Here is a 53,738-nt window from a genome sequence, read left to right on the forward strand (position 1 = left end):
ACCGAGAGCACCTTGATGTCGGTCTCGTAGCCGAGCGCCTTCAGCACGACCGTGGTCGCGGCGGTGGTGGCGGTGATGTCGGTCCAGCCGACATCGGAGAAGGTGATGGAGTCGCAGTCGGCCTGGGCGGTACCGGCAGCACCGGCGGTGGCCAGCGCGGCGATCAGCGCGAGGCGGGAAATGGTCATGATCAGGTCCCCTGTTGATTTTTATGCGCGCAACTAAGCGCCTTTTGCCAATGCTTTGCAACCGGGCTGGGCGCAAGACCCCTCGCCTTCCGGGCGCGGCCTGTGGCAGGCTCCGGGGCAGAGAACAGCAGGACCGGAAGGCGGAGGCAGGCATGGCACAGCTCGAGACACGGATCGCGCAGGGACGCGGCGACGAGGCGGCGGATCTGGTGCTGAAGGGCGGGCGGATCCTCGACCTGATCACCGGCGAGCTGATCGCGGGTGACGTGGCGATCTGCGGCGACACGATCGTGGGGGTCTTCGAAAGCTACGAGGGGCGGCGCGAGATCGACGTCGGCGGCGCGATCCTCGTCCCGGGCTTCATCGACACACACCTGCACATCGAAAGCTCGCTGGTCACGCCCTTCGAGTTCGACCGCTGCGTGACCCCGCGCGGGGTCACCACCGCGATCTGCGACCCGCACGAGATCGCCAACGTGATCGGCGCGGCGGGCATCCGCTACTTCCAGGAGGCGTCGGCGCATACCCTGATGGACATCCGCGTGCAGCTGTCGTCCTGCGTGCCCTCGACCCACATGGAGACCGCCGGCGCCGAGCTGCTGGCCGAGGACATCGCCGCGCTGATGGGCCATCCCTCGGGCATCGGGCTGGCCGAGTTCATGAACTACCCGGGGGTGATCCACCGCGACCCCGAGGCGATGCGGAAGCTGAAGCTCTTCGAGGGAAGGCACGTCGACGGGCATTGCCCGTTGCTCTCGGGGCGCGATCTCAACGCCTATGTCGCCGCCGGCATCCGCACCGAGCACGAGGCGACCAGCGCCACCGAGGCGCTCGAGAAGCTGCGCAAGGGGATGCGGGTGCTGATCCGCGAGGGGTCGGTCAGCAAGGACCTGCACGCGCTGCAGCCGCTGCTGACCGAGCGGACCTCGCCCTACATGTGCCTCTGCACCGACGACCGGAACCCGCTCGACATCGGCGAGCACGGGCATCTCGACTACATGATCCGCACCCTGATCGCGCTCGGGACGCCGCCGCTGGCCGCGTACCGCGCCGCGTCGCTCTCGGCGGCGGAGGCGTTCGGGCTGAAGGACCGGGGGATGATCGCGCCGGGCAAGCGGGCCGACATCGTCGCCATCGACAGCCTCGAGGGCTGCCATGCGCAGCTGGTGCTGGCGGGTGGCGTGGTGGTGGAGGACGCGGCCTTCGCCGCGCGCCGGACCCTTCCCGAGGTGGGGCGCGACTCGGTGCGTGCGCCGAGGCTCGACGCGCAGAGCTTCCGCGCCACCGCCAACCGCGAGGAGACCGACGTCATCGGCATCCGCGAGGGGCAGATCCTCACCGATCACCTGCACGAGACCGTGGTGATCGAGAACGGCGACAAGGCCCCGGACATCGCGCGCGACCTCATCCGCATCGCGGTGGTCGAGCGACACGGCAAGAACGGCAACATTGCCACGGGCTTCGTGCGGGGCTTCGGGCTGCAGAAGGGCGCGATCGCCTCGACGGTCTGCCACGACCATCATAACATCGCCTGCGTCGGCGCGGATTACGCCGACATGGCGCTGGCGTCGAACCGTCTGGCCGAGATCGAGGGGGGCTTTGTGGTGGCGGCAGAGGGCAGGATCCTCGCCGAGCTGGCGCTGCCGGTGGCGGGGCTGATGAGCCTGCTGTCCTTCGAGGAGGTGCGCGACCGGCTGGTCGAGCTGCGCGCCGCGGCGCGCTCGCTGGGCGTGACGCTGGAGGAGCCCTTCCTGCAACTCGCCTTCCTTGCGCTGCCGGTGATCCCCGCGCTGAAGATCACCGATCGCGGCATGGTGGATGTGATGAAGTTCGAGATCATCCCCGGCTGAGCGGGATCACTCCTCGTCGTCTTCGTCCTCGTCATCGTCGTAGAAGGGCGTGACCTGGGCGACGATGACCGAGTTCTCCTCGAGGGCGCGGGCCATCAGCTCGCGCTCGGCGTCGTCGATATCCATGCCCTGCGCGACGCGCTCTTCCTCGTTGCCGTAGCCGGTCACGTCGAGCGGGTTCATGTCGGCCTGCTTGAGGATCGCGACGGTCTCGCGCACGGCCTCGGCCTCGTCCACGCCCGAGGCGTAGCAGAGCAGCCCGGCGCCGGTCGCGCCCTTGGGCAGGCCGTCGCCCTCCTTGCGGCCGACTTCGACCAGAAGCGTGTAGACCTGCTGTTTAGAGGGTTTCTTGCCCATGTTCTTCGCTCCGCGATGGTTGCCGTCCGCAATGGGCAAGCCGCGCGCCGCTGTCAAGCGAAGGCCGCGATGCCGGCTCATGGGAAAGGCCCCTGCGGCGTGTGCCGCACGGGCCCCGAGTGCGTGCGATGGGCGGAGCTCAGCGAAGCCGGCGGTAGCCCCAGATCAGCAGGCTGGCCCCGATGATGCCGACGATCAGCTGCGGGATCCAGGTGTTGGCTGCATAGATGCCGACCAGCGACAGGATCAGGTTCAGCACCACGGCGCCGATGATCCCGAGGATGATGTTGGTCAGAATGCCGGTATCGGCCTTCATGATCATCGAGGCGATCCAGCCGGCGAGCCCGCCGACGATGATGGAGGCAATGATTCCGAGACCCATGGTGCGTACCCCTGACTTTGGTTTTCCGTCCGGGGTGAACGATCCGGCGGGGCAATCGGTTCCTGCGGGCGCGTGCGGGAGAGGGGGCTCAAAAGCGAAAGGGGCGCACGGGGCGCCCCTCGGGATGTTTGCGTGACCGGGGCACAGTGGCCCCGCGCGATCAGTCGCGCAGCAGCTCGTTGATGCCGGTCTTGGAACGGGTCTTCTCGTCGACGCGCTTGACGATGACGGCGCAGTAGAGGCTGACGCCGTTCTTCGAGGGCATCGAGCCCGCGACGACCACCGAGTAGGGCGGCACTTCGCCGTACATCACTTCGCCGGTCTCGCGGTCGACGATCTTGGTCGACTGGCCGAGGAAGACGCCCATGCCGAGCACCGAGCCCTCGCGGACGATCACGCCCTCGACCACCTCGGAACGCGCGCCGATGAAGCAGTTGTCCTCGATGATGGTCGGGCCGGCCTGCATGGGCTCGAGCACGCCGCCGATGCCGACGCCGCCCGAGAGGTGCACGCCCTTGCCGATCTGTGCGCAGGAGCCGACCGTCGCCCAGGTGTCCACCATGGTGCCGCTGTCGACATAGGCGCCGAGGTTGACGAAGGAGGGCATCAGCACCACGCCCGGCGCGATGTAGGCCGACTTGCGGACGACGGCGTTCGGAACGGCGCGGAAGCCCGCGGCCTTCCACTGGTTGTCGCCCCAGCCCTTGAACTTGCTGTCGACCTTGTCCCACCAGCCGCCGCCCTGCGGGCCGCCGTCGTGCTGTTCCATGTCCTTGATCCGGAAGCCCAGCAGCACGGCCTTCTTGGCCCACTGGTTGACGTGCCAGCTGCCGTCCGCCTGTTTCTCCGCCACGCGCAGCGTGCCGCTGTCGAGGGCGTTCAGCGTGTCCTCGATGGCTTCGCGGGAGTCTCCGGTGGTTGCGGGGGTGATCGTGTCGCGCGCCTCCCAGGCGGCTTCGATGGCGGCTTCGAGCTGGGCGTTGGACATTTGCGTCTCCTGTCGTCCGGGTTTACTGCCCTATAGCGGCAGGGTGCCGCCGCGACAATGCGAACCATGGCCGCGGTTCCCGCAGCCATGCCAAGGACAGGAGAAACCCGTGGCAAAACCCATCCACAGCATGATCCGCGTGCTCGACGAGGCGCGCTCGCTGGCCTTCTACGATGTGGCCTTCGGGCTGACGGTGGCGGACCGGCTGGATTTCCCCGAGTTCACGCTGATCTACCTGCGCGCTCCTGAAAGCGGCTTCGAGCTCGAGCTGACGGTGAACAAGGGCCGGACCGAGCCCTATGACCTCGGCGACGGCTACGGGCATCTCGCGGTGTCGGTCGCGGATCTCGACGCAGAGCACGCGCGGCTCACCGCCGCCGGCCTCGCGCCGCGCAAGTTGGTGGACTTCGCCCCGGCCGGCGAGGTGGTGGCGCGGTTCTTCTTCGTGGCGGACCCGGACGGCTACCAGATCGAGGTGCTCGAGCGCGGCGGGCGCTTCAGGTGATCCGCTGACCTGCGCGGGAGAGTGAGGGGGAGGGGGGCGCTGCCCCCCCGTCCGCGCGATGCGCGGCCTCCCCCCGGCGTATTTTGAAAGAGAAGAAGGGCGCGGGTCAGCCCAGCGGGTCGGGCGCGATGTTGCCGCCGCAGAGCAGCACGGCGACGCGCTCTCCGGGCTCGGGGCGGTAGGCGCCCGAGCGCAGCGCGGCGAGCGCGGTGGCGCCGGCGGGCTCGACCAGCAGCCGGTGCGCCTGCCAGAGCGCGCGCTGCGCCTCGGTGATCGCGGCGTCCGTGACGGTGACCCGCCGCGCGAGGTGCCTCTGCGCCAGATCGAAGCAGAGGCTGCCGATGCGCCGGGCGCCGAGCGCGTTGGCGGCGACGCCCGAGACCTCGACGTCGACCGGCCGGCCGGCTTCGAGCGCGGCATCGAGCGTGCGGGCCTGCTCGGGTTCGACCGCGACGACGCGGCGCGCGCCCTGCAGCCAGCCGAGCGCGCCGCCGATCAGCCCGCCGCCGCCCACCGCGATGAGCACCGTGTCGGCCTCGAGCCCCTGCTGCTCCCATTCGCGCATCAAAGTGCCCTGCCCGGCCAGCGTCGCGGGGGCGTCATAGGCATGGACCTGCATCGCGCCGGTCTCGGCCTCGTAGGCGCGGGCCTGCTCCAGCGCGTTGGCATATTCGCCGGGCACCACGGTGAGCGCGGCCCCGGTGCGCTCGATCAGGGCAATCTTGGCGGGGCCGGCGATCTCGGGGACGAAGATCTGCGCGCGGTGGCCGAGTCGGGTCGCCGCATAGGCCACGGCGGCGCCGTGGTTGCCGCCGGAGGCCGCGACGACGCCGGCGGCGGGCACCGGCAGGCTCAGCAGCGTGTTGAAGGCGCCGCGCGCCTTGAAGCTGCCGGTGTGCTGCAATTGCTCGAGCTTCAGCTCGACCGGGCGGCTCCACAGCACCGCGCTGCGCATCACCGGCGTGCGCTGCACGTGGGCGGCGCTGCGTTCCGCGGCGGTCGCGATCTCGGCTTTCCAATCCATCTTCGTTTTCCCTTGCTGCTCTTGCCGCCCGGCACGCTATATTTGGACTCTGAGCAGAACAAGGACGGCCGACATGAACGACGAACGCCATTCCATCTTCCGCGACGCGGGACGTGACCGCAGGACTGCCGAGCAGATCCCCGACACGCCGCAGACGCGCGCCCCGTCCTACCGCCTCGCCTTTGCCGACGAGGCCTTCCTGTGCCGCGAGGAGCTGCGCCCGGTGCGGCTGCAGCTCGAGCTGCTGAAGCCGCAGCTCGAACTCGACGAGCGCCAGATCGAGAGCACCATCGTGCTCTTCGGCGGGGCACGAATCCCCTCGCCCGCCGAGAAGGCGAGTGCGCGCACGCAGACGCTGGCCGAGCTGTCGCATTTCTACGAGGAGGCGCGGCTCTTCGCGCAGGCGATGACCCGCAAGTCCATCGCCACGGGCAACCGCGAATTCGTCGTCACCACCGGCGGCGGGCCGGGCGTGATGGAGGCAGGCAACCGCGGCGCCGAGGAGGCCGGCGGCGTGTCGATCGGGCTCAACATCGTGCTGCCGCACGAGCAGGCGCCGAACGAGTACGTGACGCCGAACCTGTGCTTCAACTTCCACTATTTCGCCATCCGCAAGATGCACTTCCTGATGCGCGCGCGGGCGATCTGCGTCTTCCCCGGCGGCTTCGGCACGCTTGACGAGATGTTCGAGGCGCTGACGCTGATCCAGACCGGGCGGATGGAGCGCGTGCCGTTCCTGCTCTTCGGGCGGAAGTTCTGGGAGACGATCATCAACTGGGAGGCGCTGAAGGAGGCCGGGACGATCAGCCCCGAGGACCTCGACCTCTTCCGCTTCGTGGAAAGCGCGGAGGAGGCGGCGCACCTGATCGAGGAATGGGATCCGGCCCCGGCGCGCAGCGACATCCCGGGCCGCTGAGGCCCTGCCGAAACGCGGAAAGGGGCGCGGTCAGCCGCGCCCCTTTTCCGTCTCTGCCCGCCGCCGGGGAGGGCTCAGAGCGACTGTTTCTCTTCGGATTTCGACGGCAAGTCCTCGCAGCGCTCGACCCAGCGCGCGATGATCTCGCGGGCGAATTCCTCGTCGTGCTCGCCGATCGCCTGGCGCAGGTCCTTCATCGCGGTGGCGATCTCGAATTCCGACAGGTAGCTCTCCTGCGCGCGCAGAATCTTGTGATGCGGCGTGGTCAGCATGTCGGTCGAGATCAGCAATTCCTCGTGCAGCTTCTCGCCCTTGCGCAGGCCGGTCACCTTGATCTCGATGTCGCCGTCGGGGTGCTTGTCGTCCTTCACCGTGTAGCCCGCGCCCTCGATCATCTGGCGCGCCAGCTTGCGGATCGGCACCGGCTTGCCCATGTCGAGCACGAAGACATCGCCCCCGCGCGAGAAGGAGCCGGCCAGCAGCACCAGCCGCGCCGCTTCCGAGATGGTCATGAAATAGCGGGTGACCCGCGGGTCTGTGAGCGTGACGGGGCCGCCGCGGGCGATCTGCTCCTCGAAGAGCGGGATGACCGAGCCCGACGAGCCGAGCACGTTGCCGAAGCGGACCATCGAGAAGCGCGTGTCGGTGCAGCGCGTGGCGAGGTCCTGCACCAGCAACTCGGCGAGGCGCTTGGAGGCGCCCATGACGTTGGTCGGGCGCACGGCCTTGTCGGAGGAGACGAGGATGAAGCGCTCGACCCCGGCCTCGCGCGCGGCCTCGGCGATGATCTTGGTGCCGAGGACGTTGTTGCGCATGCCGATGATCACATTGCTCTCGACCAGCGGCAGGTGCTTGTAGGCGGCGGCGTGGAGCACGACGTCGATGTTGTACTGCCTGAGCACGCGGGCGACCAGCGACTCGTCCAGCACCGATCCGAGCACCGGGGTGACGTTCAGCCCCTTGGAAAGGTCGCGCAGTTCCTTGTCGATGGTGTAGAGCGCCAGCTCGGAGTGATCGAGCGCGACGATGCATTCGGGCTTGCAGCCCAGCAGCTGGCGGCAGAGCTCGGAGCCGATCGAGCCGCCGGCGCCGGTGATCAGGATGCGGCGGCCGGAATAGGCGTGGCTGACGCCGGGCAGCTCGCTCTCGAGGCGGCCGCGGCCCAGCAGGTCGTCCAGCGATACCGGCGAGACGCGCTTGCGCAGCTCGCCCTCGCCGACCAGCTCGGCAAAGGAGGGCAGGGCATGCACCTCGCAGCCGATGCTGCGCAGGTGATGGGCGATGCGGGCGAGTTCCGGCTGGCGAATCGACGGCATGGCGAGGACGACGCGGTCGATGTTCCGGGTCTCGATCAGATGCTTGACCGTCGAGGGTGCGTGGACGCGCAGCCCGGCGACCACCAGCGTCTGCAGCGTGGGGTTGTCGTCGACGAAGCACACGGGCTCGATCACGTCATCGTGGCGCAGCGCGGCGACGAGCTGCTGCCCGGTCTTGCCCGCGCCGTAGATCAGCACCCGCATCCGCGGCCGGCTGCGGCGGTAGATCGCGATGGTCACGTGGCGCAGGGCGATTCGCCAGGTCACGCTGAGCACCATGAGCAGGATGGTGAAGTTGAAGTAGACCGCCATCATGATCTCGGGGTTGATCACCAGGTCGATCACGAGGGCGGCAATGGCGGTGAGCACCGAGAAGAGCGCGGTGCGCGTGATGCCCCGGGTCTCGAAGGCGTTGAGCTTGATCCGCGGCAATTGCAGGTGCCACGAAATCGCGCCGCCGCTCAGCATCAGCAGGGTGATCATCGGTGTCAGTTCCGCCAGCGGCGGCAGATCCGAGCGGACGGTGGCGTTCAGCGCAAGTGCAAGGCACATGGCCAACACGACCATCGCCATGTCGAGAGCGACGAAGATGACCTGCTTTTGCGGCCGGGAAAGGGAGATGACGGTGCGGTAGAAGCGGACACGCGTCTTGCCACGGCCCAGCCTCAGTCTTGCGGCGGAGAGTCCGGGCGCGCGTTTCGAAATCTGCTGCCTCATGCCTACACGCCGCATAGTCGGTTCTGCCCAAATGGTCTTCAAATACGTTTATGTTCTACGCACTTGCCTAAACATTGGACAAGAGTGGAGATGTCCGGGACACACGGAAGAGCGGATTTCTACCAAGCACCCAAAGACCAATGCCACGAAAATCATCAGACGAGAAGGAAAACCTCTCAAAATCGGGGTTTTGGACAAAGTTTGGCGCAAGGGTGGCCATTTCGCAGCACGAACTGTCCCCTTGGGAGCGCTGCCGGGGGCGCGGCGGGGGAAGACAGCCCTTCCAGATAAACGTGGCATGCGATATGACGCGCGCCAGTCTGCGGCGCGGGATCCTTCCGCGCGCAGCATCCAGGAAGGAGAGCCAGAACCATGGGCTACAAGGTCGTTGTTGCCGGTGCCACGGGGAACGTGGGCCGTGAAATGCTGAACATCCTCGCCGAGCGCGAGTTCCCGGTGGACGAGATCGCCGTGCTTGCATCGCGAAAATCGCTGGGAACAGAGGTGAGCTTCGGCGACAGGACCCTCAAGACCCAGGATCTTGCCACTTTCGACTTCACCGGCTGGGACATTGCGCTCTTTGCCGTGGGCTCGGGCCCGACCAAGGAATTTGCGCCGAAGGCCGCGGCCGCGGGCTGCGTGGTGATCGACAACAGCTCGCTCTACCGCTACGACCCGGACGTTCCGCTGATCGTGCCGGAAGTGAACGCGGACGCGGTGTTCGGCTACAGCAAGAAGAACATCATCGCGAACCCGAACTGCTCGACCGCGCAGATGGTCGTGGCGCTGAAGCCGCTGCATGACCGCGCCAAGATCAAGCGCGTCGTCGTGTCGACCTACCAGTCGGTCTCGGGCGCGGGCAAGGAAGGCATGGACGAGCTCTGGGAGCAGACCAAGTCGATCTACAACCCGGTCTCCGACGTTCCGGCCAAGAAGTTCACCAAGGAAATCGCCTTCAACGTCATTCCGCACATCGACGTCTTCATGGAAGACGGCTCGACCAAGGAAGAGTGGAAGATGGTCGCCGAGACCAAGAAGATCGTCGATCCGTCGATCAAGGTCACCGCGACCTGCGTGCGGGTTCCGGTCTTCGTCGGCCACTCCGAGGCGATCAACATCGAGTTCGAGGACTTCCTCGACGAGGACGAGGCACGTGACATCCTGCGCGAGGCTCCGGGCGTCATGGTGATCGACAAGCGCGAGGACGGCGGCTACGTCACGCCGAAGGAATGCGTCGGCGACTTCGCAACCTTCATCAGCCGCATCCGCCAGGACAGCACCATCGACAACGGCATCAACCTCTGGTGCGTCTCGGACAACCTGCGCAAGGGCGCGGCTCTCAATGCCGTCCAGATTGCAGAGGTGCTGGGGCAGAAGGTGCTCAAGAAGGGCTGACCCTTCGCCAATTTACTAACGAATTCTTAACGCCCGTCCCCGCAAGGGGGCGGGTTTTTATCATGTTTTTAAGCATTTCCCAGAAATTCGGATCGCACCCCATCCATTGGGATAGGTGTGCCTCGCCCACTGGGAACGGCACCTACTCCGCCGTCAGGATGTGCGGGCAATGCACCCGCTGGTAGAAAAGTTGCATCAACAGCGACGGTTTTCCGCCGCGCCCCGCCAGAAGGCGCAACCACCAAGAGGAGTGCCGAAATGACCATTGATCTCGCAGACATCGCCCGGGGCCGCCGCATCGTCGCCGTTGCCGCCCGCGACATGTCCCTGCTGAGCCGGCGGCGGCGCCCGATGACCAAGCTGATGACCCGACTGCTGAGCAATTTCCGTCTGCCCTCCTGAAGGGCGCGCCAGGGATTTTCACGAGTACCGCCTCGGCGACCCGTCGTCGCCACGTAATCAGGCCAGTTATCCCCCGGGGGCGGGGAGTTTCGAGCCCCCAATGACCCTCGTGTCGCGTTGAGTATCGCCGGCTGCGTTGTTTTGAGTGCCGGCATGGATGCGGGGGTCTCCGACTGTATCGGATCGTGTGTGTGACCAGTAATGGGCGAGGCCCGGGATCAGGTGATCGCGGTCCTCGCCTTTCTATTTCACCAAAGCGCAAGCCCGCCTGTCCGGCATTCGTGATCGGGAGATACAAGCGGGCGTGCTATGCTGGCCGTATTTTCAGTATGGACGAGATTTCAGAAATGGATGGTCTTGATCGTGCCGGAGACGTCTCCGGGCCGTTTGTCGGCACCGCTTTCCCCATCTCCACCCCTGCAGATGCAACGCCCACAGGGACGGTGGTCCGCCTGCCGCGCGACCTCGATTCCGAGACGGCGGCGCTGCTGCGCATGGTGGTCCTGCCGCAGATCGAGGCGGCGGAGAGTTGGGGGGACCTCGTCCTGCGTCTGCGCGACAAGGGGTTCGGCCTCGGCTTTCGCGCCGGGCGGATGATTCTCAGCCGTCTCGAAAGCGGGGCGGAGATCTGCACGGGGCGCAGCCTCGGCGCGCCGTTACGGGGTCTTGCGGCCCGGCTCGGGCGCCCGGCGCTGCGGCTCAGCCGCGACGGGCAGAGCGCACAGCTGCAGGGCTGAGCCGAATCGGGGTCTGTCCGGTTCCGGTCAGACCACCACGTAGCCGTCGGCTTTCGGGTCGTAGCATTCCAGCGACCCGCTTCCGATGTCGTGCCAGAGCCCGTGGATCGACAGGTCCTGGGACTCGACCGCCTCGCGCACGAAGGGGAAGGTCATCAGGTTCTCGAGCGAGACCAGCACCGATTCCTTTTCCAGCGCGCGGGCCATGTCCTCGGGCTTGCGCTCGACGACGCGCTCGTAGCCGGGGCGCAGGATGTCCATCCAGCGGCCGACGAAGCTCGACTTCTCCTCGAGCTGGGGCGCGTTGCCCGAGCACATGTCGAGGCAGCCCTGCACGCCGCCGCAGCTGGAATGGCCCATGACGATCACGTGCGCGACCTTCAGCGCGGTGACCGCGTATTCCACCGCCGCCGAGGTGCCGTGCTGCTGCCCGTCCGGCTTGTAGGGCGGCACGAGGTTGGCGATGTTCCGGTGGATGAAGAACTCGCCGGTGTCGGCCCCGAAGATCGAGGTCACGTGCACGCGGCTGTCGCAGCACGAGATGATCATGGCGCGGGGGTGCTGGCCTTCCGAGGCCAGGCGCCGGTACCACGCGGAATTCTCGGCATAGCTGGTCGCCTTCCAGCCCTGGAACCTCTGGACCAGGTAGCTGGGTAGCGGTTTGGCGTTGTGCATCTCGATCCTCCAAGCAACTTGAAGCCTTTGACGGGATACGCGGAATTCGCGCGGAATTCGAGAGAAGAAACGCGGCGATCTAACCTTTTGGGAACCCGGGCGGGTTATGCAGGCAGCGCCGTGGGGGCGCAGAGTTGAGGATGTGGCGGTGAGCAAGTCGTTGTTGCCCGGCCCGATGTCCGCCCGGCCGGTGGCCCAAATCGCCGTGCTCGCGCCTTTCGAGAAGGCGGGGCTCGATCCCGAGGTGCTCGAGGCGATCTTCGTGCGACTCGGCCCGGCCGAGGCCGAGGACGCGCTTTGCCGCGCCATGGAGGAGCTCGCCTACCGGCTTGGCGCGCTGGACCGGGTCCATGCACAGGGCCACTGGGCAGAGACGCGCCGCCACGCCCGCGAACTCGGCGAGATCGCCGCCTGCCTCGGGATGCGCTCGGTGGCGCGGATCTCCACCGATGTGCTCTCCTGCCTTGAGGATGGCGACCGCGTCGCGCTGTCGGCGACCGTCGCCCGGCTCGGGCGGGTGGGCGAGCGGTCGCTCTACGCGATCTGGGACATGGAGGACCAGGGGCTCTGAGCCCTGCCTCTCTCGCCCCGCGCTCACACCCCTGTCATCGCGCGCGGGCCGCGCCGCCCGCCCCCCTTGCGGGTGCCGCTGGCTCCGATAGGCTCGCGGCAAACCGACCAAGGGGACCTTCATGAACCTGACTTTCGCACCCGCCGATACCGGCGCCCTGCCGCTGCACGTGATCGAGGCCGAGGCGCTGGAAAGCTGGCTGGCAGACCAGCCCGAGCGCGTGCGCACCTGGGTGAACGCCAGCGGCTTCGCGGGCGAGATCGGCAACGTGGTGATGATTCCCGGCGAGACCGGCGCGCCCGAGGCGGCGCTGATCGGCTACGGCAGCGCCGCCCCCCCCCGCCGCACCCGCTTTGCCCTGGCTGCGGGCGTCGCGCGGCTTGCCCGCGGCACCTACCGCATCGCCTCGGGCCTGCCCGCCGCCGCCGCCGAGGAAGAGGCGCTCGGCTGGCTGCTCGCCGGCTACCGCTTCACCCGCTACGCCGGCGAGGCCCCCGAGATGCCGCGCCTCGTCGCGCCCGAGCGCGTCGACGCGGCCAGGGTCGAGATCCTCGCCGCCGCCGAGGTGCTGACCCGCGACCTCGTGAACACCCCCGCCTCGGACATGGGCCCCGAGCAGCTCGAGGCCGCCGCGCGCAGCCTCGCTGCCGAGTTCGGCGCCGCGATCGAGGTGACCACCGGCGAGGCGCTGCTCGAGAAGAATTTCCCGATGATCCACGCCGTCGGCCGCGCCAGCCCGCGCGCGCCGCGGCTGATCGACATGCGCTGGGGCGGCAGCGGCCCGCGGCTGACGCTGGTCGGCAAGGGCGTCTGCTTCGACACCGGCGGGCTCAACCTCAAGCCCGCAAGCTCGATGGGCCTGATGAAGAAGGACATGGGCGGCGCCGCCAACGTGCTGGGCCTTGCCCGGATGATCATGGCGCTGGGACTGAAGCTGCAGCTGCGCGTGCTGATCCCGGCGGTCGAGAACTCGGTCTCGGGCGACGCCTTCCGCCCGCAGGACATTCTCACCTCGCGCAAGGGGCTTACGGTCGAGATCAACAACACCGATGCCGAGGGCCGGCTGGTGCTGGCCGACGCGCTGGCGCTGGCGGACGAGGAGAGGCCGGACTTCATCCTGTCGATGGCGACGCTGACCGGCGCGGCGCGTGTCGCGGTCGGCCCGGATCTCGCCCCGTTCTACACCGATGACGAGGCCTTTGCCGAGGCGCTGACCCGCGCCAGCGGCCCGGCCGCAGACCCGGTCTGGCGCATGCCCTTCTGGGAACCCTACGAGGAGAAGATCGAGCCCGGCATCGCCGATCTCGACAACGCGCCGGGCGGCGGCATGGCCGGCTCGATCACCGCCGCGCTCTTCCTGCGCCGCTTCGTGACCGAGACGCCCTACGCGCATTTCGACATCTACGCCTGGAACCCCTCGGCCGCGCCCGGGCGGACCAAGGGCGGGCTGGGGCAGGGGCCGCGCGCCATCCTCGGCGCGCTGCCGCAGGTGCTGGGCCTGTGAGGGACGCGATGCTGATGGACCGCCGCCTCACCCCCGCCAATGGCCGCGTCGCCGCCGCCCACCTGCAGGGCCAGGTCGAGGCGCAGAATTTCACCGAAGGCAGCGCGGCCGCGGTGCGCGTGGCCGTGGCCGACCTGCTGAAAGCCCCCGGCGGCGCGCGTGACCGTCAGCTCGGCTACGGCGCCGCGGTCACCGTCTTCGAGCGGCACGAGGGCTGGGCCTTCGTGCAGGCGCAGGCGGACGGCTTCGTCGGCTACGTGGCCGAGGAGGCGCTCGGGCAGGCCACGGCGCCGACCCACCGCGTCGCCACCCGCGCCACCCACGCCTATGCCGAGGCCAACCTCAAGACGCCGGACCGGGTCTTCCTGACGCTCGGCGCCCGGCTCTGCGTGACCGGCGCGCAGGGCAGCTTCCTCGAGACCGAGGCGGGGTTCGTCCCCGCCGGGCACCTGCTGCCGCTCGACCGGCCCGATGTCGATCCCGTCGCGGTCTCCGAGCGGCTGCTCGGCACGCCCTACCTCTGGGGCGGCAACTCGGCGATGGGCATCGACTGCTCGGGGCTGGTGCAGGCCGGGCTCCATGCCTGCGGCATCGCCTGCCCCGGTGACAGCGACCTGCAGGCGCGCGCGCTCGGCGAGACCCTGGCCTCCGGCACGCAGCCGAAGCGCGGCGATCTCTTCTTCTGGAAGGGGCACGTCGCCTGGGTCGCGGACGAGCACACGCTGTTGCACGCCAACGCCTTCCACATGGCTGTCGCCTACGAGCCCATCGCCGGCGCGCTCGCGCGCATCGAGGGGCAGGGCGAGGGCCCCGTCACCCGCCACGCCCGCCTGACCGGAGTCTGACATGACCAGCGATCCCTTCTTCCATCCCGTCTCGGGCATGGACCTGCCGCGCTATGCGGGCATCCCCACCTTCATGCGCCTGCCGCTGGTGCAGCCCGACCACGCGCGGTTCTCCGAGGTCGAGATCGGTCTCGTCGGCGTGCCCTGGGACAGCGGCACCACCAACCGCCCCGGTCCGCGCCACGGCCCGCGCCAGCTGCGCGACGCCTCGACGATGATCCGGGCGGAACATGGCCATTTCGGCATCCGGCCCTTCGAGGCGGTCGCCTGCGCCGATCTTGGCGACGTCGGTCCGAACCCTGCCGACATCCAGGACAGCATGGCGCGCATCACCGCCTTCTATGACCGTATCGTCGCGGCGGGCATCCGGCCGCTCACCGGCGGCGGCGACCACCTCTGCTCGCTGCCGGTGCTGCGCGCGCTCGGCAAGGCGAAGCCCCTCGGCATGGTGCATTTCGACAGCCACACCGACCTCTGGGACAGCTACTTCGGCGGCTTCAAGTACACCCATGGCACGCCCTTCCGCCGGGCGGTCGAAGAGGGGCTGCTCGATCCCAAGCGCATCGTGCAGATCGGCATCCGCGGCCCGATGTACGACCACGAGGACCGCGACTTCGCCAAGGCGGAGGGCATCCGCATCATCCCGATCGAGGAGTTCCACGCCCGCGGCGTGACCGACGTGATGGCCGAGGCACGCGAGATCGTCGGCACCGAGCCCACCTATGTCAGCTACGACATCGACTTCGTCGATCCGACCTTTGCCCCCGGCACCGGCACGCCCGAGATCGGCGGGCCGAACTCCTACCAGGCGCTGCAGGTGGTGCGCGAGCTGATGGGGCTGAACATCGCCGGGGCCGACCTCGTCGAGGTCTCGCCGCCCTTCGACAGCTCGGGCGGCACCGCCTTCCTTGGCGTCACGATCATGTTCGAGCTGCTCTGCGCCATGGTCGGCCAGAGCGCCTGACGTTCACGGTCCGCGCGGTCACTCGACCGCGCGGATCAGCTTGCGTTCGAGCACGCGCAGCACGGTCCTGAGATCGTGCCCGCGCTTGAGGACTTGCCCCTCCATCGTGATCACCGAGTATTCGCCCTGCCGCTGGCGCAGCTTGGGGCGTTTCTCGATGCGGTAGAGGGGATGTTCGGCGGTGCGTCGGAAAACCGAGAAGACCGCCACGTCCCTGAGCGAGGAAATCCCATAATCCCGCCATTCCCCGGCCGCCACCATGCGGCCATAGAGCGAGAGGATCACGTTCAGCTCGGTCCGGTGGAAGGCAACGATATCGCTGCCCTGTCCCGAAAAGGGTGTGAGGCTGTTCATTCCTCAAAGCTGCGCCCGATGGCGTCACAAATCAAGATCCCCGTCGCGATCCGAACGTGTAAGCCATTCTCCTGGGCGAAAATATCCCGGTGGAGAGAGGGGCGAGCGGGGCCGCCTCAGGTTCCCGACAGCATCCGCGAGACCGAGAGCGCGTAGCGGTCGGTCATGCCCGAGACGAAATCCGCCAGCCGGTGCAACGCCGCCTCGGGCCCGTCCATGTCGCGCAGGTCGAGCGACAGCGCGCGGGCGATCTGCGCCGGGTGTCCCTTCAGCGCCCCGGCGTCCCAGCCTGCCGCCGCCAGCGCCTCGTAGACCGGCAGCACCCCGTCCAGCACGTTGCGGATCACCTGCCGACCCGAGATCTCGAGCTCGGTCTTGCGGCGCGCGGTGAAGATGCGCTCCTGTGCCAGCGTGCCGATCCGCGCGAAGCCGTCGGCGCAGGCCGAGGCATCGACCAGCGCGGCCGAGAAGCTGCCGTCCATGATCGCGGCGTAGTTCTCGCGGAAGGCGACGACGCAGGCCTCGATGGCGCGGCCGATGGCCAGCGAGCGCAGCAGCGCGATGTGCTCGCTTCGGGTGTAGCCCGTCGTGTCGCGGTTGGGCCGCCCGGCCAGTTCGTTCAGCGCGTCGCGCACCACGTCGTAGGGCAGGTCGCCCGAGGCATGGGCATCCTCGAGATCGACGATGTTGTAGCAGATGTCATCCGCCGCCTCGACGACAAAGACCAGCGGATGCCGCCGCCACCAGCGCCCCGCGGACGTGTCCTCGAGCGGCAGGCCGCAGCCTCGCGCCACCTCGGCAAAGAGCGCCTCCTCGCCGGCGAACACGCCGAATTTCTTCAGCCCGGCGTAGCCCTTGCGCACCTCCCCGGGCAGGGCGGCGCGGGTCGCGGCGGTGGTGGGGTACTTCATGAAGGCGCCGAGCACGGCCTTCGACAGCCGCATCCCCCCGGCATTGCGGTACATCTCGAGCCGGGTGACGATCCGGAACCCCTGCGCATTGCCCTCGAAGGCGGTGAACTCTGGCCGCAGCACGGGATCGAGGTCGCCGCAAAGCCCGCGCCCCGCGTCGAAGCGCTCGGCGAACCAGGCGCCGATCGAGGCCTCGCCCGAGTGGCCGAAGGGCGGATTGCCGATGTCATGCGCGGCGCAGGCGGCCTGCACCACGTTGGCAAGGCTGTGATCCTCGTGCGGGCCGATCTCGCCGATGTCCATCAGCCAGTCGCCGATGTGCATCGCCAGCGAGCGCCCGACGCTGCCGACCTCGACCGAGTGGATCAGCCGGTGGTGGAGGTGGTCGTTCTCGTAGAGCGGATGCACCTGTGTCTTGTTCGCCAGCCGCCGGAACGGCGCGGAAAAGACGATCCGGTCGTGGTCCTGCACGAAGATCGACCGGTTGCGCCCCTCGGCATAGCCGGGATCGCTCAGCCGCTCGGCGCAAAGAAGGTCGGTCCACTGCATCGCTCTGTCCTCGTTCGGCCGCGCGGTCTGGCCCATGACCTAGCCGAGCGACAGGGCGGGGGAAAGGGCGGCGCCGCGCCCGAACCGCCTGCGCGGCGCAGCTATCGAGGGCGGAGGGCGCATGCCGGCATCGGGCGGATCCGGCGATTTCCACTGCTTTTCAGCGTGCCGCGATACGAAAGTTTCCGATCCGCTCCAGCCCGCGCAAGCATTCGTCGAAAAAGCGTCGTGATGGATGCATTTCACGGCTTGTCCGAATCCGCGGCCTCACATACATGCGGCAGCGGGACACCCTTCCCCAACGAAGGGCGACTATCTGTAAGGTTAGAGATACATGGCTAGACCACAACCGTCCGCGCGGCCGGCAAACCCGCGCTTTTCTTCCGGCCCCTGCGCCAAGATCCCCCATTTCTCGCTGGACATGCTGTCCGATGCCCCGCTCGGTCGTTCGCACCGCGCCAAGGTCGGCAAGGACAAGCTGAAGGCTGCCATCGAAGGCACCCGCGAGATCCTGAACATTCCCGCCGAGTACAAGATCGGCATCGTCCCCGCCTCGGATACCGGTGCGGTCGAGATGGCGATGTGGTCGATGCTCGGCGCCCGCAAGGCCGAGATGCTGGCCTGGGAATCCTTCGGTGCCGGCTGGGTCACCGACGTGGTGAAACAGCTCAAGATCGACGCCGAGGTGAAGACCGCCGACTACGGCCAGATCGTCGACCTCGCCACGGTGAACTTCGACAATGACGTCGTCTTCACTTGGAACGGCACCACTTCCGGCGTGCGCGTGCCGAACGGCGACGCGATCCCGGCGGACCGCGCCGGCATCACCATCTGCGACGCGACCTCGGCCGCCTTCGCGCAGGACCTGCCCTGGGACAAGCTCGACGTCACCACCTTCTCCTGGCAGAAGGTGATGGGCGGCGAAGCGGCGCACGGCATGATCGTCCTGTCGCCCCGCGCCGTCGAGCGTCTCGAGACCTACACCCCCGCCTGGCCGCTGCCGAAGATCTTCCGCATGACCAAGGGCGGCAAGCTGATCGACGGCATCTTCGTCGGCGAGACGATCAACACCCCGTCGATGCTGGCGGTCGAGGATTACCTCGTCGCGCTGGAGTGGGCGCGCAAGATCGGCGGCCTGAAGGCGCTGCAGGAACGCGCGGACACCAACGCCCGGGTGCTGTGGGACTTCTGCGACCGTCACGACTGGATCGCCAACCTCGCCGAGGACGCCGCGACCCGGTCGAACACCTCGGTGTGCCTGAAGTTCACCGACGACCGGATCAAGGACGGCGCGGCCTTCGCCAAGGCGGTGGCCAAGAAGCTCGAGACCTATCACGTCGCCTATGACATCGGCGCCTATCGCGACGCTCCGGCGGGCCTGCGCATCTGGTGCGGCGCCACGGTCGAGACCGCCGACATCGAGGCGCTGACGCTCTGGCTCCAGTGGGCCTTCGAGACCGAGATCGAGGCACAGGCCGAAACGGTCTGATCCCCACGCATTCGACGAAAATGCGGGACCGCACAGGCGGTCCCGTCTCTCCTCGCATCCAGATTTTCCCGAAAGGACCGCTGAAATGGCTCCCAAGGTTCTCATCTCCGACAAGCTTTCCGACGCCGCCGTGCAGATCTTCCGCGATCGCGGCATCGAGGTCGACTTCCGCCCCGAGCTGGGCAAGGACAAGGACGCGTTGGCCGCGGTGATCGGCGACTACGATGGTCTCGCCATCCGCTCGGCCACCAAGGTCACGCCCTCCATCCTCGAGAACGCGACCCGTCTGAAGGTTGTCGGCCGCGCCGGCATCGGCACCGACAACGTCGACAAGGAAGCCGCCTCGAAGAAAGGCGTGATCGTCATGAACACGCCCTTCGGCAACATGATCACCACCGCCGAGCACGCCATCGCGCTGATGTTCGCCGTGGCGCGCCAGCTGCCCGAGGCCTCGGCTTCGACCCATGCCGGCAAGTGGGAAAAGAACGCCTTCATGGGTGTCGAGCTGACCGGCAAGACCCTCGGCGTGATCGGCGCCGGCAACATCGGCGGCATCGTCTGCGACCGCGCCCGCGGCCTGAAAATGAAGGTCGTGGCCTATGACCCGTTCCTCGGCCAGGAGAAGGCCGACAAGATGGGCGTCGAGAAGGTCGAGCTGGACGAGCTGCTGGCCCGCGCCGACTTCATCACGCTGCACGTGCCGCTGACCGACCAGACCCGCAACATCCTCGGCCGCGAGAACCTCGCGAAGACCAAGAAGGGCGTGCGGATCATCAACTGCGCCCGCGGCGGCCTCGTCGACGAGGAAGCGCTGGCGGAACTGCTGAAGTCGGGCCACGTGGCCGGCGCGGCCTTCGACGTTTTCGCCGTCGAGCCCGCCACCGAGAACCCGCTCTTCAACCTGCCGAACGTGGTCTGCACCCCGCACCTCGGCGCCTCGACCACCGAAGCGCAGGAGAACGTGGCGCTGCAGGTTGCCGAGCAGATGGCCGACTACCTGCTGACCGGCGCCGTCACCAACGCGCTGAACATGCCGTCGGTGACCGCCGAGGAAGCCAAGGTCATGGGCCCGTGGATCAAGCTTGCCGGCCACCTCGGCAACTTCATCGGCCAGATGACCGACGAGGCGATCACCGCGATCAACATCCTCTATGACGGCTCCGTCGCCGAGATGAACCTGCCGGCGCTGAACTGCGCGCTGATCGCGGGCATCATGAAGACCATCTCGCCCGAGGTGAACATGGTCTCGGCCCCGGTGATCGCGAAGGAACGCGGCATCCAGATCTCGACCACCAACCAGGAGCAGTCGGGCGCCTTCGACGGCTACATCAAGGTGACCGTGGTGACCGAGAAGCGCGAGCGTTCGGTCGCGGGCACCGTCTTCTCGGACGGCAAGCCGCGCTTCATCCAGATCAAGGGCATCAACATCGAGGCCGAGGTGGGCGAGCACATGCTCTACACCACCAACCAGGACGTGCCGGGCATCATCGGCAAGCTGGGCTCGATGCTGGGCGACCACAAGGTGAACCTCGCGAACTTCACGCTGGGCCGCGCGTCGGCCGGTGGCGAGGCGATCGCCATCGCCTACCTCGACGAGGCGATCGACGAGGAGGTCGTGACCGCGCTGCGCGACACGGGCCTCTTCCAGCAGGTCAAGCCGCTGGAATTCGACGTGGTCTGAGGCCGGGTCCACAGGGAAGACAAGCGAAGGGCGCCTTTCGGGGCGCCCTTTCTGCATCTTGGTCCCGCGCTTTGGCGGTCACGCGGCGCGCACGATGCGCAGCTGGAAGCAGTTGTTCCGGGCCGAGCGCACGTCGACGAAGGCGATCTCTTCGCGGTCCAGAAGCGCGGCGGCATAGCCTTCCACCTCGTCCCTCGGCACGACCTTCCCGGTGCCGTAGCGGATGCGCTGGTCCGCCGTGTAGCCCTTCAGCAGGTAGTCGGGGCTCGAGGTCAGGATCGGAGGGATGCCGTCGCCCGACCACGCCGTGCAGTCCTCCGCGCAGAGGAAGATCGGCCCGGTCTCGGCGTAGGGTTGCAGCGCGTCGAAGGGCCGGTGCGCGAGGATCAGCATCTCGGCCCCCTCTGGTACGAAGCCGAGGCAGTGCCGGCACGGGTTGCCGGCGCCCTCGGAAGGCGCCTTCTCGGGCGGGTGGCCGTAGGCGTCGGGCCCGCCGTTTCGCAGCGCGGACACCGTGTCGCTCGGCAGCGGGAGGAACTTGATCTTTGCCATCTCGGGTCTCCTCTGGGGCATGGCTGCATGATCCCACCGGCGCAATTTCCCGCAATCCGGTTCCTGCGCTTAATGGACAGGACCCCGCGCAAGGCCCGTTTTGGCGAGCGCCCTTGCCTCCCACCGCCTTGCGGTCCAAGTAGACCCTGCGGAAAGGAATTCTCATGCTCCCCATTTTTGTTCTCGGCGACATCCACGGCCAGATCGACCGCCTGCACGACGCGCTCGACTACATCGCGAATGATGAGCACGCGGGGGCGCCGGTCGTCTTCCTCGGCGATTACGTCGATCGCGGCCCCGACTCCCGCGCGGTGATCGACCTGCTCATGCAGGGCCAGGCAGAGGGCAGGCCCTGGACCTGCCTGATGGGCAACCACGACCGCTTCCTGCTGCGCTTCCTCGCGAACCCGCGCTACATGGATCCCAACGTCTCGCGCCCGCTGCTCTGGACCGATCCGCCGCTCGGGGGCGCGCGGACGCTGGCCTCCTACGGGGTGGACGTGAGCGAGGGCAGGGCGATCGAGGACATCCATGCCGACGCGCTCGAGGCGATCCCGCAGGCGCACCGCGACTGGATCGCCAACCTGCCGCGCGTGCACGAGACCGAGGAGCACATCTTCGTCCATGCCGGGCTGCGGCCGGGCGTGCTGCTGAACTACCAGAAGGAGGATGACCTGGTGTGGATCCGCGCGCCCTTCCTCGACTGGCAGGGCGACTGGGGGCGGCTGGTGGTGCACGGGCACACGGCGCTGGACCTGCCGCAGCTCTACCGGAACCGGCTCAACATGGATGGCGGAGCGGGCTACGGGCGCCCGCTCTACCCGGGTCTGCTACTGGGCCGCGAGGCTTTCCTGCTGGGTCCCATGGGCCGCGTCCGCCTTTAGCGCGCACCAGGCCTCGTACTGCGACAGGAAGACTTTGCCCGACAGCTCGTGCAGGAAGTGCGAGCGCTTCAGCCGGTCCATGACCGGGCCTTTGACTTCGGTCAGGTGCAGGGTGATGCCCTGCTCCGACAGTCGCCGGTTGATCTCTTCCAGCGTCTCGAGCGCGCTCATGTCGACCTCGTTCACCGCGGGGAACATCAGCACCACGTGGCGCAGGTTCTCGCATTCGGCGGCGCGGCCAAGCACGTATTCCTCGAGGAAGCGCGCGTTGACGAAGTAGAGGCTCTCGTCCACCCGCAGCGTCAGCACGCCGGGCAGGGTCTCGACCTCGTGGCGCAGCACGTTGCGGAAGTGATGCGTGCCCGGCACCAGCCCGACCTCGGCCACATGCGGCTTCGAGGTCTTGTAGAGGTGCAGCAGGATCGACAGCAGCACCCCCGCCGAGACGCCGACCTCGACCCCCACCAGCAGGGTCAGCACGATGGTCGCGCTGACGGCGGTGAAGTCGACCTTGGAATAGGTCCAGGTCTTCCTGAGGATCGAGAAGTCGACGAGGCTCAGCACGGCGACGATGATGGTCGCGGCGAGCGTGGCCTTCGGCAGGAAGAAGAGGAGGGGGGTCAGCACCAGCGTCGCAAGCCCGATGCCGAGCGCGGTATAGGCGCCCGCCGCCGGGGTCTCGGCGCCTGCGTCGAAGTTCACCACCGAGCGCGAGAAGCCGCCGGTGACCGGGAAGCCGCCCGAGAGCGCCGAGCCGATGTTCGAGGCGCCAAGGCCGATCAGTTCCTGGTCCGGGTCGATGCGCTGGCGGCGCTTGGCGGCGAGGGTCTGCGCCACCGAGACCGATTCCACGAAGCCGATGATCGAGATGAGGATCGCCGGCATCAGCAGCGTCTTCCACATCGTCAGGTCGAAGGACGGCGCCGAGAGCGGCGGCAGGCCCATGGGCACCTCGCCCACCACCTTCACACCCATCTCGTTCAGTCCCAGTCCCCAGGTCAGCAGGGTGGTCACGGCGACGGCGGCCACGGGCCCCGCCTTGGCGAGGATGTCGGCCATGCGCGGGCCAAGACCCATCCTGCGCAGCAGCGGCTTCAGCCCCTTGCGCACCCAGAAGAGGAAGCCGGTGGCGGCGACACCGATCGCCAGCGTGATGAGGTTGGTCTCGGGCAGGTGCGCGACCAGCGAGCCGACAAGGTCGAGCAGCGTGTTTCCGTCGGCGTTGATCCCGAAGATGTGCTTCAGCTGCGAGGCGGCGATGAGCACGCCGGAGGCGGTGATGAAGCCCGCGATCACCGGGTGGCTGAGGAAGTTGGCCAGAAAGCCGAGTCGAAGCACGCCGATCGCCACGAGGAAGACGCCCGAGATGAATGCCAGCGTGACGGCGGCGAGAGCGATCTGCGCCGGATCGCTCAGCCCGAGCTGCCCGATGGCCGCGGCGGTCATCAGCGAGACCACGGCCACGGGTCCCACGGCGAGCGCCCGGCTGGTGCCGAAGATCGCGTAGGCCACCAGCGGCAGGATCGAGGCGTAGAGCCCCATCTCGGCGGGCAGCCCCGCGAGCAGCGCATAGGCCAGCGACTGCGGGATCAGCATGATGGTCACGATCACCGCGGCGACGACATCCGAGGTGGCGGTGTCGCGGTTGTAGCTGCGGGCCCAGTCGAGGATCGGCAGGTAGCGGGTCAGGCGGGAGAGCTGCATTGGGCAAGGTCCTGAGTTGCGCGTGCCCCGGCGGGAGTCGGGGTTTGTGCTCTATATATTCCAAAAAGAGAATTTGTGAAGGGCGAAACTCATGTTCCCTGCGATTCCCCAGTGGCGGAACGATGTCCGCTCAACGGGGCTGTTTCCAGAAAAATGTCTTTGAAAATGGTGGATGCCTGCGCCGCTCCTTTCGAGCCCTATCGCCCGAAAGGGGAGTTGCTCGCGAGGGCCGTGCCTCAAAAGAAAAACGCCGCCCCGAGGGACGGCGTTTTCCGAAATCCGGAAGGGATGGGATCAGAAGCCCAGGCCTTCGTATTTCTTCTTGAACTTCGACACGCGGCCGCCGGCGTCCATGAGGCGCGACGAGCCACCGGTCCATGCCGGGTGCACGGTCGGGTCGATGTCGAGGGACATCTGGTCGCCTTCCTTGCCCCAGGTGGAACGGGTCTGGTAGATGGTGCCGTCGGTCATCTTGACGTCGATGACGTGATAATCGGGGTGAATGCCCTTTTTCATGACATCTCTCCTTATGCGTCGGCGCCGGCGAGCGGCTTGTAGTTGGTCTGCTCCACGATACGGGCCGATTTGCCGCGACGCGAACGCAGGTAATAGAGCTTGGCGCGACGGACTTTACCGCGGCGCACCACCTCGATCGAATCGATGTTGGTGGAGTAGAGCGGGAAGACGCGCTCGACGCCCTCGCCGAAGGAAATCTTGCGGACGGTGAACGAGCCGGCGATGCCCTTGCCGTTCTTACGGCTGATGCAGACGCCTTCGTAGTTCTGCACGCGGGTACGCGTACCTTCGGTCACCTTGTAGCCGACGCGAATGGTGTCGCCGGGCTTGAAGTCGGGGATCTCTTTCCCCAGGGCGGCAATCTGTTCCGCCTCGAGCTGTGCGATCAGATCCATCTGACCTTCTCCTATCTGCTCACGGTTTTTTCCGTGAAGGTGTCGCGTTTTCAGAGCTCCGCGTCTTCGTTCGGGTTCGCCGTGGCGCCCGCCGGAGGTGACAACATCTTTGGCCTTCCGATCAGCCGGGCCTTTCGACCCGAGGCTGCGTCCGGACCGGTCGGGCCGCGCCGAAGAAACGCGGGAGGCGGGAACGGACGAATCCACGAGCGCCGGGAGGCGTCGAGGACTGGCGCCGTATAGGCGGGGAATGCGTCTGGATCAAGGGAAAACTGCCGATCCGGCAGGGGGCGCAGGAGGCGGACAGCCTGCCCCTCGCGCTTCCCGGATGCTTGGGCCCGTAAGGCAGGCGGGCGGTCAGCCCTTGCCGGGGTCCTTGCTCTGAAGATGCGCCTGCCAGAGATCGGGACGGCGGGTGCGGGTGATCTCCTCGGACTGGGCGCGGCGCCAGCTGTCGATCGCCGCGTGGTTGCCCGAAAGCAGCACGTCGGGGATGCGGCGGCCCTGCCATTCGGCGGGGCGGGTGTATTGCGGATGCTCGAGCATCCCGTGCGAGAAGCTCTCCTCCTCGGTCGAGGAGGCGTTGCCGAGCACGCCGGGGATCAGCCGGATGGTGGCGTCGAGCAGCATCTGCGCGGCGATCTCGCCGCCGGTGAGGACGAAATCGCCGAGCGAGACCTCGAGGATCCGGTAATGGTCGATGACCCGCTGGTCGAGCCCCTCGAAGCGGCCGCAGATCAGCGTGACCCCGGGCTCCTGCGCGAGGCGCTGCGCCATCTGCTGGTCGAAGCGGCGGCCGCGCGGGCTGAGGTAGATCAGCGGCGCGCGGGCGGGCATCCGGGCGCGGGCGTGCTCGATGGCCTGTCCCATCACGTCGGGGCGCAGCACCATGCCGGCGCCGCCGCCGGCGGGCGTGTCGTCGACGTTGCGGTGCCGGCCCTCGCCGAACTCGCGCAGCGAGACGGTGCTGAGCTGCCAGAGCCCGTCCTGCAGCGCCCGCCCGGTCAGCGAGTGGCCGAGCACGCCGGGGAAGGCGTCGGGCAGCAGGGTGATCACCTGCGCCTGGAAGGCACGGGCGAGCTCCGGTGTCTCGGTCATCAGCTCTCGGGGGGTGAGGCTGGGGCGGATGGTCTTGCGGCCTGCGGCGCGCTGCGGGGTATCGGTCATGGCGGGTGTCCTTGTCCCGCCCCGTCTAGCGGCGGAGCGCGCCCGGCTCAAGCCATGGCGTGGACACACGCGCGGGTCGGCTCACGGCGCGGGGACTCAGGCGCTGCGGGCAAGCGGCAGCGCGGCGGCATGGTCGGCGGCGATCTGCGTCACGCGGTCGTGCAGGGTCAGCACCATGTCCGGCAGACGGAAGCAGCGCGCCAGCCCGCCCGCCCGCTCGGGCGTCGCCCGCAGCAGGGTGACCAGCAGCCAGAACTCGGCGAGGTCGCGCGCCGAGAGGTCATCGGCATCGCGGGCCCCCTGGAAGGAGAGGCTGCGTTCGAGGATGCGGCGGATGGCGTAGTCCGGGCTTTCGGGCAGGCCGTCCCGCGGCGCCGGGCTCACCAGCAGCCGCGCGAGCTCGGTGCGCATCTGCCGGTGCGGTGGCAGCGGCAGCGGCGGCTGGCGCAGGGCGCGGCGGGTCAGGAAGACCGGGCGCGAGGCGCGGTGCCGCCGCAGCGTCGCGCGCGTGGCAAGCAGCGCCAGCAGGCCGAGCAGCCAGAGCGCGGCGAGCAGGAACGGCCCGTCGGGGCCGAGCAGCGGAGCGCCGACGGCAAGGCAGAGGATCGCGGCGAGAGACAGGAGGAGGAGAGGCGCATACTGCGCCCGGAGGCAAACTCGCAAAACCGAAAACACTGAACCGACCTCGGGTCAAAAGACTGGTTCGACACTAGCACGGCCCGGCCGGAGCTGGGAGAAAATCAGGAAATCCCGCAAGTTTGTTGCCCGGCTTCGGGCAATCCTGCGCATCGCGCGATCTCGTTTCCGGGGCGCGCGAAGTCTCGGCCTGTGGTTGTGCCGCGGGGCGGCGTCAGTCCAGCAGCCCCTCGGGCGGATCGGCGATGATCCTTCCCGACGCGAGGTCCACGGTGGGGACCACGGCGCGGGTGAAGGGCAGAAGGACGGTGCCCGAGGTGCCGGGCACGATCAGCTCGAGCAGGTCCGAGGCGCCGTGGTTGAGCACCGCCTTGACCTTGCCGATCTCGGCGCCGCCGGTGTCGAGCACCGTGAGCCCGATCAGGTCGGTGTAGTAATACTCGTCGTCGGGCAGGTCGGGCAGCCGGTCGCGCGGCGCGAAGAGCTGCAGCCCCTTCAGCGCGTCGGCCTCTTCCTTGGTGCGCACGCCCGAGAGCCGCGCGGCGAAGCCACCCTTGAGCGGCCGGGTGATCTGCAGCTCGAAGCTGCGGCTGCCGTCCTCGGAGGTGAGCGGGGCGTAGTCGGCGATGGCCTCGGGCTCCGCCGTGTAGCTCTTGAGCCGCACCTCGCCATGCACGCCGAAGGCGCCGCCCAGCACGCCGACACAGATCATCTCGTCCACTTCGATGCGTCTCCCATCACTGCACAGGCCCGGCACGCGGGCGCGACAGCTGCGCGCGGACCCGGTGAGCGCCGGGATAGCGCGACCGGGCCGGGTATTGCAATCGCCGAGAGGCTCAGAAGCGCAGGTTGAAGACCCGGGTCACGCCGATGCGGAAGCGCCACTGGTCGTTGTCGCCGGTGTCGACGATCGGGCTGTCGGCGGCGTCGCCCTGCAGGTTGTCCCAGTTGAGCGCGCTCTCGACGCCCCAGACATCGTTGATCCGGTAGCGCGCGCCGAGCTCGATGCCGGCGCTGATCAGCCCGCCCTCGGGGTTGTAGGCGGGCAGGTCCGGCGTCGCCTCGTCCGGCCCGACGCCGGAATAGGTGTCGATGAACTCGTCGTTGGCCCAGATGAAGCGCGGGCCGACGGTCAGGCGCCAGCGGTCGTCGGGGCGGGCGACGTAGTCGATGCCGACCGAGCCGACGTAGCCCTCGTGCCCGCCGAAGCCGCGGCGGATGTCGGCGAAGGCCTCGTAGCCCGGGCCGATGTAGCCGAGGCCGAAGCCGATCTCGTAGCTCGGGTCGATGTCGTGCAGGCTCTCGAGGTCGGGATCCTTGCTGGCGTCGCGCTCGCCGAGGTAGCGGAACGAGCCGCGGAAGTCCCAGCCGTAATTCTCTGCCCAGGGATCGGTCTCGCCGAACTCGGGCAGGCCGCGCATCCGCAGGTGGCGGAAGCGGAAGCCGATGTCGGGGCCGACGTCATACTCGTCCGAGCCGAAGAACTTCGGCTGGGTGGCGACGCCGCCGCGCAGGGCGAAGGTGAGGATGTTGCCGGGCGACTGGGTCGAGGTGACCGGCTGCGCCGCGGTCGCGCCGTCGCTCATCGTCTCGGGCGTGGCGAACTCCTGCGCGAGGGCGGGCCCCGCGAGAAGCGCGGCCGCAAGCGGCAGGTGGGCAAGGCGGCGGAGCAGCGGCATGGCAGAAATCCCGGTGTTCGCAAGGCAGTACCGGGGTCATGGTAGGCCGTCGGCGCAAGTTATCCAAGCGTCAACCAAAAAGGGTGCGCAGGATCTCTCCTGCGCACCCCTGATTGTGGCAATGATGCCGCGGAGAATTACTCTGCGGAGCCCTCTGCCGGTGCTGCTGCGGCCTCTGCGGCGGCTGCGGCTTTTGCTGCCTTGGCTTCGGCGCGCTCGGTGGCTGCCTTGCCCGGGACGGCTTTCTTGGGGTTGTTGCGCTCTTTCTTCGCGACAACGCCGGCGGCTTCCAGGAAGCGTGCGACGCGGTCGGTCGGCTGGGCGCCCTGCGACATCCAGTACTGGGCGCGCTCGACGTCCATGATCACGCGGCGCTCGTCGTCCTTGGCGAGCAGCGGGTTGTAGGTGCCCAGCTTCTCGATGAAGCGGCCGTCACGCGGCATGCGCGAGTCGGATGCGACGATTGCGTAGTGGGGGCGCTTCTTCGAGCCACCGCGGGCGAGACGGATTTTCATGGCCATTGGGGTATCTCCTTAAAAATGGCGGTTTTTGACGGGCAAAGCCCTGTCAGGATTGGTGTTTTTCGTGGTGCTTGATGACTTCCTGAATGATGAAGTTCAGGAATTTCTCGGCGAAGGCCGGATCGAGATCCGCTTTCTCCGCCAGGTCCTTGAGCCGCGCGATCTGCTGCTCTTCACGCGCGGGGTCGGAGGGGGGCAGGTCGTGGGTGGCCTTGAGCACCCCCACGGACTGCGTGTGCTTGAACCGCTCGGCGAGGGTGAACACGAGGATCGCGTCCAGCCGGTCGATGCTTTCGCGGTGTTCTTTCAGAAGGTCTGCGGCGCGGGCGGCGGGATCACTCATGCTCGGCTCCTTTGAACAAAAAAGAGGGGGCACACTCCATGCACGTCCCATGCACACCACATGCACGGGAGGCGGCAGGAACCGCGCGCCGGGACTTGGAGGAGACGGCTTCAGTCAACGGCCCATCCCTTCGGCTTGAAGAGGGGATCGATGTAGTTGGCGATCTCCATGTCGATGCCATGCGCGAGCTGGCTGCCGCGCAGCGCCGCGGGCGCCGGGTGGCGGTAGACGGCGTCGCTGCCATCGACGGTTGCGGCCGCGGGGTCCTTGCGGGCTCCGAGCCGTTCGGCAAGACGGATGGAATCGAGGTTCTTGGGGTCGATGTAGCTGACCGCCCCCTGCCATCCGGCCTCGTCGTAGAAATACCGGCGCACCCGGTGCGTGGCCTCGAGCGCGTAGCCCTTGCCGCCGCGGTCCGGCCAGATGATCCAGGCGATCTCGCGCTCGGGCCATTTCGCCGGGAACCAGCCGCCGGCCATGCCGACGGTCTCGCCGGTCGCCTTGAGGTGGATCATCCACATGCCGAAGCCGCGGATCTGCCAGTGGCCGATCTCGGCGGCGTAGAGCATCCACGCCTCGTAGGCGTTGAGCGGCCCGCCCATGAAGCGCGAGCGGTAGGAGGCGAAGGTGGCCTTGAAGTCCGGGTAGTCCCCGGCCTTCGGCGCGCGCAGCACCAGCCGGGCCGTTTCCAGCTCGGGAATGCCCTGCAGCACGGCTGCGGGAACCGCCGCGGCGGCCTGGGTGTGCAGCGCGAGGCTCATGCGTCCCCCCCGGCGATCTGCGGGTGGCGGTAGATATGCGCGATCTGGCCCATCACCATCTCCTCGCGCTCGAACCGCGCGCCGAGGCGCAGCGCCAGCGCCCGCGAGCGGTCGTTGCCGGGATCGACGAGGCTGATGAGCCGGGTCAGGCCGAAGTGCCGCGCGGCGGCGGCGCGCGCGGCGGAGGCGGCCTCGTAAGCGTAGCCGCGGCCCTCGAACTGCGTGAAGATCGAGTAGGCGAGCTCGGGCTCGGGCCATTCGATGTGGTTCAGCGGGCCGGTGAAGCCGCACATCTCGCCGCTGTCGCGGTCGATCACGTGCCAGATGCCGTAGCCGCGGATCTGCCAGTGGCCGGCACCGCGCAGCAGGGTGCGCCAGACGTGGCTGCGGTCGACCGGGCCGCCGACGAAGCGCGAGCGCGGCTCGGCGTAGAAGGCGCACATCGCGTCGAGATCCTCGAAGCGCGGGGCGCGCAGGACCAGCCGCTCGGTCTCGATCACCGGAATCTCGACGCTCATGCCAGCACCTCCTCGGCGGGAGGGTGGCGATAGAGCATGTCCTCGCCCATGTGGTAGTTGGTGTAGGTGCGCTCGTAGACCGCGCCGAGCCGTTCGGCCAGCGCGACGGAGCGGGTGTTGCCCGGCACGATGTTCGAGGTCAGCGTGGTGAAGCCGAGATCCTCGTAGGCGTAGCGGCGCACGCGCAGCGCCGCCTCGGTGGCGATGCCCTTGCCCTCGAAGCCCTCGAAGACCACCCAGCCGATTTCCGGCTCGGGCCAGCCCTCGGGGTTCCAGATGCCGCAGATGCCGGCGGGCTTGCCGCTGGCCCGGTCCTCGATGGTGAAATAGCCGTAGCCGCGCAGGTGCCAGTGGCCGACGTTGAGCGCGAACCAGCGCCAGGCGTCGCCGCGGTGGTCGTAGCCGCCGAAACCGTCGGCCCGCTCGCGGTCGAGCAGGAAGGCAATCATGGCTTCAGCGTCGCCGGCCTCGGGGCCGCGCAGGATCAGGCGCTCGGTGTCGAGACGGGGGGCGTTGACGAGGCTCATGCGGCGCCTCCGGAGGTCGGGCAAAAGCCTTCGAAGGCTTTTGCAAATCCCTTCGAAGGGATTTGGATCGGGCTGCGCGGGCTCATGCGTAGGCCTCCACGCCGCCGTCCGAATCCTCGTCCGGTGCGCCGTAGCGCGCGAAGGGGTCAGCCGCGGCGCCGGTGGCGGCCTCGGGATGCGAGTATTTGGGGAAAGATGAAAGGCGCACGCCCTCGGCGCCGGCCGCCTCGGGGGCGGTCGGGTCGCGCAGCTCGGAAGGCTGCAGGGGGAGGGCGTGCGCGCGGATCATTTCTTCTTGCCGAAGCCGCCGAGGCCCGGGGGCAGGGCGCTGCCGCCGAGACCGGGCAGGCCGCCGAGGCCACCGGGCAGCTTGCCGCCCATCGCCTTGGCCGCGGCCTCGATCTGCTTGGGGTCCATCTGCGACGGGTCCATGCCCTCGGGCATGCCGCCCTTGCCGAACATGCCCTTCATGGCCTGCTTCAGCATGCCGCCTTTGCCCATCTTGCCGATCTTCTTCATCATGTCGGACATCTGGCGCTGCATCTTCAGCAGCTTGTTCAGATCCGCCACGTCCATGCCGGCGCCGGTCGCGATGCGCTTCTTGCGCGAGGCCTGCAGGAGCTGCGGGTTGGCGCGCTCCTTCTTGGTCATCGAGTTGATGAGGGCGATCTGCTGGCGCAGGACGCGGTCGTCGAGACCGGCCTCGTCCATCTGCTTGGCCATCTTGGCGGCGCCCGGCATCATCTGCATCATGCCCTGCAGGCCGCCCATCTTCATCATCTGCTCGAGCTGCATCTTCAGGTCGTTCATGTTGAACTGACCCTTCTGGAAGCGCTTCATCATGCGCTCGGCCTGCTCGGCCTCGAGCGTCTGCTGCGCCTTCTCGACCAGCGCGACGATGTCGCCCATGCCGAGGATGCGGCCGGCGACGCGCTCGGGCTCGAAGGTCTCGAGCGCGTCCATCTTCTCGCCGAGGCCGACGAACTTGATCGGCTTGCCGGTGATGGCGCGCATCGAGAGCGCGGCGCCGCCGCGGCCGTCGCCGTCCATCCGGGTCAGCACCACGCCCGAGACGCCGATCTTGTCGTCGAACTCGGTGGCGACGTTGACCGCGTCCTGGCCGGTGAGGCCGTCGACCACCAGCAGCGTCTCGCGCGGGTTGACCACGTCGCGCACGTCGGCGGCCTGCTGGATCAGCTCGGCGTCGATGTGCAGGCGGCCGGCGGTGTCGAGCATGTAGACGTCGTAGCCGCCGAGGCTGGCCTGGGTCCTGGCGCGTTTCGCGATGGCGACCGGGTCCTCGCCCTTGACGATCGGCAGCGTGTCGACGCCGATCTGCTGGCCGAGGATCTGCAGCTGCTCCATGGCCGCCGGGCGGTTCACGTCGAGCGAGGCCATCAGCACCTTCTTGCGGTCGCGCTCCTTGAGGCGCTTGGCAAGCTTGGCGGTGGTGGTGGTCTTGCCCGAGCCCTGCAGGCCGACCATGAGAATCGGCGCGGGCGCGTTGTCGATGCGCAGCGCGCCGGGCTCGCCCTCGCCGGCGAGGGTGGCGATCAGCTCGTCATGGACGATCTTCACCACCTGCTGTCCGGGGGTCACCGAGCGGGTGACGGCGGAGCCGGTGGCCTTCTTCTCGACCGCCTTGATGAACTGGCGCGCCACCGGCAGCGAGACGTCGGCCTCGAGCAGGGCGACGCGGACCTCGCGCAGGGCGGTGCGGACGTCGTCCTCGGAGAGGGCGCCCTGCTTGGTGAGGCGGTCGAAGACGCCGCCGAGGCGTTCGGAAAGAGATTCGAACATGGGCCGTCGGGCTCCTTCTTCTCTGGTCCGTATCTGTGTGCAGACCCGAAGATGGGGGCCGCGCGGCGTGGAATCAAACATGACGCCGGGAGCGCGTGGTCCTTGCCGGGCCCATGGGACAATGCGAAAACGCCTCCGTGGGCGCAACGCGCTGACGGAGGGCGATCCCGGGCATTGGCCCAAGGGACCGGAAGCAGAGGGACTCCCGGTGGATTGCGCGCGATGTACGCCCGTGGGGCCCGGGAGTCAAGTTCGGGCCGGAATCGGTGCGGAAACGGGCGGAACGCGGGGGCCGGGACGGGCGCGCGCGGAGGTTGAGCGGGGGCCGAGCGGGCAATGGTCGGGGGCGGGACGCTGCGGCAGCGCCCGATGTGTTTGCAATTTGGGCACAGATCCGCTTGATGCACGCGGAAGTAGCGTATTTTCTCATTTAATTCTGGCCCGATGGCCGGAATGACGCTATGTCAGAGACTGAAGACGCTCATTTGATAGGTGCGAATATGAAAATCAAAGATCTCTTTGCTTCCGTCGCCATTGTCTCGATGGTCAGTGCATCGGCAGCATTCGCAGGTTCGCTCGAAGCAACCGTCGAAGAAGATGACCCCTATGCAGTGGTTCCGGTTGCCACCCCGTCCAGCGGCGCAGCCCTGGCAGTGGCCGGTGGCCTCGCAGCGCTCGCGCTGATCGCGGCCGCGTCGGACGACGACGATTCGAGCTCGGACAGCTCCGACTGATCCACTCGGACAGAGGTCTGCGCCAAGGCGCAGCTTGATCAACGCCCGGCCTAGGCCGGGCGTTCGTCTTTTCCGGGTGGCGGTTCCAGGCGGCGGTTCCGGGCGGCGCCTCGGGCAGGGCCCGGGGCAAGCGGGGCGCAAGAGCTTGCATTCCCCGGCGTCTTCGCGCTTTCTGGCCCGGAGTTTGAGCCCGGACGCAGGAGAGGCCGATGGACAACTGGGACGAGATTCGCACCGCCTATCACGTGGCGCGGCTGGGAACCGTCAGCGGCGCCGCCGAGGTTCTGGGCGTGCACCATGCCACGGTGATCCGGCACATCGACGCGCTCGAGGCGCGACTCGGGGTGAAGCTGTTCCAGCGCCACGCGCGCGGCTACACGCCGACCGAGGCGGGCAGCGACCTGTCGCGGGTGGCGCAATGCACCGATGACCAGTTCCAGCAGCTCGTCGGCCGGATCAAGGGCCGGGGCGAGGCGGTCTCGGGCGAGCTTCTCGTCACCTCGCTGGTGAATTTCTCGACCCTGATGATCGGCGCGCTGACCTCGTTCCGCGAGGCCTATCCCGAGGTGACGGTGCGCTATCTCACCGGCGCGCGGCTGTTCCGGCTGGAATATGGCGAGGCGCATGTGGCGCTGCGCGCCGGGGCCGCGCCGCAGGAGCCGGACAACGTGGTGCAGCCCTTCGACCGCCAGTCGGTCGCGCTTTACGCCGCGAAGTCCTACATCGCCCGGAAGGGGATGCCGAAGGGCGTGCCGGAGCTGGCGACGCATGACTTCGTCGGCTTCGAGGATCTCGACTCGCGCGCGCCCTCGAACCGCTGGATGAAGGCCAACGTGCCGCAGGAGCGCATCGTCTTCCGCACCTCGGACGACCGGGTGCAGCTGCAGGCGATCCGCGCCGGGGCGGGCATGGGCTTCATGTCGGTGACCGAGGGCGAATCCGATCCCGAGCTGGTGCAGGTGCTGCCGCCGCAGGAGGACTGGTCCTCGCCGCTGTGGCTGGTGACCCACGTCGACCTGCACCGCACGCCGAAGGTGCAGGCCTTCCTCAAGCACCTGAAGTCCTATGCCGCGGAGCAGGACCTGGCGTGACATCGACCGAGTCCGGCCGCGGCCATCTCGCGATGCTGGCCTTCTCGGCCTTCGTCGCGGGCTCCTTCTCGCTGGGATCGATGGCGGCGCCGCACATCGCCCCCGCCGCGCTGAACGCGGCGCGCTTCCTGCTGGCCACGGCGGCGCTTGCCGCGGTCGTCCTGGCGCGCGGCGGCATTCCGCGCCGGGCGCTGGCCGCGCCGTGGCGCTACCTGCTGATCGGCGGGCTGATGTCGGTCTACTTCGTGCTGATGTTCGAGGGGCTGAGGACCGCGGAGCCGGTCAGCATGTCGGCGGTCTTCACCCTCACCCCGGTGATGGCGGCGGGCTTCGGCTGGCTGCTGATGCGCCAGCGGATGAGCCGGCGCATCGCGCTGGCGCTGGCGATCGGCGGGCTCGGGGCGCTCTGGGTGATCTTCCGCGCCGACCTCGGGGCGCTGCTGCGCTTCTCGCCGGGGCGCGGCGAGATGATCTTCCTCGTCGGCTGCGCCGCCCACGCGATCTACGCGCCGATGGTGCCGCGGCTCAATCGCGGCGAGCCGGCGCTGGTCTTCACGCTGGGCACCATGGTGGCGGGCACGCTGGTGCTGATCCTCTGGGGCTGGCGCGACATCGTCGCCACCGACTGGCGCGCGCTGCCCGGCATCGTCTGGGTCACCATCCTCTATACCACGGTGGCGGCGACGGCGCTCAGCACGGCGCTCATCCAGTTCGCGGCGATGCGCCTGCCGAGCGCCAAGGTCATGGCCTATACCTACCTCATCCCGAGCTGGGTGATCCTGTGGGAGATCGCGCTGGGGCGCGCCGCGCCGCCGGCGCTGGTGCTCGTCGGCGTGGCGCTGTCGGTGGTGGCGCTGCTGCTGCTGTTGCGGGACGGGTAGGGGAGGGCAACTCTCTTGGAAGAGAGCTGCAAATTCCTTGGAGGGAATTAGCCGTCAGGCCTGGTCTTCGCGGGCGGGCGCGTCGGGGGCCAGCTCGGTCTGCAGGAAGCGCTCGAAGGCGTCGAGGTTGATCGGCTCGAACTGCCCGAAGCCCTGCATCCAGACCGAGGCCTCGCGCAGCGCGTCGGGCTCGAGCTTGCACCATTTCACCCGGCCGCGCTTTTCCTGGCTGATCAGCCCGGCGGTGGCGAGCAGGGCGAGGTGCTTGGAGATCGCCGCCAGCGACATCTCGAAGGGCTCGGCGACATCGGTCACCGCCATGTCATCCTCGAGCAGCATGGCGAGGATGCGCCGCCGCGTGGGGTCGGCCAGGGCGGAAAAGACGGTGTCGAGATCGGGTTGCATGGGCTCATAAGTGCCGGAGCGGGGCGGGGCGTCAAGCCGCGCCGTGACGGCGGGCCGGGCATAGTCAACCCCGGGGTTGAATATGGATTTCGCCCCATGTTGGCGCTAGCGGCGCGATGCTGCGCTGCGGCTTCGTCGACTGGATAAGCGAAAACAATGGGTTAGACCGCTGTTACAGGCGTTCACGGCGGGTTGACTCAGAGCCCCCCTGCGCATAGCAACTCCTCGAACGTCCGAATGGAGCGAAACGGTGGGCGATCCCGATCCGAAGCGGCAACTCGACGCGCTGGAGGCGAAGATCGCGGCGGCCAAGGCTGCCCGGGAAACCCGGAAGTCGCACCAGGAGGAACACTATTCCCAGGCCAACATCGCCTGGCGGATGGTGACGGAAATGGTGGCCGGTCTCGGGATCGGCTTCGGCATCGGCTACGGACTGGACATCCTCCTGGGGACCATGCCGTGGTTCATGGTGCTGTTCACATTGCTGGGCCTCGTGGCGGGCATCCGCGTGATGTTGCGGACCGCCGCCGAGATCCAGGCGAAACAAGCTTCCGGCCCAGCCGGAGAGGGACAATCCTCCGGCAAGCCCGGAGATGACGAGAAGAGGGATCGCGGCGATGGCGACTGAAGCGGCTCACGGTGTGGAAACGGTGGAACATGCGGCCGGGACCGGCCTCTCCTTCCACCCGATGGACCAGTTCATGATCAAGCCGCTCTTCGGAGACGGCGGCGTGGGCATGTTCACCATCACCAACGTGACGCTCTGGATGTTCATCTGCATCCTCGCGATCATCGGCGTCATGGTCATCGGCACCTCGCGCCGCGCGATCATCCCCTCGCGCAGCCAGTCGGTCGCCGAACTGGCCTACGGCTTCATCTACAAGATGGTGGAAGACGTCACCGGCAAGGACGGCCTGAAGTACTTCCCCTACATCATGACGCTGTTCATGTTCATCGTCTTCTCGAACTTCCTCGGCCTCATTCCGATGAGCTTCACCACCACCTCGCACATCGCGGTGACCTGGGTGCTGGCGCTCTGCGTGTTCCTCGGCGTGACGATCCTCGGCTTCGTGAAGAACGGCGTGCACTTCCTCGGCCTGTTCTGGGTGACCTCGGCGCCGCTGGCGCTGCGCCCGATCCTCGCCGTGATCGAGATCATTTCCTACTTCGTCCGCCCGGTCAGCCACTCGATCCGTCTTGCTGGCAACGTGATGGCCGGTCACGCCGTGATGAAGGTCTTCGCTGGCTTCGCCGCGCTGGCCGTCGTCTCGCCGGTGTCGATCGTCGCGATCACCGCGATCTACGGGCTCGAAGTTCTGGTGGCCTTCATCCAGGCCTACGTGTTCACCATCCTGACCTGCGTGTACCTCAAGGACGCGCTGCACCCTGCCCACTGAGGGCAGGACGGTCCGGACAACCCCCTAATCCAATTCCATCGTAAGGAGAGACTCAAATGGAAGGCGATATCGCAAACCTCGGTCAGTTCATCGGCGCCGGCCTCGCAGGCCTGGGTTCGGGCCTCGCAGCCCTCGGCGTTGGCAACGTTGCTGCAAACTTCCTGGGCGGCGCACTGCGCAACCCGTCGGCAGCTGCATCGCAGACCGCCACCCTCTTCATCGGCATCGCATTCGCAGAAGCACTGGGGATCTTCTCGTTCCTCGTCGCTCTGCTGCTGATGTTCGCCGTCTAATCCTTCGGGACCTTATCCTTACGCGGGGGCGGCACCGTCTTTGACGGGCCGCCCCAAGTAGAGACAACGTTCCGACGGAGGACGACATGGCGGTCGAACCCATCACGGAAGAACTGGCCGGTGTCTGCGTCGACGCCCATGGCTCCGCCATCGGGATGCCGCAGCTTTGCGGCGAGTGGATTCCGAACCAGATCTTCTGGCTCATCATCACTCTGGTGGTGATCTTCTTCGTGCTGTCGCGCATCGCTCTGCCGCGGATCGCATCCGTCCTGGCCGAGCGTCAGGGCACCATCACGAACGACATCTCCGCCGCGGAAGAACTGAAGCGCCAGGCGAAGGACGCGGAAGCGGCCTACGAGAAGGCGCTTGCCGATGCCCGTACCGAGGCACAGGCCATCGCGCAGAAGACCCGCGACGAGATCAAGGCCAAGCTCGACGCCGCCACGGCCGAGGCTGACGCCAAGATCGCCGAGAAAGCTGCCGAGTCCGAAAAGGTCCTCGCCGAGATCCGCGCCTCTGCCGTGGAAAGCGTCGAGGCCGTTGCAAAGGATACCGCGGAAGCCATCGTGGCTGCCCTCGGCACCTCTGCAGACCGCGCCGCGATCGACGCGGCCGTGGCCAACCGGATGAAAGGCTGATCCCATGCGCAAACTCATGACCCTGAGCGCGCTCGGAACCCTGCTGGCCAGCCCCGCGCTGGCCGCCTCCGGCCCGTTCTTCTCGCTCCGCAACACCGACTTCGTCGTGCTGCTGGGCTTCCTGCTGTTCCTCGCCATCCTCGTGTACTTCAAGGTGCCGAAGATGCTGGGCAGCCAGCTCGACCGCCGTGCCGAAGGCATCCGCAACGAGCTCGAAGAAGCCCGCGCCCTGCGCGAGGAAGCACAGACCCTGCTGGCCTCCTACGAGCGCAAGCAGCGTGAGGTGCAGGAGCAGGCGGACAAGATCGTGGCCCAGGCCAAGATCGACGCCGAAAGCGCCGCGGACCAGGCCCGCAAGGACCTCGACGCCTCGATCGCGCGCCGCATCGCGGCTGCCGAAGAGCAGATCAAGTCCGCCGAAAGCTCGGCCGTCCGGGAAGTGCGCGACCGCGCAATCACCGTGGCCGTTGCCGCTGCCCGCGACGTGATCGCGCAGAAGCTCGGTGCCAAGGACAAGGCGGCCCTCGTGGACGCCTCGATCAAGGAAGTCGGTGCCAAGCTGCACTGATCCTTCCGAAGCGACGGACTTGCAGAGCCCGGCCCATGGCCGGGCTTTTGCTTTTCCGGCGCGCCCCGCATGCATCAAACCGCGAAAGCTTGGGTCGCAGGGGGCTCAGAAGTCTTTTCCTTGAAGTAGACCCCATATACTGTGTGCCTACCGCAAGCACAGCCAAACATGTGGGCGGAAGCTCGAGGGGACAGCGTGGCACATATCATCGTCGTAGGAAACGAGAAGGGTGGGGCGGGGAAGTCCACCGTCTCGATGCACGTGGCAACCGCGCTGGCGCGCATGGGGCACCGCACCGGCACCCTGGACCTCGACCTGCGGCAGCGTTCCGTCGGGCGCTACATCGAGAACCGCCGGGCCTTCTGCGCGCGCGAGGGGCTCGACCTGCCGATCCCGCTTTACCTCGACCTGCCCGAGGTCCAGCCCGAGGCGCTGGCGCCGGGCGAGAACGCCTTCGACCACCGCCTGTCGAAGGCCGTGGCGCAGCTCGAGACCGACTGCGACTTCGTGCTGATCGACTGCCCCGGCTCGCACACCCGCCTGAGCCAGGTGGCGCATTCGCTGGCCGACACGCTGATCACCCCGCTCAACGACAGCTTCATCGACTTCGACCTGCTGGCCCATGTGGATACCGACGGCGAGAAGATCCTCGGCCCGTCTGTCTATTCCGAGATGGTCTGGAACGCCCGCCAGCTGCGCGCGCAGGCCGGGCTGCAGCCGATCGACTGGGTGGTGCTGCGCAACCGGCTCGGGGCGCAGAACATGGTCAACAAGATGAAGATGGAGAAGGCGCTGATCAAGCTGTCGAAGCGCATCGGCTTCCGCATCGCGCCCGGCTTCAACGAGCGGGTGATCTTCCGCGAGCTCTTCCCGCGCGGGCTGACCCTGCTCGACCTCAAGGACATCGGGGTGGGCAACCTCAACATCTCGAACGTCGCGGCGCGGCAGGAGCTGCGCGAGCTCGTGTCGGCGCTGAACCTGCCGGGGGTCGACGTCGACTTCTGAGCCGCGCCCGCCGCTAGTGGCGGCGCATGTGCAGCGCGATGAGCGTCGCGCCGATGCCCGAGCTCAGCAGGTCGATGGCGAGGAAGATGCCCAGCAGCCCCATGGCCGAGCCGGGCAGGGTGGCCATGATCATCACCCCCAGCACCACCGAGACCAGCCCCGCGAAGACCAGCCAGCCCCAGCCCGAGCGCTGGCGCATCGACAGGCCGATGGCGATCCGCACCACGCCGAGGGCGAGGAAAAAGGCGGCGATCAGCCAGGTGAGCGAGACCAGCCCGCGTTCGGGGTTGGCCAGCAGGAAGACCCCGAAGGCCAGCACCAGCAGGCCGAGCACCGCCTCGGAGAGCCGCGCGCCGGTGCTGGCATGGGCGTTGAAGGCGATCCAGAGCTGCAGCGCGCCGGCGATGACGAAGGCAATGGCCGAGATGGTGAGCACGGTCATCGAGGCGGCGAAGGGATGGACGAAGGCGCCGATGCCGCCGAGGATCAGGATGATCCCGAGGGCGAGCATCCACCCCCATTTCTTGCCGGGGAGGGGGGAGTCGGGACCACCGTGCATCGTTCTGGCTCCGTTTCAGGGCGCAGGAAGGGGGCGGCTGGTGCCGTCCCTTGCCTCAGTTGACGTCGGGGAAGCGGTGATGGCAACCCGCTGCGGGGGTTGTTAGCGAAAGTTTAATACATTCTCACAAAGCTTTGCGCATGAACTCACCAAGCGGCGCGCGGCCTTCCGCGATCCTTCCCGCCCTGGGCCAGTTTCTCGGCGTGCTCGTGCTGACCGGATGCGGGCTGAGCGGCTGCGCCGGGCAGGTGGCCGGGCCGGGCTATGGCGTGTTGCGCCCCGTCACGGCCGAGGTCGAGGGTGTCCGCTTCGTGCTGCGGCTGGGGCCGGACCGGGCGGAGGCGGTGCGGACAAGCCCGATGCTGCGCCCGGACTTCGCGCGGGTGGCGCGGCTGGCCGAGATCGCCGTGGCGCGCAAGTCCGGCTGCGAGCCGCGCTGGGTGGTCGGCGATCCGTCGATGCTGGAACTGGGCCTTGCCTGCCCCGGCCAGCCGGTGCCGAAGATGCCGCGCGGCCGCCACGTCGCCTGCGACATCCTCTCGGCGGCGGGACAGGGCGACTGCGGCTGAGCCGGTCAGAGCGGCTTTTCGTAGAAGAGGCTCGAGCTGTTCTCGACATAGGCGCCGAAGGGGCCGCGCGCGGTGAAGCCGGTGCTCTCGTAGAGCGCGACCGCCGCGGGCAGCTTGTCGCCGGTCTCGAGCCGCAGCAGCGGGATGGCTTCCTCGCGCGCCACCGCCTCGAGATGCGCCAGCATCCGGCGGGCAAGGCCGAGCCCGCGCGCCTCAGGGCTGACGAACATCGACTTCACCTCGGCGTAGCCCTCCTTGCGCGCGATGGCGGCGCAGGCGAGCAGCACGCCGTTCTCCTCGGCGCCGAAAAGCGTGATCCCGGGTGCGCAGAGCGCGTCGATGTCGAGGAAGTAATTCTCCTCCGGCGGGAAGAGCGACTCCATCAGCGCGTGGCTGGCCAGCAGCAGCGCCTCGGCGCGCGGATCGCGGGGAGAGACTGGACGAATGGTCACCGACATCAAAGCTTTCCTCCGGGCATGGGGTGCGATATTGGCCGGGCCTGCGCCACGGTCAACCCACAAATCTGGCGCGCCGACCGCAATATCTTGTGGACAACTGGCAAGCGCCCGCCACATCCGGGGCAAAGCGTTTGACTTGGGTCCGGGCGGGGCGGCAAATTCGGGGTTAACTTCGGAATCAGGACAGGTCAGTGCAGTTCACACGGCTTCGATTGACGGGCTTCAAGAGCTTCGTCGACCCTACCGATCTCGTCATCGCGGACGGTCTGACCGGGGTTGTCGGGCCGAACGGCTGCGGCAAGTCGAACCTGCTCGAGGCGCTGCGCTGGGTGATGGGCGAGAACCGCGCCAAGGCGATGCGCGGCGCGGGCATGGAAGACGTGATCTTCGCCGGCGCCCATTCGCGCCCCGCCCGCAACTTCGCCGAGGTGTCGCTGACCATCGACAACGGCGACCGGCTCGCCCCCGCCGGGTTCAACGACCAGGACCAGCTCGAGATCGTCCGCCGGATCACCCGCGACGTCGGCTCGGCCTACAAGGTGAACTCCAAGGACGTGCGGGCGCGCGACGTGCAGATGCTCTTCGCCGATGCCTCGACCGGCGCGCATTCGCCCGCGCTGGTGCGGCAGGGGCAGATTTCCGAGCTGATCAACGCCAAGCCGCAGAACCGCCGCCGCATCCTCGAGGAGGCCGCGGGCATCTCGGGACTTTACCAGCGCCGCCACGAGGCGGAGCTGAAGCTGAACAACACCGAGGCCAACCTGCTGCGCGTCGACGACGTGATCGAGCAGCTCGCGGCGCAGATGACCCAGCTCGACCGGCAGGCCCGGCAGGCGCAGCGCTACCGCGCCATCGGCGCCGAGCTGCGCCAGGCCGAGGGGCTGCTGCTCTACCGCCGCTGGATGGAGGCCGAGGAGGCCCGGCAGGCCGCCGAGGCCGTGCTGCGCGGCCTCGTCACCGCCGCCGCGCAGGCCGAGAGCGCCGCCCGCGCCGCCGAGCGCGCCCGCGCCGAGCGCGACGAGGCGCTGCCGCCGCTGCGCGAGGAGGAGGCCATCGCCGCGGCCATCCTGCAGCGGCTTGCCGTGCAGCGCGACGCGCTGGTCGAGCAGGAGGCCCGCGCGCAGGACACGATCACGACGCTCGCCCGCCGCATCGAGCAGATCGCCCATGACATCGAGCGCGAGGGCGCGCTCAACCGCGACGCGGGCGAGACCATCGCCCAGCTCGAATGGGAGGCGCGCGAGCTGGCCAAGGCCGCCGAGGGTCATGACGACCGGCTCGCGGATGCCGCCGACGCCGCCTCCGAGGCCTCGGCCGTGCTGCAGGACCGCGAGGCGGCGCTGACCCAGCAGACCGAGGACGTGGCGCGGCTCGCGGCCCGGCACCAGTCGGCGCACCGCTACCTTGCCGACCTGCGCAAGGCGCTCCTGCGCCACGAGGGCGAGGCGGACCGGGCGCGCGAGGCGGTGGCCGCGGCGCGCGGCACGCTCGCCGGGGCGACCGGTGCGATGGAGGAGGCGCAGCAGCGCTCCGAGGCGGCGCAGGCCATGGCCGCCCGCGCCGAGGAGCTGCTGGCGCAGGCCGACGAGGCGCGCACCGACTGCCAGTCGCGCGAGGCCGAGGCCCGCGCCGAACGGTCGGAGGCCGAGGGCGAGACCAGCGCGCTGCGCGCCGAGGTCGGCGCGCTGACCCGGCTGCTGGAGCGCGACACCGCCGAGGGCGGGCAGATCCTCGACCGGCTGCAGGTGGCCCCGGGCTTCGAGAAGGCGCTCGGCGCCGCGCTCGCCGACGATCTGCGCGCGCCCGAGGTGGGCGCGGGCACCGCGTCGGGCTGGGCGCTGCTGCCGCGCTACGAGAGCCAGCAGATGCTGCCCGAAGGGGCCGAGCCGCTGTCGCAGCACGTCACCGTGCCCGGCGTGCTGATGCGCCGGATGAGCCAGATCGGCCTTGTCGCCGCGGCCGAGGGTGCGCGGTTGCAGCCGCTGCTGAAGCCCGGCCAGCGCCTCGTCAGCCGCGAGGGCGACCTCTGGCGCTGGGACGGGTTCCGCGCCTCGGCCGGGGATGCGCCCTCGGCCGCCGCGCTGCGGCTCGAGCAGCTCAACCGGCTCGAGGTGCTGAAGGCCGAGATGGCCCGGACCGAGGCCCGCGCCGAGGCGCTGCGCGTCTCGCATGACGCGCTGGTGGCGCGGCTCGCCGATCTCACCCGCGCCGACAAGGTGGCGCGCGAGACCCGGCGCGAGGCCGACCGCGAGGTCAACGAGGCGATGCGCGCCTTCAACCGCGCCGAGAGCGAGCGCAGCATGGCCGAGAGTCGTCTGGAAAGCCTCGGGCTGGCGGTGAGCCGCCACGAGGGCGAGGCCGAGGTGGCGCGGAGGCAGGTGCTCGAGGCCGAGCGGGCGCTGTCGGAGCTGGGCGATCTCGAAAGCGCCCGGGCGCTGGCCGAGGACGTGCGGATGACGGTCGAGGCGGCGCGCATGACGATGATGACCCGCCGCTCGGCGCATGACGAGCTGCGCCGCGAGGGCGAGGCCCGCAAGGGCCGGCAGCAGACCGTGACCAAGGAGCTCTCGGGCTGGCGCCACAGGCTCGAGACCGCCGAGAAGCGCAGCGCCGAGCTTTCCGAGCGCAAGGCGGTGCACGAGCGCGAGCTGGCCGAGGCCCGCGCCGTGCCGGACGAGCTGGCCGGCAGGCGCGACGACCTCGCCCGCTCGCTCGAGGAGGCCGGCGAGCGCCGCGCCGCCGCCGCCGACATGCTCTCGGCCGCGGAAAGCGCCATGCGCGCCGCCATCGCCGCCGAGCGCGACGCGGAACGCGCCGCCTCCGAGGCGCGCGAGGCCCGCGCCGGCGCTGAGGCCCGGGTCGAGGCCGCGCGCGAGACCGTGGCGGCCGCCGCCGAGCGCATCGAGGACGAGCAGGAGACCACCCCCGAGAAGCTGCTGGCGCGGCTCGACGTGTCCCCCGCCGCCATGCCCGCCTCCGAGGCGATCGAGGCCGACGTGAACCGGCTCAAGCGCCAGCGCGACGCGCTCGGCGCGGTCAACCTGCGCGCCGAGGAGGACGCCCGCGAGGTGCGCACCGAGCATGACACGCTGGCGCAGGAGAAGACCGATCTCGAGGAGGCGGTGCGCACCCTGCGCGCGGGCATCTCGTCGCTGAACCGCGAGGGGCGCGAGCGGCTGCTCACCGCCTTCGACCAGGTGAACGCCAACTTCCGCCTGCTCTTCACCCATCTCTTCAACGGCGGCGAGGCCAACCTCGTCATGGTCGAGAGCGACGACCCGCTCGAGGCCGGGCTCGAGATCATGTGCCAGCCGCCGGGCAAGAAGCTCTCGACGCTGTCGCTGCTCTCGGGCGGCGAGCAGACGCTGACCGCGCTGGCGCTGATCTTCGCGGTCTTCCTCGCCAACCCGGCGCCGATCTGCGTGCTCGACGAGGTCGACGCGCCGCTCGACGATGCCAACGTGACGCGCTTCTGCGACCTGCTCGACGAGATGTGCCGCCGCACCGAGACGCGCTTCCTGATCATCACCCACCACGCGGTGACGATGAGCCGGATGGACCGGCTCTTCGGCGTCACCATGCAGGAGCAGGGTGTCAGCCAGCTGGTGTCGGTGGATCTGAAGAAGGCCGAGCGGCTGGTCGCCTGACGCGCCGCCGGGGCGCGCGCCCTGCTTCCATATGTTCCAAGTATCCCGGGGGTGCGGGGGCAGCGCCCCCGCCTCCTGCCGTTCCGGCGGCGCCGCCGCCGGACGGGGTCACTGGTCCCAGTAGACGCCGGTCAGATCGGTGGCCTGCGTCGGCTGGTTCTTCCACAGCCCGTGCAGCCGGGCATCGGCGACGGTCGGGAAGGCCAGCTGGAAGAGGAAGGCGTTGACGTGGTCCTCGGCGATGATCCGCTGCGCCTGCTTCAGCAGCTCCGAGCGCGCCGCCGGGTCGGTGGTGGCGGTGAGCTGCGCCATCAGCTCCTGGAAGGCCGGGTTGTCGTACTGGAAGTAATAGTCCGGCCGGGCATAGATGTTGATGTCCATCGGCTCGGTATGGCTGACGATGGTCAGGCCGAAGTCCTTGCCGCGGAACACTTCCTCGAGCCACTGCGCCCATTCGAGGTTGGTGATCTCGGTCTGGATGCCGACGGCGCGCAGCTGCGCGGCGATGATCTCGCCGCCGCGGCGGGCGTAGGAGGGCGGCGGCAGCTTCAGCGTGGTGGTGAAGCCGTCGGGGAAGCCCGCGTCGGCGAGCAGCGTCTTCGACTTCTCGGGGTCGTAGTCCGACAGCTCGGTCAGGTCGACGTAATCGGGGTTGTGCGGCGCGAAATGCGTGCCGATCGGCGTGCCGAGCCCGAACATGGCGCCGTCGATGATCGCCTGCCGGTCGATGGCATGGGCCACCGCCTCGCGCACCTGCGGATCGTCGAAGGGCTCGATGCCGTTGTTCATCGCGAGGATCGTCTCGCCCTCGGTCGAGCCCACCAGCACCTGGAAGCGCGGATCGGCCTCGAACTGCGGCAGGTTCTCCGGCGCCGGGAAGCCGGCATAGGCGTCGATGTCCTGCGCCATCATCGCTGCGAAGGCGGCGGTCGGGTCCGAGATGAAGCGGAAGGTCACGTGGCCGAGCTTCGGCGCCTCGCCCCAGTAGGCGTCATTGCGGTCGAGGCTGATGCTGTCGCCCTGCGTCCAGCTGGTGAAGGCGAAGGGCCCGGTGCCGACCGGGTGGGACTTGATGCCCTCGATGCTCTCGGGCGCGACGATCACCGCGTCGCCCCAGGCCATGTTGAAGAGGAACGCGCCGTCGGGGGCCTTGAGCGTCACCTGCACGGTCAGCGGATCGACCACGGTGACTTCCTCGATCCCGGCAAAGAGCGCCTTCTGGGCGTTCTGGCTGTCCTCGGCGCGGGCGCGGTCGAGGCTGAACTTCACGTCCTCGGCGTCCATCGCGGTGCCGTCGTGGAAGGTCACCCCCTCGTGCAGGTGGAAGGTGTAGCTGGTGCCGTCCTCGGAAATGTCCCAGCTCTCGGCGAGGCCCGGGTGGATCGAGCCGTCCTCGGCGAATTTCGTCAGCCCCTCGAAGACGTTGGTGTAGAGCACCGAGTCGATCGCCCCGGCCGCGGCCGAGGTGGGATCGAGATGCGGCGGCTCGAGCTGCAGCGCGATGATCAGGTCGTCCTGCTGCGCGAAGGCGGCGGCGGAGCCGAGCAGCAGCGCGGCGAGGGAAAGGCTGAAGCGGGTCATCGGGCGGGTCATCGGAAAGGCAACTCCTGTTTCGGGGCCGGACGAGCGGATGTTGCGGCAAGACTGCGCGCAAATCCCCCGATTGTGCAAGCGGCGACACGGTTTGCAGGCTGGATTGAAAGGGGCGGGGCTGCTAAACCGCGCCAGCTTTGACGAGCAGCCCAGGACGAGAGGAGACGCCCATGAGCGCCACGGCCCGCAAGAGCGCCCCGCTTCCCGAGGACATCCGCGCCCGCAAGGGCGGCGTGCCGCTGGTCAGCCTCACCGCCTACACGACCCCGATGGCGCAGGCGATGGACGGCCATTGCGACTTCGTGCTGGTCGGCGATTCCGTCGGCATGGTGCTGCACGGGCTGCCCTCGACCCTCGGCGTCACCATGGAGATGATGATCCTGCACGGGCAGGCGGTGCGGCGCGGCCTCTCGAAGGCGATGATGGTCGTCGACCTGCCCTTCGGCAGCTACGAGGAGGGCCCGCAGCAGGCCTTCCGCAACGCCGCGCGGATCATGGCCGAGACCGGCGCCGCGGCGGTCAAGCTCGAGGGCGGCGTGACCATGGAGGAGACCATCCGCTTCCTCGTGCAGCGCGGCATCCCGGTGATGGGCCATGTCGGGCTGACGCCGCAGTCGATCCACACGCTCGGCGGCTACAAGGTGCAGGGCCGCGGCGCCGCCGCCGAGGCGCTGCGCGCCGACGCCCGCGCGGTGGCCGGGGCCGGGGCCTTCGCCGTGGTGCTCGAGAAGGTGCCGGCGGCGCTGGCCGACCGGGTGACCGCCGAGCTGCCGATCCCGACCATCGGCATCGGCGCCTCGGCCGGCTGCGACGGGCAGATCCTCGTGGTCGACGACATGCTGGGGGCGTTCACCGCCTTCAGCCCGAAATTCGTGAAACGCTACGCCGCGCTTGGCCACCAGGCCGAGGCGGCGATCGAGGAATACGCGGCGGAGGTGCGCGCCCGGGAGTTCCCCGGCCCCGAGCACGTCTTTGCCGAGGAAGCTCCGGAGAAGAAGACATGACCGCTCCCCTCCTGCGAACCAAGGCGGCGCTGCGCGCGGCGGTGCTCGGCTGGAAGGCCGCCGGCGAAAGCATCGGCGTCGTGCCCACCATGGGCGCGCTGCACGCCGGGCACCTCAGCCTTGTCGAGGCGGCCAAGGCCGGCTGCGACCGGGTGATCGTCACGATCTTCGTCAACCCCAAGCAGTTCAACAATGCCGCCGACCTCGAGAACTACCCGCGCACCGAGCTGGCCGATGCCGAGAAGCTCGCGCCCTTCGGAGTGGATGCGATCTACGTGCCGGGCCCCGCGGAGATCTACCCCGAGGGCTTCGCCACCACGGTCTCGGTCGCCGGGCTGACCGAGGGGCTCTGCGGCGCGCACCGGCCGGGGCATTTCGACGGGGTGACCACGGTGGTCAGCAAGCTCTTCCTGCAGACCGGGGCGGACCGCGCCTATTTCGGCGAGAAGGACTACCAGCAGCTGCAGGTGGTGACCCGCATGGCGCGCGATCTCGACATCCCCTGCGAGGTGATCGGCTGCGCCACGGTGCGCGAGGCCGACGGGCTGGCGCTGTCGTCCCGCAACGTGCTGCTGCCCGCCGACGTGCGCGCCGCCGCGCCGGCGCTGCACCGGGTGCTGCGGCAGGTGGCCGAGCGGCTGCGCGACGACGAGAGCTTCGGCCCGGTCACCGCGCAGGCGCGGGCGGCGCTGCACGAGGCGGGGTTCACCGAGGTCGAGTACCTCGACCTGCGCGCCGCCGACGGGCTGGCGCCGATGACCCGGCTCGACCGGCCGGCGCGGCTGCTGATCGCCGCCTGGCTGGGCGGGGTGCGGCTGATCGACAATATCGCGGTCGGCTAGGGTTAGGCTCGAAAAGGGCGGGGGCGCTGCCCCCGCACCCCCGGGATATTTGGAACATATGGAAGCAGGGGGAGGGCGCGGTCCCGTGGCGCGCGGCGATCCTGCATCTTCCGCATGTTGCAAATATCCCCGCCGGAGGCAGGCCGGAGCGTGCCGCCGGCGCGGCGCCGGGGGCTCAGCGCAGCAGCAGGCGCTCGAGGCTGCGGGCCATGACGCGGGCGCTGTCGAGCATGTCGGTGACGCCGATCCACTCGTCGGGCTTGTGCGCCAGTTCCAGCACGCCCGGCCCGTAGGCGATGCAGTTCCTGAGCTTGCCGATCCGGTCGATGTGCTTCTGGTCGTAGCTGCCGGGCGAGGCGACGTAGGTCGCGTCGGTGCCCAGCACCTCGCGGATCGCCGCGGCGACGGTGGTGACCACCGGGGCGGTTTTCTCGGTCATCGAGGGGATGACGCGGTTGAGCTCGCGGATCTCGTAGTCGAAGTTCGGGCGGCGGGCCTTGAGGTCCTCGAGCAGGGTGATGACCTCGTCCTTCACCCCCTCGACGGTCTCCTCGATGAGGAAGCGCCGGTCGATCACGACGCGGCAGCTGTCGGGCACGCAATGGGCGGGCAGGCCCTCGTGCCGCTCGTCCTGTCCGCCGTGGATCGAGTTGATGTTCATCGTCGAGTTGCGCGCGCCCTCGGGGACCACCGGCATCTCGGTGACGCGGGCGGCCATGGCCGGGAAGAGCGTCTCCTCGAAGGCGTCGAGCACGGCGCCCATGTGGCGGATCGCGCAGTCGCCGAGAAAGGGCATGGAGCCATGGGCGATCTCGCCCTTGGTCTCGATCTCGGCCCACCAGCCGCCGCGGTGACCGAGGCAGATGCGGTGCTTGTCGAGCGGCTCGGGGATGATCACGTGCTGCACGCGCGAGGGGTTGAACCAGCCCTCCTTCGCGAGGTGCGCGACGCCGCCGTAGCCGCCGGATTCCTCGTCCGCCGTGGCGCTGATCTCGACGGCGCCGGCGAAATCCGGGTGGGTCTCGAGGAAGGCCTCGACGGCGATCACCGAGGCGGCGAGCCCGCCCTTCATGTCGCAGGTGCCGCGGCCGTAGATGCGGTCGCCCTCGAGCGCGCCGCCGAAGGGATCGCGGGTCCAGCCGGCGCCGACCTCGACCACGTCGTGATGCGAGTTGAAATGCACGCAGTCGCCCGGCCGCGTGCCCTCGCGCCGCGCCACGAGGTTCCAGCGCGGGTAGCGGTCGCTGTCGCCGGGGGCGCCGGTCGCGCGCACCAGCGTGCAGGTGAAGCCGCGCGCCGCGAGGCGGCGCTCGAGGTGGTCGCAGATGTCGCGGTAATATTGCCCCGGCGGGTTCAGCGTCGGGATGCGGACGAGGTCCTGCGTCAGCGCGATCAGGTCGTCACGCTTGTCTTCGATGCGGGTGTCGAGGCGGTCGGCGAGTGCGTCGGTCATGACCGCACTCTTTCCGGCTTTGCCGCGCCGCGCAAGCGTGGCGGCGCGGGCCGGGGTCTTTCGGGTCAGGGGAAGCGCAGGCGCGGCGCCTCGCCGAGCGGAATCGGACCCAGCCGGGCCACGCCCTCGTCGATGGTCAGCGGCAGGTCGAGCGTGTCGCGGTTGCCCGAGAGCCCGGCGACGAGGCCGAGCCCGTCCTCGAGCGCCCTCGCCATGCCTTCGGGAAGCTGGCCGCTCTGCCGGGCCATGTCGATCATCTCGCGCCAGTTCACCGCCTTGACCGTCACCTCGCCGTCGAGCGTGCCGTCATCCTCCACGTCGACGTCGCCCGCGACCTTCAGCTGCAGGTCGTCGACCTTGTACTCGGCAAGGTGCAGCTCGACGCGCAGCGGCTGCGGGTGCGGGCCGGCCTGCTGGCCGACGCGCAGCGGCAGGTCGGTGTCGAAGCCCGCGTCGAGCCGGATGGCATCGGCCACGCGCCCGCCCGAGCCGGCGATCGCGTCGGCGCCGACGGCGATGCGGTAGCTGGTCTCCTCGCCCTCGTCGCGGGTCAGCGCGGCGGTGAGCCCGGCCAGCGCCGCGGTGGTGGCGCCGGTGAGGTTGAGCGTCTGCGCCTCGAAATTGGCCCGCACCACGATGTCGCCCTCGTGGATGAAGCTGGCGCGCATCCCGTCCGAGGCGACCTCGGTCGGCCCGAGCTCGGTGGTCACCGTCATCCGCGGCGGGAAGGCGACGATCTCGTGGCCGAAGTTGTAGACCAGACGGTAGATGTCGACGAAGGGGGCCTCCCAGCGCAGCCCCTCGGGGCTTTCCAGCAGCAGCCCGCTCAGCCGCGCGTCGACGCGGTTGGGGAAGCCCTGCAGCGAGAGATCCGCGTAGCTTGCGGTCCAGCCCTCGGCCCGGCGCGCCTCCATCCAGGCGTCGATCGCCTTGCGCTCGAAATGCACCGAGACGAACCAGAAGCCGGACCAGGCCAGCGCGACCACGATCACGGCAATGAACAGCTTCTTCACCACTCGCCCCCTTTTCTGACGGACAGGATTGGTGTTTACAGCCGCCATGCGGAAAGGACCAGAATGATGGCGCTTTGGGTCTTCGGCTACGGCTCACTTCTTTGGAATCCCGGCTTTCCCGTCGCCGAGAGCGTGCATGCCACGCTGCCCGGATACCGCCGTTCCTTCTGCATGCGCTCGATCCACCACCGCGGCACGCCGGATGCGCCGGGGCTGGTGCTGGCGCTGGACGCCGAGCACGCCGCCGCCTGCGACGGGCTGGCGCTGCGCGCGCAGCCGGGCTCCGAGGACGCGACGCTGGACTACCTGCGCGAGCGCGAACTGGTCTCGGCCGCCTATTACGAGGCGCTGCTGCCGCTGACGCTGCAGGACGGGCGCGAGGTCGAGGCGGTGACCTACATCATCGACCCGGACCACGTGCAATATTGCGGCGGGCTCGACCTCGAGGAGCAGGCGCGGATCATCGCGCAGGCGATCGGCGGACGCGGGCCGAACAGCGAATATCTCTACAACACCGCGTCGCATCTCGAACATCTGGGCATTCCTGATGCGGAGCTGCACTGGTTGGCCGACCGCGTGCGCAGCCTGATGGATAACGGCTTGGCTTGACTGGGGCGAAGTCTTAGGCTGCCAAACAGAATTTTGCCAAAATCGGGTGTCCCAGATGGACCGACGCAACCTCGAGGCAGAGGCCCATTTCAGCCAGCCGGTCCGCCAGATCACCCTGATGCTGGCGGTGCTCGGCCTGTGCGGCGCCGGGGCGGTGCTCGTGCTGCCCAGCGTGATGCCGGTGTTCCAGTCGAACCCGTACCTGAACGGCTTCATCCTCTTCGTCTTCGTGCTGGGCGTGCTGGCCTGCTTCCTGCAGGTGGCGCAGCTGATCACCTCGGTGCGTTGGATCGAGGGCTTCGCCTCGGGCCGGGACGCGGGCGCGCGCCCGCCGCGCCTGCTGGCCCCGCTCGCGGCGCTGCTCGGGCGGCATGACAAGCGGCTGCAGATCACCACGACCTCGACGCGGTCGATCCTCGACTCGGTGGCGACGCGGATCGACGAGGCGCGCGAGATCACCCGCTACATCGTCTCGCTGCTGATCTTCCTCGGCCTGCTCGGCACCTTCTACGGGCTGGCGACCACCGTGCCGGCGCTGGTCGACACGATCCGCAGCCTCGTGCCCAAGGACGGCGAGAGCGGGGTGCAGACCTTCTCGCGCCTGATGCAGGGGCTCGAGGGGCAGCTCGGCGGCATGGGCGTGGCCTTTGCCTCGTCGCTGCTGGGCCTTGCCGGCTCGCTGATCGTCGGGCTGCTGGAGCTCTTCGCCGGGCACGGGCAGAACCGCTTCTACCGCGAGCTCGAGGAGTGGCTGAGCTCGATCACCAAGCTGAGCTTCAGCTCGGGCGAGGGCGAGGGCAGCGGCGACGAGGCGCTGATCGGCATGGTGCTCGACCAGATGACCGAGCAGATGGAGCGGATGAGCGCGCTTTACGCCGAGAGCGAACAGGGCCGGATGGAGATCGAGAGCCGGCTCGGCCAGCTGGCCGATTCCATCGAGCGGATGACCGAGCGGCTCGAGGCGACGGCGCCGTCGAACAACTCGCTGGCGCGCATCGCCGAGGGGCAGGAGCGGCTGATCGAGGTGCTCGAGAGCCGCGAGACCGCCGAGGGGCTGGATGCCGAGAGCCGGATGCGGCTGCGCTCGATCGACGTGCAGATGCTGCGGCTGCTGGAGGAGGTGGCCGCCGGCCGGCAGGAAAGCATGGCCGAGCTGCGCACCGACCTCGCGACGCTGACCCGTGTCATCGGGCAAATCGCGCGCCCGCAGCCGCCGCAGGTGCGCGCGGTGCGTCCGAACCCGGCGCGCTCCGGCGGATCCGAGGGCTGATCCATGGCCCTCTCGCGCCGTACCGGAGCCCGGCTTCAGGCCAATATCTGGCCCGGGTTCGTCGACGCCATGACCAGCCTGCTGCTGGTGCTGATGTTCGTGCTCACCATCTTCATGGTGATCCAGTTCGTGCTGCGCGAGACCATCACCGGGCAGGAGACGGAACTCGACAGCCTGTCGGGCGAGCTGGCCGCGCTGGCGCAGGCGCTGGGAGTGCAGGAGCGCAAGAACACCGCGCTGACCAACCAGCTCGGCGAGCTCGAGGCGACGCTTTCGGACAATGCCACGCAGCTGGCCGAGCAGCAGTCGATCATCGCCGCGCTCACGACGCAGCGCGACGAGCAGCAGGGGCGCATCGCCTCGTTCGAGGAGCAGGTCGCCTCGCTCATCGCCGAGCGCGACGGGGCGCAGCAGACCATCACCACGCTCAATGCCGAGAAGGACGAGCTGACCTCGGCCCGCGACGCGCTCGAGACGGCGCTGGCCTCGGTGCGGTCCGAGGTGGACGCGCAGGCCGAGGCCGCGCGGCTCGACGCCGCCAAGCGCGAGGCGATGGAGGCGCTGCTTGCCGACCTGCGCGCCAAGAACGCCGCGCAGGAGACGCAGCTGGGCGGGCTCTCGGCGCAGGTCGACGCGCTGCAGCAGAACCTCACCGACGAGGAACAGCGCCGGCTGGCCGAATCCGAGGCCGCCGCCGCGCTGCGCAAGCGGCTCGAGGACTCGCAGGCCGAGTTGACCGCGATGACCCTGTCGCTCGAACAGCAGCGCAAGCAGGCCGAGGACACGCTGACGCTGCTCGCCGCGGCGCGCGAGGGCGAGTCCGAGCTGAACGCCCGGCTGGCCGCGGCGCTCGCCGCCGACAACAGCAACGAGCTCGAGGCGCGGATCGTCGCGCTGGAAAGCGAGCTGTCGCAGGCGCAGCAGACCGGCGACACCGCGCAGGGAGAACTTGCCAGCCTGCGCAGCGATCTTGCCACCGCGCGCGAGGAACGCGACGCGGCGCAGGTGAAGCTGGCCGAGGCGCTGGCGGCGCAGAGCGATGTCGAGCTTGACGCGAGCCAGGTCCGCGACCGGCTCGCAGCGGCGCTCGCCGCCAAGGCCGCGGCCGAGGCGAAGCTTGCCGAGGGCCTCAGCGACGACGAGCGCCAGCAGGCGCTTCTTGCGCAGGCGCGCAAGGAGCTGGAGGCCAGCGACACCCGCGCCAGCGCCGCGCAGAAGCAGTCCGAACTGCTGAACCAGCAGGTCGCGGCGCTGCGCACGCAGCTGTCGCAGCTGCAGGGGCTGCTCGACGACAGTCGCGAGAAGGATGCCGACGCGCAGGTGCAGATCCAGAACCTCGGGTCCGACCTCAACGCCGCGCTGGCACGCGTCGCCGCCGAGGAGCGC

The 53,738-nt window shown here is 68.7% G+C and carries 59 protein-coding genes (2 of these 59 cut by a window edge); 29 read left to right on the plus strand and 30 right to left on the minus strand.

Going from position 1 to position 53,738, the window contains the following annotated elements; translation table 11 throughout:
• Positions 1-188, minus strand: the 5' portion of a protein-coding gene (locus tag PVT71_RS06700) for a choline ABC transporter substrate-binding protein (protein WP_353473729.1). Its footprint begins 742 nt before the window's first position; only the first 188 of its 930 coding nucleotides appear in the window; the start codon lies at positions 186-188; its stop codon lies beyond the left edge, outside the window.
• 152 nt (positions 189-340) lie between these two features.
• Here PVT71_RS06700 and ade point away from each other — a divergent pair, with 152 nt between their 5' ends.
• Positions 341-2,038 (plus strand): adenine deaminase, encoded by a 1,698-nt coding sequence (ade, locus tag PVT71_RS06705; RefSeq protein ID WP_353473730.1) that lies wholly within the window; start codon positions 341-343, stop codon positions 2,036-2,038.
• Positions 2,039-2,044: 6 nt separating this feature from the next.
• Here ade and PVT71_RS06710 read toward each other — a convergent pair whose 3' ends face one another.
• The 3 genes from PVT71_RS06710 to dapD form a co-directional block, all read right to left on the minus strand.
• The gene (locus tag PVT71_RS06710; protein ID WP_353473731.1) at positions 2,045-2,395 is read right to left on the minus strand and encodes a hypothetical protein; all 351 of its coding nucleotides are present in this window, start codon (positions 2,393-2,395) and stop codon (positions 2,045-2,047) included.
• 139 nt (positions 2,396-2,534) lie between these two features.
• Complete coding sequence (locus PVT71_RS06715) at positions 2,535-2,777, minus strand: GlsB/YeaQ/YmgE family stress response membrane protein (protein WP_353473732.1); 243 nt, start codon at positions 2,775-2,777, stop codon at positions 2,535-2,537.
• Positions 2,778-2,937: 160 nt separating this feature from the next.
• Positions 2,938-3,765 (minus strand): 2,3,4,5-tetrahydropyridine-2,6-dicarboxylate N-succinyltransferase, encoded by an 828-nt coding sequence (gene dapD, locus PVT71_RS06720; protein ID WP_353473733.1) that lies wholly within the window; start codon positions 3,763-3,765, stop codon positions 2,938-2,940.
• A 109-nt stretch (positions 3,766-3,874) separates the two neighbouring features.
• On the opposite strand from dapD, the gene PVT71_RS06725 reads away from it, so the two are divergent.
• On the plus strand, positions 3,875-4,270 hold the full coding sequence (locus tag PVT71_RS06725) for a VOC family protein (protein WP_353473734.1): 396 nt from the start codon (positions 3,875-3,877) through the stop codon (positions 4,268-4,270).
• Positions 4,271-4,376: 106 nt separating this feature from the next.
• On the opposite strand, the gene PVT71_RS06730 is transcribed toward PVT71_RS06725, so the two are convergent.
• Complete coding sequence (locus PVT71_RS06730) at positions 4,377-5,294, minus strand: threonine/serine dehydratase (RefSeq protein WP_353473735.1); 918 nt, start codon at positions 5,292-5,294, stop codon at positions 4,377-4,379.
• A 73-nt stretch (positions 5,295-5,367) separates the two neighbouring features.
• Between PVT71_RS06730 and PVT71_RS06735 the strand changes: the two genes are divergently transcribed.
• A complete protein-coding gene (locus PVT71_RS06735; RefSeq protein ID WP_353473736.1) occupies positions 5,368-6,210 on the plus strand; it encodes an LOG family protein in 843 nt (280 codons plus the stop codon).
• Positions 6,211-6,284: 74 nt separating this feature from the next.
• On the opposite strand, the gene PVT71_RS06740 is transcribed toward PVT71_RS06735, so the two are convergent.
• Positions 6,285-8,099, minus strand: a complete 1,815-nt coding sequence (locus PVT71_RS06740; protein ID WP_353473846.1) for a nucleoside-diphosphate sugar epimerase/dehydratase — start codon at positions 8,097-8,099, stop codon at positions 6,285-6,287.
• Positions 8,100-8,615: 516 nt separating this feature from the next.
• Between PVT71_RS06740 and PVT71_RS06745 the strand changes: the two genes are divergently transcribed.
• The 3 genes from PVT71_RS06745 to PVT71_RS06755 all read left to right on the plus strand — a co-directional run bounded on the left by PVT71_RS06745 (position 8,616) and on the right by PVT71_RS06755 (position 10,777).
• Complete coding sequence (locus tag PVT71_RS06745) at positions 8,616-9,638, plus strand: aspartate-semialdehyde dehydrogenase (RefSeq protein ID WP_353473737.1); 1,023 nt, start codon at positions 8,616-8,618, stop codon at positions 9,636-9,638.
• A gap of 258 nt (positions 9,639-9,896) precedes the next feature.
• The gene (locus tag PVT71_RS06750; protein WP_353473738.1) at positions 9,897-10,040 is read left to right on the plus strand and encodes a hypothetical protein; all 144 of its coding nucleotides are present in this window, start codon (positions 9,897-9,899) and stop codon (positions 10,038-10,040) included.
• 347 nt (positions 10,041-10,387) lie between these two features.
• Complete coding sequence (locus PVT71_RS06755; RefSeq protein ID WP_353473739.1) at positions 10,388-10,777, plus strand: hypothetical protein; 390 nt, start codon at positions 10,388-10,390, stop codon at positions 10,775-10,777.
• A gap of 27 nt (positions 10,778-10,804) precedes the next feature.
• On the opposite strand, the gene PVT71_RS06760 is transcribed toward PVT71_RS06755, so the two are convergent.
• Complete coding sequence (locus tag PVT71_RS06760) at positions 10,805-11,452, minus strand: carbonic anhydrase (RefSeq protein ID WP_353473741.1); 648 nt, start codon at positions 11,450-11,452, stop codon at positions 10,805-10,807.
• Positions 11,453-11,600: 148 nt separating this feature from the next.
• On the opposite strand from PVT71_RS06760, the gene PVT71_RS06765 reads away from it, so the two are divergent.
• From PVT71_RS06765 to speB, 4 genes are all read left to right on the plus strand, one after another.
• Positions 11,601-12,023: a hypothetical protein gene (locus tag PVT71_RS06765; protein ID WP_353473742.1), complete on the plus strand. Its 423-nt coding sequence runs from the start codon at positions 11,601-11,603 to the stop codon at positions 12,021-12,023.
• Positions 12,024-12,144: 121 nt separating this feature from the next.
• Positions 12,145-13,527 (plus strand): leucyl aminopeptidase family protein, encoded by a 1,383-nt coding sequence (locus tag PVT71_RS06770; protein ID WP_353473743.1) that lies wholly within the window; start codon positions 12,145-12,147, stop codon positions 13,525-13,527.
• An 11-nt stretch (positions 13,528-13,538) separates the two neighbouring features.
• The gene (locus tag PVT71_RS06775; RefSeq protein ID WP_353473847.1) at positions 13,539-14,372 is read left to right on the plus strand and encodes an NlpC/P60 family protein; all 834 of its coding nucleotides are present in this window, start codon (positions 13,539-13,541) and stop codon (positions 14,370-14,372) included.
• Between the two features lies 1 nt (position 14,373).
• Positions 14,374-15,336 (plus strand): agmatinase, encoded by a 963-nt coding sequence (gene speB, locus PVT71_RS06780; RefSeq protein ID WP_353473744.1) that lies wholly within the window; start codon positions 14,374-14,376, stop codon positions 15,334-15,336.
• Between the two features lie 18 nt (positions 15,337-15,354).
• Here speB and PVT71_RS06785 read toward each other — a convergent pair whose 3' ends face one another.
• Together PVT71_RS06785 and dgt are read right to left on the minus strand one after the other, a co-directional pair.
• Complete coding sequence (locus tag PVT71_RS06785) at positions 15,355-15,690, minus strand: DUF2794 domain-containing protein (RefSeq protein WP_353473745.1); 336 nt, start codon at positions 15,688-15,690, stop codon at positions 15,355-15,357.
• Positions 15,691-15,806: 116 nt separating this feature from the next.
• On the minus strand, positions 15,807-17,150 hold the full coding sequence (gene dgt / locus PVT71_RS06790) for a dGTP triphosphohydrolase (protein ID WP_353473746.1): 1,344 nt from the start codon (positions 17,148-17,150) through the stop codon (positions 15,807-15,809).
• 334 nt (positions 17,151-17,484) lie between these two features.
• Between dgt and PVT71_RS06795 the strand changes: the two genes are divergently transcribed.
• Positions 17,485-18,639: a phosphoserine transaminase gene (locus PVT71_RS06795; protein WP_353473748.1), complete on the plus strand. Its 1,155-nt coding sequence runs from the start codon at positions 17,485-17,487 to the stop codon at positions 18,637-18,639.
• An 85-nt stretch (positions 18,640-18,724) separates the two neighbouring features.
• The gene (gene serA, locus PVT71_RS06800; RefSeq protein WP_353473749.1) at positions 18,725-20,320 is read left to right on the plus strand and encodes a phosphoglycerate dehydrogenase; all 1,596 of its coding nucleotides are present in this window, start codon (positions 18,725-18,727) and stop codon (positions 20,318-20,320) included.
• A gap of 78 nt (positions 20,321-20,398) precedes the next feature.
• On the opposite strand, the gene PVT71_RS06805 is transcribed toward serA, so the two are convergent.
• On the minus strand, positions 20,399-20,872 hold the full coding sequence (locus tag PVT71_RS06805; protein WP_353473750.1) for a DUF1203 domain-containing protein: 474 nt from the start codon (positions 20,870-20,872) through the stop codon (positions 20,399-20,401).
• Positions 20,873-21,036: 164 nt separating this feature from the next.
• On the opposite strand from PVT71_RS06805, the gene PVT71_RS06810 reads away from it, so the two are divergent.
• The gene (locus tag PVT71_RS06810; protein ID WP_353473751.1) at positions 21,037-21,756 is read left to right on the plus strand and encodes a metallophosphoesterase; all 720 of its coding nucleotides are present in this window, start codon (positions 21,037-21,039) and stop codon (positions 21,754-21,756) included.
• Here PVT71_RS06810 and sulP read toward each other — a convergent pair.
• From sulP to ffh, 14 genes are all read right to left on the minus strand, one after another.
• Positions 21,703-23,460 (minus strand): sulfate permease, encoded by a 1,758-nt coding sequence (sulP, locus tag PVT71_RS06815; protein ID WP_353473752.1) that lies wholly within the window; start codon positions 23,458-23,460, stop codon positions 21,703-21,705. The two genes, PVT71_RS06810 and sulP, sit on opposite strands and share 54 nt — an antisense overlap.
• Positions 23,461-23,754: 294 nt before the next feature.
• The gene (rpmE, locus tag PVT71_RS06820; RefSeq protein ID WP_353473753.1) at positions 23,755-23,976 is read right to left on the minus strand and encodes a 50S ribosomal protein L31; all 222 of its coding nucleotides are present in this window, start codon (positions 23,974-23,976) and stop codon (positions 23,755-23,757) included.
• 11 nt (positions 23,977-23,987) lie between these two features.
• On the minus strand, positions 23,988-24,371 hold the full coding sequence (gene rplS / locus PVT71_RS06825; RefSeq protein WP_353473754.1) for a 50S ribosomal protein L19: 384 nt from the start codon (positions 24,369-24,371) through the stop codon (positions 23,988-23,990).
• A 357-nt stretch (positions 24,372-24,728) separates the two neighbouring features.
• Positions 24,729-25,538, minus strand: coding sequence for a tRNA (guanosine(37)-N1)-methyltransferase TrmD (gene trmD / locus PVT71_RS06830; RefSeq protein ID WP_353473755.1), 810 nt, complete (start codon positions 25,536-25,538; stop codon positions 24,729-24,731).
• A gap of 96 nt (positions 25,539-25,634) precedes the next feature.
• Positions 25,635-26,213 (minus strand): hypothetical protein, encoded by a 579-nt coding sequence (locus PVT71_RS06835; protein WP_353473756.1) that lies wholly within the window; start codon positions 26,211-26,213, stop codon positions 25,635-25,637.
• Positions 26,214-26,388: 175 nt separating this feature from the next.
• Positions 26,389-26,895 carry a ribosome maturation factor RimM gene (rimM, locus tag PVT71_RS06840; RefSeq protein WP_353473757.1) on the minus strand — a complete coding sequence of 169 codons (507 nt, stop codon included), beginning with the start codon at positions 26,893-26,895 and terminating at the stop codon, positions 26,389-26,391.
• Between the two features lie 115 nt (positions 26,896-27,010).
• Complete coding sequence (locus PVT71_RS06845) at positions 27,011-27,853, minus strand: MipA/OmpV family protein (RefSeq protein WP_353473758.1); 843 nt, start codon at positions 27,851-27,853, stop codon at positions 27,011-27,013.
• Between the two features lie 137 nt (positions 27,854-27,990).
• A complete protein-coding gene (rpsP, locus tag PVT71_RS06850; RefSeq protein ID WP_353473759.1) occupies positions 27,991-28,374 on the minus strand; it encodes a 30S ribosomal protein S16 in 384 nt (127 codons plus the stop codon).
• A 46-nt stretch (positions 28,375-28,420) separates the two neighbouring features.
• Entirely contained in the window at positions 28,421-28,717 is a 297-nt protein-coding gene (locus PVT71_RS06855; RefSeq protein WP_194135013.1) for a chorismate mutase, read from the minus strand.
• Positions 28,718-28,827: 110 nt separating this feature from the next.
• The gene (locus PVT71_RS06860) at positions 28,828-29,478 is read right to left on the minus strand and encodes a GNAT family N-acetyltransferase (RefSeq protein ID WP_353473760.1); all 651 of its coding nucleotides are present in this window, start codon (positions 29,476-29,478) and stop codon (positions 28,828-28,830) included.
• A complete protein-coding gene (locus PVT71_RS06865; RefSeq protein WP_353473761.1) occupies positions 29,475-29,996 on the minus strand; it encodes a GNAT family N-acetyltransferase in 522 nt (173 codons plus the stop codon). Before PVT71_RS06865 ends, PVT71_RS06860 begins: the two co-directional genes overlap by 4 nt.
• Complete coding sequence (locus PVT71_RS06870; RefSeq protein ID WP_353473762.1) at positions 29,993-30,523, minus strand: GNAT family N-acetyltransferase; 531 nt, start codon at positions 30,521-30,523, stop codon at positions 29,993-29,995. The genes PVT71_RS06865 and PVT71_RS06870 overlap by 4 nt, the downstream gene beginning before the upstream one ends.
• Positions 30,524-30,605: 82 nt before the next feature.
• Positions 30,606-30,812: a hypothetical protein gene (locus tag PVT71_RS06875; RefSeq protein ID WP_353473763.1), complete on the minus strand. Its 207-nt coding sequence runs from the start codon at positions 30,810-30,812 to the stop codon at positions 30,606-30,608.
• Complete coding sequence (gene ffh, locus PVT71_RS06880; protein WP_353473764.1) at positions 30,809-32,323, minus strand: signal recognition particle protein; 1,515 nt, start codon at positions 32,321-32,323, stop codon at positions 30,809-30,811. The genes PVT71_RS06875 and ffh overlap by 4 nt, the downstream gene beginning before the upstream one ends.
• Before the next feature lie 500 nt (positions 32,324-32,823).
• Between ffh and PVT71_RS06885 the strand changes: the two genes are divergently transcribed.
• From PVT71_RS06885 to PVT71_RS06895, 3 genes are all read left to right on the plus strand, one after another.
• A complete protein-coding gene (locus PVT71_RS06885) occupies positions 32,824-33,057 on the plus strand; it encodes a hypothetical protein (protein WP_353473766.1) in 234 nt (77 codons plus the stop codon).
• A gap of 209 nt (positions 33,058-33,266) precedes the next feature.
• Complete coding sequence (locus PVT71_RS06890) at positions 33,267-34,148, plus strand: LysR family transcriptional regulator (protein ID WP_353473768.1); 882 nt, start codon at positions 33,267-33,269, stop codon at positions 34,146-34,148.
• A 32-nt stretch (positions 34,149-34,180) separates the two neighbouring features.
• Entirely contained in the window at positions 34,181-35,029 is an 849-nt protein-coding gene (locus tag PVT71_RS06895; RefSeq protein WP_353473849.1) for a DMT family transporter, read from the plus strand.
• Positions 35,030-35,083: 54 nt separating this feature from the next.
• Here PVT71_RS06895 and PVT71_RS06900 read toward each other — a convergent pair whose 3' ends face one another.
• A complete protein-coding gene (locus tag PVT71_RS06900; protein WP_353473769.1) occupies positions 35,084-35,434 on the minus strand; it encodes a metalloregulator ArsR/SmtB family transcription factor in 351 nt (116 codons plus the stop codon).
• Positions 35,435-35,684: 250 nt separating this feature from the next.
• On the opposite strand from PVT71_RS06900, the gene PVT71_RS06905 reads away from it, so the two are divergent.
• The 6 genes from PVT71_RS06905 to PVT71_RS06930 all read left to right on the plus strand — a co-directional run bounded on the left by PVT71_RS06905 (position 35,685) and on the right by PVT71_RS06930 (position 39,335).
• Entirely contained in the window at positions 35,685-36,062 is a 378-nt protein-coding gene (locus PVT71_RS06905) for an AtpZ/AtpI family protein (protein ID WP_353473770.1), read from the plus strand.
• Positions 36,052-36,831 (plus strand): F0F1 ATP synthase subunit A, encoded by a 780-nt coding sequence (locus tag PVT71_RS06910; RefSeq protein ID WP_353473771.1) that lies wholly within the window; start codon positions 36,052-36,054, stop codon positions 36,829-36,831. The genes PVT71_RS06905 and PVT71_RS06910 overlap by 11 nt, the downstream gene beginning before the upstream one ends.
• 56 nt (positions 36,832-36,887) lie before the next feature.
• Positions 36,888-37,124 carry a F0F1 ATP synthase subunit C gene (locus PVT71_RS06915; RefSeq protein ID WP_092427884.1) on the plus strand — a complete coding sequence of 79 codons (237 nt, stop codon included), beginning with the start codon at positions 36,888-36,890 and terminating at the stop codon, positions 37,122-37,124.
• Positions 37,125-37,210: 86 nt separating this feature from the next.
• Positions 37,211-37,762 carry a F0F1 ATP synthase subunit B' gene (locus PVT71_RS06920; protein WP_353473772.1) on the plus strand — a complete coding sequence of 184 codons (552 nt, stop codon included), beginning with the start codon at positions 37,211-37,213 and terminating at the stop codon, positions 37,760-37,762.
• Positions 37,763-37,766: 4 nt separating this feature from the next.
• Complete coding sequence (locus PVT71_RS06925; protein ID WP_353473773.1) at positions 37,767-38,330, plus strand: F0F1 ATP synthase subunit B; 564 nt, start codon at positions 37,767-37,769, stop codon at positions 38,328-38,330.
• 195 nt (positions 38,331-38,525) lie between these two features.
• Positions 38,526-39,335: a division plane positioning ATPase MipZ gene (locus PVT71_RS06930; protein WP_353473774.1), complete on the plus strand. Its 810-nt coding sequence runs from the start codon at positions 38,526-38,528 to the stop codon at positions 39,333-39,335.
• 13 nt (positions 39,336-39,348) lie between these two features.
• Here the strand turns inward: PVT71_RS06930 and PVT71_RS06935 are convergent, their stop codons facing one another.
• Positions 39,349-39,846: a DUF308 domain-containing protein gene (locus PVT71_RS06935; protein WP_353473775.1), complete on the minus strand. Its 498-nt coding sequence runs from the start codon at positions 39,844-39,846 to the stop codon at positions 39,349-39,351.
• Positions 39,847-40,034: 188 nt separating this feature from the next.
• Here PVT71_RS06935 and PVT71_RS06940 point away from each other — a divergent pair, with 188 nt between their 5' ends.
• A complete protein-coding gene (locus PVT71_RS06940; protein ID WP_353473776.1) occupies positions 40,035-40,463 on the plus strand; it encodes a hypothetical protein in 429 nt (142 codons plus the stop codon).
• 5 nt (positions 40,464-40,468) lie between these two features.
• Here PVT71_RS06940 and PVT71_RS06945 read toward each other — a convergent pair whose 3' ends face one another.
• On the minus strand, positions 40,469-40,921 hold the full coding sequence (locus PVT71_RS06945) for a GNAT family N-acetyltransferase (protein ID WP_353473777.1): 453 nt from the start codon (positions 40,919-40,921) through the stop codon (positions 40,469-40,471).
• 191 nt (positions 40,922-41,112) lie between these two features.
• On the opposite strand from PVT71_RS06945, the gene smc reads away from it, so the two are divergent.
• Positions 41,113-44,568: a chromosome segregation protein SMC gene (gene smc / locus PVT71_RS06950; RefSeq protein ID WP_353473778.1), complete on the plus strand. Its 3,456-nt coding sequence runs from the start codon at positions 41,113-41,115 to the stop codon at positions 44,566-44,568.
• Between the two features lie 108 nt (positions 44,569-44,676).
• Here smc and PVT71_RS06955 read toward each other — a convergent pair whose 3' ends face one another.
• On the minus strand, positions 44,677-46,161 hold the full coding sequence (locus PVT71_RS06955) for an ABC transporter substrate-binding protein (protein ID WP_353473779.1): 1,485 nt from the start codon (positions 46,159-46,161) through the stop codon (positions 44,677-44,679).
• Between the two features lie 170 nt (positions 46,162-46,331).
• Here PVT71_RS06955 and panB point away from each other — a divergent pair, with 170 nt between their 5' ends.
• Complete coding sequence (gene panB / locus PVT71_RS06960; RefSeq protein WP_353473780.1) at positions 46,332-47,165, plus strand: 3-methyl-2-oxobutanoate hydroxymethyltransferase; 834 nt, start codon at positions 46,332-46,334, stop codon at positions 47,163-47,165.
• Positions 47,162-48,007: a pantoate--beta-alanine ligase gene (panC, locus tag PVT71_RS06965; protein WP_353473781.1), complete on the plus strand. Its 846-nt coding sequence runs from the start codon at positions 47,162-47,164 to the stop codon at positions 48,005-48,007. Before panB ends, panC begins: the two co-directional genes overlap by 4 nt.
• Before the next feature lie 175 nt (positions 48,008-48,182).
• On the opposite strand, the gene PVT71_RS06970 is transcribed toward panC, so the two are convergent.
• Positions 48,183-49,460 carry an acetylornithine deacetylase/succinyl-diaminopimelate desuccinylase family protein gene (locus PVT71_RS06970; RefSeq protein WP_353473782.1) on the minus strand — a complete coding sequence of 426 codons (1,278 nt, stop codon included), beginning with the start codon at positions 49,458-49,460 and terminating at the stop codon, positions 48,183-48,185.
• 65 nt (positions 49,461-49,525) lie between these two features.
• Positions 49,526-50,473 carry a DUF2125 domain-containing protein gene (locus tag PVT71_RS06975; protein ID WP_353473783.1) on the minus strand — a complete coding sequence of 316 codons (948 nt, stop codon included), beginning with the start codon at positions 50,471-50,473 and terminating at the stop codon, positions 49,526-49,528.
• 66 nt (positions 50,474-50,539) lie between these two features.
• Here PVT71_RS06975 and PVT71_RS06980 point away from each other — a divergent pair, with 66 nt between their 5' ends.
• The 3 genes in view from PVT71_RS06980 to PVT71_RS06990 are tightly spaced (at most 55 nt apart) and all read left to right on the plus strand, a layout consistent with a single transcriptional unit that may run on beyond the window.
• Positions 50,540-51,082: a gamma-glutamylcyclotransferase gene (locus PVT71_RS06980; RefSeq protein WP_353473850.1), complete on the plus strand. Its 543-nt coding sequence runs from the start codon at positions 50,540-50,542 to the stop codon at positions 51,080-51,082.
• Between the two features lie 55 nt (positions 51,083-51,137).
• Positions 51,138-52,352 (plus strand): biopolymer transporter ExbB, encoded by a 1,215-nt coding sequence (locus PVT71_RS06985; RefSeq protein ID WP_353473784.1) that lies wholly within the window; start codon positions 51,138-51,140, stop codon positions 52,350-52,352.
• 3 nt (positions 52,353-52,355) lie between these two features.
• Positions 52,356-53,738, plus strand: the 5' portion of a protein-coding gene (locus PVT71_RS06990) for a peptidoglycan -binding protein (RefSeq protein WP_353473785.1). The gene runs 519 nt beyond the window's last position; only the first 1,383 of its 1,902 coding nucleotides appear in the window; the start codon lies at positions 52,356-52,358; its stop codon lies off the right edge, out of view.

This window comes from Salipiger sp. H15 (genome assembly GCF_040409955.1).
Lineage (GTDB): Bacteria > Pseudomonadota > Alphaproteobacteria > Rhodobacterales > Rhodobacteraceae > Salipiger.

What these genes read in the sequence shown, in the direction of transcription:
- PVT71_RS06715 (WP_353473732.1), bottom strand. Translation starts at nt 2,777, where the DNA reads ATGGGTCTCGGAATCATTGCCTCCATCATCGTCGGCGGGCTCGCCGGC.
- PVT71_RS06860 (WP_353473760.1), bottom strand. Translation starts at nt 29,478, where the DNA reads ATGAGCCTCGCGCTGCACACCCAGGCCGCCGCGGCGGTTCCCGCAGCC.
- PVT71_RS06710 (WP_353473731.1), bottom strand. Translation starts at nt 2,395, where the DNA reads ATGGGCAAGAAACCCTCTAAACAGCAGGTCTACACGCTTCTGGTCGAA.
- ffh (WP_353473764.1), bottom strand. Translation starts at nt 32,323, where the DNA reads ATGTTCGAATCTCTTTCCGAACGCCTCGGCGGCGTCTTCGACCGCCTC.
- PVT71_RS06760 (WP_353473741.1), bottom strand. Translation starts at nt 11,452, where the DNA reads ATGCACAACGCCAAACCGCTACCCAGCTACCTGGTCCAGAGGTTCCAG.
- PVT71_RS06745 (WP_353473737.1), top strand. Translation starts at nt 8,616, where the DNA reads ATGGGCTACAAGGTCGTTGTTGCCGGTGCCACGGGGAACGTGGGCCGT.
- PVT71_RS06750 (WP_353473738.1), top strand. Translation starts at nt 9,897, where the DNA reads ATGACCATTGATCTCGCAGACATCGCCCGGGGCCGCCGCATCGTCGCC.
- PVT71_RS06770 (WP_353473743.1), top strand. Translation starts at nt 12,145, where the DNA reads ATGAACCTGACTTTCGCACCCGCCGATACCGGCGCCCTGCCGCTGCAC.
- PVT71_RS06805 (WP_353473750.1), bottom strand. Translation starts at nt 20,872, where the DNA reads ATGGCAAAGATCAAGTTCCTCCCGCTGCCGAGCGACACGGTGTCCGCG.
- PVT71_RS06870 (WP_353473762.1), bottom strand. Translation starts at nt 30,523, where the DNA reads ATGAGCCTCGTCAACGCCCCCCGTCTCGACACCGAGCGCCTGATCCTG.
- PVT71_RS06895 (WP_353473849.1), top strand. Translation starts at nt 34,181, where the DNA reads ATGCTGGCCTTCTCGGCCTTCGTCGCGGGCTCCTTCTCGCTGGGATCG.
- PVT71_RS06795 (WP_353473748.1), top strand. Translation starts at nt 17,485, where the DNA reads ATGGCTAGACCACAACCGTCCGCGCGGCCGGCAAACCCGCGCTTTTCT.
- panC (WP_353473781.1), top strand. Translation starts at nt 47,162, where the DNA reads ATGACCGCTCCCCTCCTGCGAACCAAGGCGGCGCTGCGCGCGGCGGTG.
- PVT71_RS06890 (WP_353473768.1), top strand. Translation starts at nt 33,267, where the DNA reads ATGGACAACTGGGACGAGATTCGCACCGCCTATCACGTGGCGCGGCTG.
- PVT71_RS06940 (WP_353473776.1), top strand. Translation starts at nt 40,035, where the DNA reads ATGAACTCACCAAGCGGCGCGCGGCCTTCCGCGATCCTTCCCGCCCTG.
- PVT71_RS06785 (WP_353473745.1), bottom strand. Translation starts at nt 15,690, where the DNA reads ATGAACAGCCTCACACCCTTTTCGGGACAGGGCAGCGATATCGTTGCC.
- PVT71_RS06955 (WP_353473779.1), bottom strand. Translation starts at nt 46,161, where the DNA reads ATGACCCGCCCGATGACCCGCTTCAGCCTTTCCCTCGCCGCGCTGCTG.
- PVT71_RS06920 (WP_353473772.1), top strand. Translation starts at nt 37,211, where the DNA reads ATGGCGGTCGAACCCATCACGGAAGAACTGGCCGGTGTCTGCGTCGAC.
- PVT71_RS06810 (WP_353473751.1), top strand. Translation starts at nt 21,037, where the DNA reads ATGCTCCCCATTTTTGTTCTCGGCGACATCCACGGCCAGATCGACCGC.
- speB (WP_353473744.1), top strand. Translation starts at nt 14,374, where the DNA reads ATGACCAGCGATCCCTTCTTCCATCCCGTCTCGGGCATGGACCTGCCG.
- PVT71_RS06755 (WP_353473739.1), top strand. Translation starts at nt 10,388, where the DNA reads ATGGATGGTCTTGATCGTGCCGGAGACGTCTCCGGGCCGTTTGTCGGC.
- PVT71_RS06730 (WP_353473735.1), bottom strand. Translation starts at nt 5,294, where the DNA reads ATGGATTGGAAAGCCGAGATCGCGACCGCCGCGGAACGCAGCGCCGCC.
- ade (WP_353473730.1), top strand. Translation starts at nt 341, where the DNA reads ATGGCACAGCTCGAGACACGGATCGCGCAGGGACGCGGCGACGAGGCG.
- PVT71_RS06885 (WP_353473766.1), top strand. Translation starts at nt 32,824, where the DNA reads ATGAAAATCAAAGATCTCTTTGCTTCCGTCGCCATTGTCTCGATGGTC.
- PVT71_RS06910 (WP_353473771.1), top strand. Translation starts at nt 36,052, where the DNA reads ATGGCGACTGAAGCGGCTCACGGTGTGGAAACGGTGGAACATGCGGCC.
- PVT71_RS06845 (WP_353473758.1), bottom strand. Translation starts at nt 27,853, where the DNA reads ATGCCGCTGCTCCGCCGCCTTGCCCACCTGCCGCTTGCGGCCGCGCTT.
- PVT71_RS06970 (WP_353473782.1), bottom strand. Translation starts at nt 49,460, where the DNA reads ATGACCGACGCACTCGCCGACCGCCTCGACACCCGCATCGAAGACAAG.
- PVT71_RS06900 (WP_353473769.1), bottom strand. Translation starts at nt 35,434, where the DNA reads ATGCAACCCGATCTCGACACCGTCTTTTCCGCCCTGGCCGACCCCACG.
- PVT71_RS06935 (WP_353473775.1), bottom strand. Translation starts at nt 39,846, where the DNA reads ATGCTCGCCCTCGGGATCATCCTGATCCTCGGCGGCATCGGCGCCTTC.
- rplS (WP_353473754.1), bottom strand. Translation starts at nt 24,371, where the DNA reads ATGGATCTGATCGCACAGCTCGAGGCGGAACAGATTGCCGCCCTGGGG.
- trmD (WP_353473755.1), bottom strand. Translation starts at nt 25,538, where the DNA reads ATGACCGATACCCCGCAGCGCGCCGCAGGCCGCAAGACCATCCGCCCC.
- rpsP (WP_353473759.1), bottom strand. Translation starts at nt 28,374, where the DNA reads ATGGCCATGAAAATCCGTCTCGCCCGCGGTGGCTCGAAGAAGCGCCCC.
- serA (WP_353473749.1), top strand. Translation starts at nt 18,725, where the DNA reads ATGGCTCCCAAGGTTCTCATCTCCGACAAGCTTTCCGACGCCGCCGTG.
- PVT71_RS06875 (WP_353473763.1), bottom strand. Translation starts at nt 30,812, where the DNA reads ATGATCCGCGCGCACGCCCTCCCCCTGCAGCCTTCCGAGCTGCGCGAC.
- PVT71_RS06925 (WP_353473773.1), top strand. Translation starts at nt 37,767, where the DNA reads ATGCGCAAACTCATGACCCTGAGCGCGCTCGGAACCCTGCTGGCCAGC.
- PVT71_RS06980 (WP_353473850.1), top strand. Translation starts at nt 50,540, where the DNA reads ATGGCGCTTTGGGTCTTCGGCTACGGCTCACTTCTTTGGAATCCCGGC.
- PVT71_RS06985 (WP_353473784.1), top strand. Translation starts at nt 51,138, where the DNA reads ATGGACCGACGCAACCTCGAGGCAGAGGCCCATTTCAGCCAGCCGGTC.
- PVT71_RS06855 (WP_194135013.1), bottom strand. Translation starts at nt 28,717, where the DNA reads ATGAGTGATCCCGCCGCCCGCGCCGCAGACCTTCTGAAAGAACACCGC.
- PVT71_RS06865 (WP_353473761.1), bottom strand. Translation starts at nt 29,996, where the DNA reads ATGAGCGTCGAGATTCCGGTGATCGAGACCGAGCGGCTGGTCCTGCGC.
- dgt (WP_353473746.1), bottom strand. Translation starts at nt 17,150, where the DNA reads ATGCAGTGGACCGACCTTCTTTGCGCCGAGCGGCTGAGCGATCCCGGC.
- PVT71_RS06740 (WP_353473846.1), bottom strand. Translation starts at nt 8,099, where the DNA reads ATGGCGATGGTCGTGTTGGCCATGTGCCTTGCACTTGCGCTGAACGCC.
- sulP (WP_353473752.1), bottom strand. Translation starts at nt 23,460, where the DNA reads ATGCAGCTCTCCCGCCTGACCCGCTACCTGCCGATCCTCGACTGGGCC.
- PVT71_RS06945 (WP_353473777.1), bottom strand. Translation starts at nt 40,921, where the DNA reads ATGTCGGTGACCATTCGTCCAGTCTCTCCCCGCGATCCGCGCGCCGAG.
- dapD (WP_353473733.1), bottom strand. Translation starts at nt 3,765, where the DNA reads ATGTCCAACGCCCAGCTCGAAGCCGCCATCGAAGCCGCCTGGGAGGCG.
- PVT71_RS06915 (WP_092427884.1), top strand. Translation starts at nt 36,888, where the DNA reads ATGGAAGGCGATATCGCAAACCTCGGTCAGTTCATCGGCGCCGGCCTC.
- panB (WP_353473780.1), top strand. Translation starts at nt 46,332, where the DNA reads ATGAGCGCCACGGCCCGCAAGAGCGCCCCGCTTCCCGAGGACATCCGC.
- PVT71_RS06735 (WP_353473736.1), top strand. Translation starts at nt 5,368, where the DNA reads ATGAACGACGAACGCCATTCCATCTTCCGCGACGCGGGACGTGACCGC.
- rpmE (WP_353473753.1), bottom strand. Translation starts at nt 23,976, where the DNA reads ATGAAAAAGGGCATTCACCCCGATTATCACGTCATCGACGTCAAGATG.